The 55163-nt window shown below is 70.2% G+C and carries 52 protein-coding genes (2 of these 52 running past the window's edge); 29 read left to right on the top strand and 23 right to left on the bottom strand.

Going from position 1 to position 55163, the window contains the following annotated elements:
* The 6 genes from BM144_RS18850 to BM144_RS18875 all read left to right on the top strand — a co-directional run.
* Nucleotides 1-75: the end of a hypothetical protein gene (locus BM144_RS18850; RefSeq protein WP_092955943.1), read on the top strand. Its footprint begins 351 nt before the window's first position; only the last 75 of its 426 coding nucleotides appear in the window; its start codon lies beyond the left edge, outside the window; the stop codon is at nucleotides 73-75.
* Nucleotides 76-85: 10 nt separating this feature from the next.
* Nucleotides 86-292 (top strand): helix-turn-helix transcriptional regulator, encoded by a 207-nt coding sequence (locus BM144_RS18855; RefSeq protein ID WP_092955946.1) that lies wholly within the window; start codon nucleotides 86-88, stop codon nucleotides 290-292.
* Between the two features lie 151 nt (nucleotides 293-443).
* Nucleotides 444-1694, top strand: coding sequence for a hypothetical protein (locus BM144_RS18860; protein WP_175526074.1), 1251 nt, complete (start codon nucleotides 444-446; stop codon nucleotides 1692-1694).
* A 76-nt stretch (nucleotides 1695-1770) separates the two neighbouring features.
* Complete coding sequence (locus tag BM144_RS18865; protein WP_217644357.1) at nucleotides 1771-2019, top strand: nuclear transport factor 2 family protein; 249 nt, start codon at nucleotides 1771-1773, stop codon at nucleotides 2017-2019.
* A gap of 79 nt (nucleotides 2020-2098) precedes the next feature.
* A complete protein-coding gene (locus BM144_RS18870) occupies nucleotides 2099-2335 on the top strand; it encodes a hypothetical protein (protein WP_092955952.1) in 237 nt (78 codons plus the stop codon).
* A gap of 79 nt (nucleotides 2336-2414) precedes the next feature.
* Complete coding sequence (locus BM144_RS18875) at nucleotides 2415-3458, top strand: DUF2806 domain-containing protein (RefSeq protein ID WP_092955956.1); 1044 nt, start codon at nucleotides 2415-2417, stop codon at nucleotides 3456-3458.
* Nucleotides 3459-3606: 148 nt separating this feature from the next.
* On the opposite strand, the gene BM144_RS18880 is transcribed toward BM144_RS18875, so the two are convergent.
* The 5 genes from BM144_RS18880 to BM144_RS18900 form a co-directional block, all read right to left on the bottom strand.
* Nucleotides 3607-3795: a hypothetical protein gene (locus BM144_RS18880; protein ID WP_092955959.1), complete on the bottom strand. Its 189-nt coding sequence runs from the start codon at nucleotides 3793-3795 to the stop codon at nucleotides 3607-3609.
* A gap of 609 nt (nucleotides 3796-4404) precedes the next feature.
* The gene (locus BM144_RS18885; protein ID WP_092955962.1) at nucleotides 4405-5217 is read right to left on the bottom strand and encodes an ABC transporter ATP-binding protein; all 813 of its coding nucleotides are present in this window, start codon (nucleotides 5215-5217) and stop codon (nucleotides 4405-4407) included.
* 80 nt (nucleotides 5218-5297) lie between these two features.
* The gene (ntrB, locus tag BM144_RS18890; RefSeq protein WP_092955965.1) at nucleotides 5298-6290 is read right to left on the bottom strand and encodes a nitrate ABC transporter permease; all 993 of its coding nucleotides are present in this window, start codon (nucleotides 6288-6290) and stop codon (nucleotides 5298-5300) included.
* 82 nt (nucleotides 6291-6372) lie between these two features.
* Nucleotides 6373-7617 carry a CmpA/NrtA family ABC transporter substrate-binding protein gene (locus BM144_RS18895; RefSeq protein ID WP_092955968.1) on the bottom strand — a complete coding sequence of 415 codons (1245 nt, stop codon included), beginning with the start codon at nucleotides 7615-7617 and terminating at the stop codon, nucleotides 6373-6375.
* A 459-nt stretch (nucleotides 7618-8076) separates the two neighbouring features.
* Nucleotides 8077-8703, bottom strand: a complete 627-nt coding sequence (locus BM144_RS18900; RefSeq protein WP_092955970.1) for an ANTAR domain-containing response regulator — start codon at nucleotides 8701-8703, stop codon at nucleotides 8077-8079.
* Between the two features lie 202 nt (nucleotides 8704-8905).
* On the opposite strand from BM144_RS18900, the gene BM144_RS18905 reads away from it, so the two are divergent.
* Nucleotides 8906-10081: a branched-chain amino acid ABC transporter substrate-binding protein gene (locus BM144_RS18905; protein ID WP_175526075.1), complete on the top strand. Its 1176-nt coding sequence runs from the start codon at nucleotides 8906-8908 to the stop codon at nucleotides 10079-10081.
* Between the two features lie 61 nt (nucleotides 10082-10142).
* Nucleotides 10143-11186 (top strand): tRNA (adenosine(37)-N6)-threonylcarbamoyltransferase complex transferase subunit TsaD, encoded by a 1044-nt coding sequence (gene tsaD / locus BM144_RS18910; RefSeq protein ID WP_092955976.1) that lies wholly within the window; start codon nucleotides 10143-10145, stop codon nucleotides 11184-11186.
* 153 nt (nucleotides 11187-11339) lie between these two features.
* Here tsaD and BM144_RS18915 read toward each other — a convergent pair whose 3' ends face one another.
* Nucleotides 11340-11714: an Hsp20/alpha crystallin family protein gene (locus BM144_RS18915; RefSeq protein ID WP_092955979.1), complete on the bottom strand. Its 375-nt coding sequence runs from the start codon at nucleotides 11712-11714 to the stop codon at nucleotides 11340-11342.
* A gap of 300 nt (nucleotides 11715-12014) precedes the next feature.
* On the opposite strand from BM144_RS18915, the gene BM144_RS18920 reads away from it, so the two are divergent.
* The 3 genes from BM144_RS18920 (at nucleotide 12015) to BM144_RS18930 (ending at nucleotide 16617) form a co-directional block, all read left to right on the top strand.
* Nucleotides 12015-12893, top strand: coding sequence for a DUF2242 domain-containing protein (locus BM144_RS18920; protein ID WP_092955982.1), 879 nt, complete (start codon nucleotides 12015-12017; stop codon nucleotides 12891-12893).
* Between the two features lie 193 nt (nucleotides 12894-13086).
* Complete coding sequence (locus BM144_RS18925) at nucleotides 13087-14478, top strand: branched-chain amino acid ABC transporter substrate-binding protein (protein WP_245783730.1); 1392 nt, start codon at nucleotides 13087-13089, stop codon at nucleotides 14476-14478.
* A gap of 504 nt (nucleotides 14479-14982) precedes the next feature.
* Complete coding sequence (locus tag BM144_RS18930) at nucleotides 14983-16617, top strand: surface layer protein NpdA (protein ID WP_092955985.1); 1635 nt, start codon at nucleotides 14983-14985, stop codon at nucleotides 16615-16617.
* Here the strand turns inward: BM144_RS18930 and BM144_RS23740 are convergent.
* A complete protein-coding gene (locus BM144_RS23740; protein WP_353615082.1) occupies nucleotides 16517-16942 on the bottom strand; it encodes an NnrS family protein in 426 nt (141 codons plus the stop codon). The two genes, BM144_RS18930 and BM144_RS23740, sit on opposite strands and share 101 nt — an antisense overlap.
* 257 nt (nucleotides 16943-17199) lie before the next feature.
* Here BM144_RS23740 and BM144_RS18940 point away from each other — a divergent pair, with 257 nt between their 5' ends.
* On the top strand, nucleotides 17200-18039 hold the full coding sequence (locus BM144_RS18940; protein ID WP_092955988.1) for an AvrPphF family type III effector: 840 nt from the start codon (nucleotides 17200-17202) through the stop codon (nucleotides 18037-18039).
* A 36-nt stretch (nucleotides 18040-18075) separates the two neighbouring features.
* Here the strand turns inward: BM144_RS18940 and mltB are convergent, their stop codons facing one another.
* The 4 genes from mltB to BM144_RS18960 form a co-directional block, all read right to left on the bottom strand.
* A complete protein-coding gene (gene mltB / locus BM144_RS18945; RefSeq protein WP_245783731.1) occupies nucleotides 18076-19101 on the bottom strand; it encodes a lytic murein transglycosylase B in 1026 nt (341 codons plus the stop codon).
* Nucleotides 19102-19240: 139 nt separating this feature from the next.
* Nucleotides 19241-21310, bottom strand: a complete 2070-nt coding sequence (locus BM144_RS18950; RefSeq protein WP_092955995.1) for a transglutaminase TgpA family protein — start codon at nucleotides 21308-21310, stop codon at nucleotides 19241-19243.
* Between the two features lie 169 nt (nucleotides 21311-21479).
* Nucleotides 21480-22514, bottom strand: a complete 1035-nt coding sequence (locus BM144_RS18955; protein WP_092955998.1) for a DUF58 domain-containing protein — start codon at nucleotides 22512-22514, stop codon at nucleotides 21480-21482.
* A 192-nt stretch (nucleotides 22515-22706) separates the two neighbouring features.
* On the bottom strand, nucleotides 22707-23627 hold the full coding sequence (locus BM144_RS18960) for an AAA family ATPase (protein WP_092956001.1): 921 nt from the start codon (nucleotides 23625-23627) through the stop codon (nucleotides 22707-22709).
* Nucleotides 23628-23669: 42 nt separating this feature from the next.
* Here BM144_RS18960 and BM144_RS18965 point away from each other — a divergent pair, with 42 nt between their 5' ends.
* The 8 genes from BM144_RS18965 (at nucleotide 23670) to BM144_RS19000 (ending at nucleotide 33454) form a co-directional block, all read left to right on the top strand.
* Entirely contained in the window at nucleotides 23670-24626 is a 957-nt protein-coding gene (locus tag BM144_RS18965) for a histone deacetylase family protein (protein WP_092956005.1), read from the top strand.
* Between the two features lie 37 nt (nucleotides 24627-24663).
* Nucleotides 24664-25470: an enoyl-CoA hydratase gene (locus BM144_RS18970; protein ID WP_092956008.1), complete on the top strand. Its 807-nt coding sequence runs from the start codon at nucleotides 24664-24666 to the stop codon at nucleotides 25468-25470.
* A 112-nt stretch (nucleotides 25471-25582) separates the two neighbouring features.
* Nucleotides 25583-26881: a mechanosensitive ion channel family protein gene (locus BM144_RS18975; protein WP_092956011.1), complete on the top strand. Its 1299-nt coding sequence runs from the start codon at nucleotides 25583-25585 to the stop codon at nucleotides 26879-26881.
* A gap of 154 nt (nucleotides 26882-27035) precedes the next feature.
* A complete protein-coding gene (locus tag BM144_RS18980) occupies nucleotides 27036-27785 on the top strand; it encodes an electron transfer flavoprotein subunit beta/FixA family protein (RefSeq protein WP_092956014.1) in 750 nt (249 codons plus the stop codon).
* Between the two features lie 122 nt (nucleotides 27786-27907).
* A complete protein-coding gene (locus tag BM144_RS18985; protein WP_092956017.1) occupies nucleotides 27908-28840 on the top strand; it encodes an electron transfer flavoprotein subunit alpha/FixB family protein in 933 nt (310 codons plus the stop codon).
* A gap of 267 nt (nucleotides 28841-29107) precedes the next feature.
* Entirely contained in the window at nucleotides 29108-30910 is a 1803-nt protein-coding gene (locus tag BM144_RS18990) for an acyl-CoA dehydrogenase (protein WP_092956020.1), read from the top strand.
* Between the two features lie 119 nt (nucleotides 30911-31029).
* A complete protein-coding gene (locus BM144_RS18995; RefSeq protein ID WP_092956122.1) occupies nucleotides 31030-31986 on the top strand; it encodes an NAD(P)H-dependent flavin oxidoreductase in 957 nt (318 codons plus the stop codon).
* 274 nt (nucleotides 31987-32260) lie between these two features.
* A complete protein-coding gene (locus tag BM144_RS19000; RefSeq protein ID WP_092956023.1) occupies nucleotides 32261-33454 on the top strand; it encodes an acyltransferase family protein in 1194 nt (397 codons plus the stop codon).
* 23 nt (nucleotides 33455-33477) lie between these two features.
* Here the strand turns inward: BM144_RS19000 and BM144_RS19005 are convergent, their stop codons facing one another.
* Nucleotides 33478-34260: an IclR family transcriptional regulator gene (locus tag BM144_RS19005; protein ID WP_092956026.1), complete on the bottom strand. Its 783-nt coding sequence runs from the start codon at nucleotides 34258-34260 to the stop codon at nucleotides 33478-33480.
* Nucleotides 34261-34435: 175 nt separating this feature from the next.
* Between BM144_RS19005 and BM144_RS19010 the strand changes: the two genes are divergently transcribed.
* From BM144_RS19010 to BM144_RS19030, 5 genes are read left to right on the top strand one after another with little or no spacing between them, the layout of a single operon-like run.
* The gene (locus BM144_RS19010) at nucleotides 34436-35512 is read left to right on the top strand and encodes an amidohydrolase family protein (protein ID WP_245783734.1); all 1077 of its coding nucleotides are present in this window, start codon (nucleotides 34436-34438) and stop codon (nucleotides 35510-35512) included.
* Nucleotides 35513-35540: 28 nt separating this feature from the next.
* Nucleotides 35541-36515 carry a Bug family tripartite tricarboxylate transporter substrate binding protein gene (locus BM144_RS19015; protein ID WP_092956032.1) on the top strand — a complete coding sequence of 325 codons (975 nt, stop codon included), beginning with the start codon at nucleotides 35541-35543 and terminating at the stop codon, nucleotides 36513-36515.
* A gap of 48 nt (nucleotides 36516-36563) precedes the next feature.
* On the top strand, nucleotides 36564-37529 hold the full coding sequence (locus BM144_RS19020) for a tripartite tricarboxylate transporter substrate binding protein (RefSeq protein ID WP_092956035.1): 966 nt from the start codon (nucleotides 36564-36566) through the stop codon (nucleotides 37527-37529).
* A 16-nt stretch (nucleotides 37530-37545) separates the two neighbouring features.
* Nucleotides 37546-38748 carry a CaiB/BaiF CoA transferase family protein gene (locus BM144_RS19025; RefSeq protein WP_092956038.1) on the top strand — a complete coding sequence of 401 codons (1203 nt, stop codon included), beginning with the start codon at nucleotides 37546-37548 and terminating at the stop codon, nucleotides 38746-38748.
* A complete protein-coding gene (locus BM144_RS19030; RefSeq protein ID WP_092956041.1) occupies nucleotides 38745-39593 on the top strand; it encodes a citryl-CoA lyase in 849 nt (282 codons plus the stop codon). The genes BM144_RS19025 and BM144_RS19030 overlap by 4 nt, the downstream gene beginning before the upstream one ends.
* Before the next feature lie 83 nt (nucleotides 39594-39676).
* Here the strand turns inward: BM144_RS19030 and BM144_RS19035 are convergent, their stop codons facing one another.
* A complete protein-coding gene (locus BM144_RS19035; RefSeq protein ID WP_245783732.1) occupies nucleotides 39677-40234 on the bottom strand; it encodes a hypothetical protein in 558 nt (185 codons plus the stop codon).
* 152 nt (nucleotides 40235-40386) lie between these two features.
* On the opposite strand from BM144_RS19035, the gene BM144_RS19040 reads away from it, so the two are divergent.
* Nucleotides 40387-41502: a PA0069 family radical SAM protein gene (locus BM144_RS19040; protein ID WP_092956044.1), complete on the top strand. Its 1116-nt coding sequence runs from the start codon at nucleotides 40387-40389 to the stop codon at nucleotides 41500-41502.
* A gap of 112 nt (nucleotides 41503-41614) precedes the next feature.
* Here the strand turns inward: BM144_RS19040 and BM144_RS19045 are convergent, their stop codons facing one another.
* Nucleotides 41615-42658 (bottom strand): hypothetical protein, encoded by a 1044-nt coding sequence (locus tag BM144_RS19045; RefSeq protein WP_139225778.1) that lies wholly within the window; start codon nucleotides 42656-42658, stop codon nucleotides 41615-41617.
* A gap of 159 nt (nucleotides 42659-42817) precedes the next feature.
* On the bottom strand, nucleotides 42818-43753 hold the full coding sequence (locus tag BM144_RS19055; protein WP_092956054.1) for a hypothetical protein: 936 nt from the start codon (nucleotides 43751-43753) through the stop codon (nucleotides 42818-42820).
* 337 nt (nucleotides 43754-44090) lie between these two features.
* Here BM144_RS19055 and BM144_RS19060 point away from each other — a divergent pair, with 337 nt between their 5' ends.
* A complete protein-coding gene (locus tag BM144_RS19060) occupies nucleotides 44091-44789 on the top strand; it encodes an HAD-IA family hydrolase (RefSeq protein WP_092956057.1) in 699 nt (232 codons plus the stop codon).
* Nucleotides 44790-44791: 2 nt separating this feature from the next.
* Nucleotides 44792-45982, top strand: a complete 1191-nt coding sequence (locus BM144_RS19065; protein WP_092956128.1) for an amidohydrolase — start codon at nucleotides 44792-44794, stop codon at nucleotides 45980-45982.
* A 99-nt stretch (nucleotides 45983-46081) separates the two neighbouring features.
* Here BM144_RS19065 and BM144_RS19070 read toward each other — a convergent pair whose 3' ends face one another.
* From BM144_RS19070 to BM144_RS19080, 3 genes are all read right to left on the bottom strand, one after another.
* Nucleotides 46082-47521, bottom strand: a complete 1440-nt coding sequence (locus BM144_RS19070) for a sensor histidine kinase (RefSeq protein WP_092956060.1) — start codon at nucleotides 47519-47521, stop codon at nucleotides 46082-46084.
* Nucleotides 47518-48186 carry a response regulator gene (locus BM144_RS19075; protein ID WP_092956063.1) on the bottom strand — a complete coding sequence of 223 codons (669 nt, stop codon included), beginning with the start codon at nucleotides 48184-48186 and terminating at the stop codon, nucleotides 47518-47520. Before BM144_RS19075 ends, BM144_RS19070 begins: the two co-directional genes overlap by 4 nt.
* Nucleotides 48187-48305: 119 nt before the next feature.
* Nucleotides 48306-49286, bottom strand: a complete 981-nt coding sequence (locus BM144_RS19080; protein WP_092956131.1) for a Bug family tripartite tricarboxylate transporter substrate binding protein — start codon at nucleotides 49284-49286, stop codon at nucleotides 48306-48308.
* Nucleotides 49287-49470: 184 nt separating this feature from the next.
* Between BM144_RS19080 and BM144_RS19085 the strand changes: the two genes are divergently transcribed.
* The gene (locus BM144_RS19085; protein ID WP_092956134.1) at nucleotides 49471-50463 is read left to right on the top strand and encodes a Bug family tripartite tricarboxylate transporter substrate binding protein; all 993 of its coding nucleotides are present in this window, start codon (nucleotides 49471-49473) and stop codon (nucleotides 50461-50463) included.
* Nucleotides 50464-50548: 85 nt separating this feature from the next.
* On the opposite strand, the gene BM144_RS19090 is transcribed toward BM144_RS19085, so the two are convergent.
* The 5 genes from BM144_RS19090 to BM144_RS19110 form a co-directional block, all read right to left on the bottom strand.
* Entirely contained in the window at nucleotides 50549-51715 is a 1167-nt protein-coding gene (locus tag BM144_RS19090; RefSeq protein ID WP_092956066.1) for an NAD(P)/FAD-dependent oxidoreductase, read from the bottom strand.
* Nucleotides 51712-53109: an FAD/NAD(P)-dependent oxidoreductase gene (locus tag BM144_RS19095; RefSeq protein ID WP_092956069.1), complete on the bottom strand. Its 1398-nt coding sequence runs from the start codon at nucleotides 53107-53109 to the stop codon at nucleotides 51712-51714. Before BM144_RS19095 ends, BM144_RS19090 begins: the two co-directional genes overlap by 4 nt.
* Nucleotides 53106-53483 carry a (2Fe-2S)-binding protein gene (locus tag BM144_RS19100; RefSeq protein WP_092956073.1) on the bottom strand — a complete coding sequence of 126 codons (378 nt, stop codon included), beginning with the start codon at nucleotides 53481-53483 and terminating at the stop codon, nucleotides 53106-53108. Before BM144_RS19100 ends, BM144_RS19095 begins: the two co-directional genes overlap by 4 nt.
* 30 nt (nucleotides 53484-53513) lie before the next feature.
* Nucleotides 53514-54008, bottom strand: coding sequence for an Lrp/AsnC family transcriptional regulator (locus BM144_RS19105; protein WP_092956075.1), 495 nt, complete (start codon nucleotides 54006-54008; stop codon nucleotides 53514-53516).
* A 72-nt stretch (nucleotides 54009-54080) separates the two neighbouring features.
* Nucleotides 54081-55163, bottom strand: the 3' portion of a protein-coding gene (locus BM144_RS19110; protein WP_092956078.1) for an aspartate aminotransferase family protein. It continues 321 nt past the right edge of the window; the window shows 1083 of its 1404 coding nt (coding positions 322-1404); the start codon falls outside the window, past its right edge — the gene reads right to left on this strand; the stop codon is at nucleotides 54081-54083.

Genomic DNA, 55163 nt, shown 5'->3' on the forward strand with positions numbered 1-55163 from the left:
AAGGCGTGGCTGGTCTTCCCGCTCTTCTGGGCCGTCTCCGCCGTGGTGTGGCCCTTCGTGCGTTCCAGCCGCTGAGCCCGTCGCGATGAAGAACCAACTGCGCGCATTGCGCACCGAGGCCGGCTGGACCCAGGCCCAGCTCGCCGAGCACCTGGGGGTCTCGCGCCAGGCCGTAAACGCGCTGGAAGTGGAAAAGCACGACCCGTCGCTGGATCTGGCCTACCGCATCAGCGTGGTGTTCGGGCGGCCGGTGGAGGCGATTTTCGAGAACCCGTACCGGCGGGAGGCATAGGGGCCAACGCGGCGGCCTGGGACCGTGAAAAGGGAGGAGGGGGCCAGGCCGCACGAGGCCTCGGGGTTTACGCGATGTGCTCCGCAATCTGCTTGTCAAAGCTCGACCGTACGGATACCGTGGCGGCCATAAAAGCAGAGGGGGAGTCGGCATGAAATGTTGGAAAACAGTGGGCGTATTGAGTTGCCCGGCGGAGTTGCACAGCCCAGCGTCTTTGACGGTCAAAGAGGTTGCTCAGAAACTGAGCAGAGCGTTCCGCTTGCTCAGCGGCGTCTCATCACAGAAATCGCTGCAGCAATTTTGCAAATGGACAGTGGTTTCCGGATTGCTCGGAGGGAGCGCATTCACGGCGCAGGCTTTCGACCTTTCTCCCAAGGGAACCCGCTTCGACCGGGACGCGGTCAAGGCGTGGGCACCGTCCCGGCTCGATGGGATTCTGTCTTCGTTGGCCGAAAGGGGCCTCCCGAAGTTCAAGCAATCCGTCCATGAGGAAATCACGCACCGCGCCCACGATTGCAATTACGAAGGCATCGGGATTTGCAGCAATCCGGACGCCGAGTACGCAACGCCGTATGTCATTGCCGGAGTCCGCTGGAACGATGATCCGCCGTTCCAGATGAAGTCTCAGCAGGTGCAAGGTACCTCGTGCAAAACCACTTACCCTGACGGGCGTCCAGTGACCATCAGGTTCATTACCCAGCCACGGTGCTGGGGAGAACTGTTTCTTGCCGCAGAAAAGCAGATCAAGGCAAGTCCTGAGAAAACATTCGACGCGGCCAGCCAAGCCGCGCTTCCTCTGCGCTCCCATTTTGGGGATCTGCAGTTCATTCATTCGATGGCGTCTGCCAATGACGAGGATCCGATCGAAACCCGCCGGAAAATTCTGGGTTGGGCGGAGTTCACCTGGGGCGTCGCGATGGGGGACTACGAACTGGGTACTTGGCTCAAGGACGTCAAACTGCCGGTGATCGAGCAGTTCTTCGGAACGAGCGGTTGGCGCGTGCAGGATCTGTTCGCCCTGGGCGATCCCAGCCTGAGAAGCCACCTCGACGATGTCGCGTTTGGAAGCCTGCTGCACATGGTCGAAGACAGCTTTGCGGCGGGCCACGTGGATCGGATGGAGCCCGCTGCCGGAAAAAAATGCGCGGGGAGCCTGCATCGTGCTCCAGGCCCGATCCAGGAGTTTCACTCCTACACCCACCAGGATTCCTCCCGGCATGCCGAAGCAGACAGCCGTACAGCGTTTGTGAACAACCGCCTGGTGCCCGATGTCGTGGACGTGGGTCGGGCCCTGGTGGCGTTGCGCCAAGCTAAGGCAGGTTGGCCGGAGGTATCTGCCTATCTCGAATGCGTTTATGACTTGACGCCAGCGGTGCGCAAAGCTACGGCAGGGAACTTCTAGCAGCCGGTGCGGCAACTACCTCCCTCATGCGCGATAAGCCCAGAGAAAGAACTTCCTGCGCTGCCGCCCGTTTTCCATGTCCATGACCTCCAACGCCTCCCTGTTGTCATTGCTGCAAGCCTTCGAAACCGAACTGCATCGTCCCGCAGTGCGCGGCGATGCCGCGCGGCTCGACGCGCTCCTGCACGAGGACTTCCGGGAGTTCGGCCGTTCCGGCAGCATTTACACCAAGGCCCATGTGTTGGCGCAATTGCCAATGGAGGTACCGCATGCACTCACCGTTGCGGATCGCTTCGATTGGATGGATTTTGAGAAATTCCCTTAGACCGCACGCGCTAGGTATAACCTGCGGCTTAGTGCGGTTTACATTGCGTTAGAAATCGATTAACCCATAAGGAGGAGAAATGGCGCTTTACAAATACAGTCAGCGTTTGACGCAATCGAGCGACGCAGCGTTTGACTCAACTCACACGCCCGGCACGGCGGCTCCGCACCCCGGAATCTATCGTTGCACTTCCTGCGGCGACGAGATTGCCATTGCAGGTGGACACACTCTGCCGCCTCAAAATCATCGTCAGCACAACCCAGCCAGCGGTCAAATTAAGTGGCAGTTGCTGGTTTATCCGGTCCAGCAAAAATAAGAATTTTTTCTGACCCGACGCTCAAGCCGATCCGCTTGCAGCGTCGGCTTAGATGCTTTGTTAAACCTCAAGAGACGACATGGACTTCCCTGGTGAAAAGCTAGTGATCAAACTCTGGGAAACACTGACCGAGAAGGGAATCGGGGCATTGCTTTCGCCGTGGCAAGCTACCCGAGAAGGCCGGGCAAGAAACGAGGTCCGCCGACATGAGATCCTCATCTTGGCGCAGGCAGAAACGGACGCTGTTGATATCCGATCAGGCAAGAAGCAACTTCGTCCAGATGGCACTTTACTGCTCACAGGCGCAGCGGGTATTCCGCCTGCCGCTGAAGAGCGCATTGAACCAACGCTAGCGTACTCAACCATGGTTGAGTACGGCAGCAGGGCCGCCGCGGCGGCAGTGGCTCGTTCAGAAATTAACGCAACGAAGGCTATCCTATTTGCGGAAGAGCAACTTGCAAACGACGCGCAGATTCCATCCGATCAGAATGTGGACGAAGACTGGCTATTCGTGTGGCGTGAGCACGCTGGCAAGGTGTCTACTGAGGATCTACAAAGGTTGTGGGGCAGTGTTTTGGCAGGTGAGGTGAAGACGCCTGGTAAGTATTCGATTCGGACGCTGGATTTTCTGAAGGCGCTTTCTAAGGTGGAAGCCGAAATGATTGGCAAGTTAGCGAGCTATGTCATAAACGGGTGCATCGCTAGCGGCCAAATGGAATACCTAATATCCAAAGGCCTGTCATTATCGACGCTGCTACAAATGCAAGAGATAGGGGTTGTCTCTGGCGTCGAGTCTCTAGGGCTTACTAGGACCTACAAGTCAGTCGTGGAAGGCAAATTCATCCGGGCACTCGTGTCGCACAGCAAGGCACTAGTCGTGGAGCACGAAGACGCCTCGAAAACGCTTGATTTCGACATTTATACGCTCACGGCCGTCGGTAGGCAGGTACTCGAACTAGGCTCATTCGAGCCTGACATAGAGTACTTGCGCTTAGTCGGGAAGGAGTTCGCTAAAAATGGTTTCTCAGTCAAACTTGCCGACTGGCAGAACTTATCAGAAACCCAGGGAAATTACTTCAATGGAATAGAAATCCCAGGTGATGATCCTCCCTCCGAGGCTTAACCGGCCACTCAACTCGGACCTTTCGCGGTAGGTCGCGAGAGGTCGGTTAGTTTTACGTTGAATGCTTTCTTGATCCCACCAGCGGCGGCTCATAGCCGATTGCTGCCTTACGATTCAATCAGCTTTCAGCCAATCATGGCCGACTACCTCACCGCTGAGCGTCCTCCCAGCACATTCCTACGCCAAGGCCAAGCAACACCAGCATGATGCCGTACCACCCAGTAAACCAACTGAGCGCCGCCGCCAAAAATACTGCAATGACCAGCGATATGAGGGTGAGAAGCCCCACGCGCCAATGAATTGCCAATATCGCAATCAATTCAACCAGCGCATCCATAGGATCGGTCTCAGGTTCTGAATATAGGTTTGCGGCCGATGGTAGTCGCTGCTCCGGCTTGTGGCCCATGGAGCGTGCTGACTTTGTTGACGCTTCGGTGGCGGAAATGTCTCTCGCGCTGGTGAGCGTCTTACTCGGAAAAGACGAGCACGCTTCCGGCAAGTATGGCCGCCACACCATCTTCGCGGCGCGAAGCGCTCGCGCAGCCAGGGCCGAGCGAAGCGATGGCCCGTGTGCTCCCCACCCCCTTCTGGATGCGCCTGGGGCGCGCAGGGCGCGGGGTGGCGGGTGTGCCGCAGGACACACCCGCTTCGTGATCTGGCTCGCCGTGGTTGCCCGCGCGAAGCGCGCAGCGCGCAGCGAGTTCCACGGCGCACCCCGCGACCGAGCACCCCAGGTTGCTCCGCAGCGCAGCGAAGGGGTCGCAGACAGCAGGGTCGCCCTTTCTTTGGTTACTTTCTTTCGGCGAAGCGAAAGAAAGTGACTCGCCCGCCGGGGCGAGACCCGGCCCCGGAACTCAACCCAGCACCAACTGCAAAAACAATAGCAAACTATCCAATGAATCCGGCGGCATGGAGCCCAAAACACCCCAAACCAGCCCCCACCTCCTCAGGCCGCCTTCTCCACATGCCCCTGCCGCGTGTACAGAAAATCGATCACCGCCTTCCTGCACTGCAAATACACCGCGTCCTCCGCCAACTGCACCCGGCTCCGCGGCCGCGGGATCTCCACCGCCAGCACCTCGCCGATGGTCGCCGCCGGTCCGTTGGTCAGCATCACGATCTTGTCGGAGAGCAGCACGGCCTCGTCCACGTCGTGGGTGACCATCACCACGGTGCTGTGGGTGCGCGCCACGATGTCCAGGAGTTCGTCCTGCAGCTTGGCGCGCGTGAGGGCGTCGAGGGCGCCGAAGGGTTCGTCCATGAGCAGCACCTGCGGCTCCATCGACAGCGCCCGGGCGATGCCCACGCGCTGCTTCATGCCGCCGGAGATCTCGCCGGGGCGCTTGTGCGTGGCGTGGGTGAGGCCCACCAGGGCCAGGGCGGCGGCGGTGCGTTCCTTGAGGCGCGCTTTCGATTCGGTGGCGCCGAAGACGCGCTCCACGGCCAGGTGGACGTTGCCCTCGCAGGTGAGCCAGGGCAGCAGCGAGTGGTTCTGGAAGACGACGGCGCGGTCCGGGCCGGGGCCCTTGATTTCCTTGTTGGCGCAGATCAGCGTGCCGGCGGTGGGCGTGGTCAGGCCCGCGATGAGGTTCAGCAGCGTGGATTTGCCGCAGCCCGAGTGGCCGATGAGCGAGACGAATTCGCCTTTGGCGATCGTGAGGTCGATGCCGCGCAGCGCGGGGAAGTTGCCCTTGGCGGTGCGGAAGGTCTGCTCCACGCCCTGGATCTCGATGAACTTGGTGTTGAACGGTGGTTGCATGAGGAGGGACTCCTGGATGTTTCGGAGGGGAGGGGGGGAGCGGTGCCTGACCGGGGTGGCGCGGCGCAGGCAGGCGTGGATCAGGCCTTCACTTCTTCGAACGAGAAGGCCGTGGCCAGCTTGACGAGCGCGTATTCGAGCAGCAGCCCGACGATGCCGATCACGAAGATGGCGATGAGGATGTTCTTGACGTTCAGGTTGTTCCACTCGTCCCACACCCAGAAGCCGATGCCCACGCCGCCGGTCAGCATTTCTGCCGCGACGATCACGAGCCAGGCGGTGCCCACGGCCAGGCGCACGCCGGTGAGCATGTAGGGCAGCACCGAGGGGAAGAGGATGGTGGTGGCGATCTTCCATTCGGAGAGGTTCAGCACGCGGGCCACGTTCATGTAGTCCTGCGGCACGCGCTGCACGCCCACGGCGGTGTTGATGACCATGGGCCAGATGGAGCAGATGAAGATGGTCCAGATGGCGGCCGGGTTGGCGCCCTTGAAGACCAGCAGGCCGATGGGCAGCCACGCGAGCGGCGAGACCGGGCGCAGCAGGCTGATGAGCGGGTTGAACATGCGCGAGAGGAAGGTGAAGCGCCCAATCACGAAGCCCGCCGGGATGCCCACCACGGCCGCGAGGCCGAAGCCCACGGCCACGCGCTCCAGCGAGGCCAGCACGTTCCAGCCCACGCCCTGGTCGTTGGGGCCGTTGCGGTAGAAGGGGTGGCTGAACAGCTCCACGGCCTGCTTCCAGGTGTCGGCCGGGTTGGGGATGCTGCCGCCCGTGGTGCTCGAGACGACGGCCCACACCACCAGCAGCAGGCCGATGCCGCAGGCCGGCGGCAGCACCGCGAGCCAGAAGCGCCGCAGCGCGGCCGAGGGTTCGCGCGGCGGCCGGGTCGTGGGGGCGGCGGCGGCAGCGGCAGAAGCCGCGGAGGCCGCGGTGGGCGAGGGGGTCTTGGCAAGGGGTGGCGGCATGGTGGTGGCGGCAGCCCCGTGGGGCTGGGATGGGGCGGCGGATGCGGATGCGGATGCGGATGCGGATGAAGGCTCCGCGGGGGCGTGGAAGACGGCGCTGACCATGGGGGCTCCTTCGCTGCGATGCGGTTAGTGGGGCGGGACGGGTCGTGCGGGGCGGGGTCGTGCGGGCGTGCCGTGCGGAGGATCAGGCCCGGACCTTGAATCCGTCCGCGTATTTGGCGGGGTCCTTGCCGTCCCAGACGACGCCGTCCACCAGCTTGCTCGTGCGCATTTCGCTCTTCGGGAGCGGTGCCTTGGCGGCGGTGGCGGCCTGCTTGTAGAGGTCGATGCGGTTGATGGATTTCGCCACGCCCAGGTAGTCGGGGTGGTCCTTCAGCAGGCCCCAGCGCTTGTGCTGCGTGAGGAACCACATGCCGTCCGACAGGTAGGGGAAGTTCACCGCGCCGTCGTTGTAGAACTTCATGTAGTCGGGGTCGTCCCAGGTCTTGCCCAGGCCGTCCTGGTAGCGGCCCAGGATGCGCTGGTTGATGGCGTCCACGCCGGTGTTCACGTAGGCCTTGCCGGCGATGGTCTCGGCCATCTTGTTCTTGTTGGCCAGGCTCTCGTCGATCCAGCGGCTGGCCTCCAGGATGGCGGCGGTCACGGCGCGCGCGGTGTTGGGGTATTTCTGCACGAACTCCGAGGTCGTGCCCAGCACCTTCTCGGGGTGGTCCTTCCAGATCGCCTGGGTGGTGGTGGCCGTGATGCCGATGCCGTCCATGATGGCGCGGTGGTTCCAGGGCTCGCCCACGCAGAAGCCGTCCATGTTGCCCACGCGCATGTTGGCCACCATCTGCGGTGGCGGCACGGTGATGACCTTGGCGCCCTTGAGCGGGTCGATGCCGTTGGCGGCCAGCCAGTAGTAGAGCCACATGGCGTGCGTGCCCGTGGGGAAGGTCTGCGCGAAGGTGTAGTCGCGTTTTTCGGTGGCCATGAGCTTGGCGAGCGATGCGCCGTTCACGGCGCCCTTGTCGGCGAGCTTCTTGCTGAGCGTGATGGCCTGGCCGTTGTTGTTCAGGGTCATGAGCACGGCCATGTCCTTCTTGGGGCCGCCCAGGCCCAGGTGCACGCCGTACACCAGCCCGTAGAGCACGTGCGCGAAGTCCAGCTCGCCGTTCACGAGCTTGTCGCGCACGCCGGCCCAGCTCGCTTCCTTGCTGGGGATGATCTTCACGCCGTATTTCTCGTCGATGCCCAGCACCGAGGCCATCACCACGCTGGCGCAGTCGGTGAGGGGAATGAAGCCGATCTTCACTTCCTTCTTCTCGGGGGCATCGGAGCCGGCGGCATGCACGAGCGCGCGCAGCGCCGGGCTCACGCCGACGGCGCCCACCGCGGCGGCCTGCAGGACGGTACGGCGGTGGAGGCTGGTTTTCGAGAGGTCGGTCATGAAGGCTTTCCTTGGAAACGGTGCGGGCCGCGTGCGGCCCGGCGACAAACAAAAAAAGGCGTCCTCACGCCGCGGTGTGCGGGCCCTGGCGATCCCTCGGGGAGGGGGATCGGCTGCCGGGGCCGCGCGCTGCGCGGGTGGGGACGCCTTTGTCCGGTGCTGCCGCGTCCCGCCCGCCGTTGGGAGGTCCGCAGCCTGGACCGCCATCGGTCCGCCGGTGTCATTGCAAGCGCTGTGCCAGCGCTGGGTGGAGGTCGATTTGCTATCGTTTGGATAGCAAACTATTCAATGGATCCGGCGGCATGGAGCCGTTCTGGTCCACGGGCAGGGACTGCGGGGGGCGCGGTGCGTCTTGGTGCGCGCCGCACTGCCGTTGTGCGGATCGGCGCGGAGGTTGTGCGCATGCGTTGCCGAAAAGCCCTGTGGACCCACCGAGCGGCGCAGCCGCCCGGGAGCATGTCACCCCAGCAAATCCGCCACGTCCAGCATGCGCTGGGCCACGTCCACCAGCCGCATGCCCTTGTCCATGGCGGTCTTGCGCAGCTTGTCGTAGGCGACCTGTTCGGTCAGGCCCTGGCGCTGCATGAGCAGGCCCTTGGCGCGGTCGATGGTCTTGCGGTCCTGCAGCGCGCCGCGCGCGTCGGCGAGTTCGGCCTTCAGCGCCTGCTCGTGCTGGAAGCGCGCCATCGCCACGTCCAGGATCGGGCGGATGCGCTGGGGCGCGAGGCCCGCCACGATGTAGGCGGTGACGCCCGCGGCCACGGCGTCCTTCACGTGGGAGGTGTCCTCGTCGTTGGTGAACAGCACGATGGGGCGGGGCGCCTCGCGCGTGGCCATCACCACGTGCTCCAGCGCGTCGCGGGCGGCGCTCTCGGCGTCCACGATCACCATGTCCGGCTGCAACTGCGCGATGCGCTCGCCCAGGAACACGTCGGCCGGCAGCGTGGCGACGAGGTTGAAGCCGTTCTCCAGCAGCCCGATGCGCAGCGCGCGCGAGCGCTCGGCCTGCACGCGGGCGTGCTCGTCGTCCTCTTCGGCCACCTCCAGGTCGGGGGCCACCACCACGATGCGCAGCGACTCGTTCATATGCCCCAGCTTAAAGCAAGAACCACGCCAAATTGGTGCACTGCAGCAGTGCGGCCGCGGCGCACGCGGGCGGCGTCACCCCGGCGCGCTCCAGGATTGGAACTTGCTATTAAGCCGGGCTAACCCGATAGCGTGCGGGGCCAGGGTCTTATATACCTCCGGTCCCATGGATCAACCGAATTCAATGGATGGAGCGTGCGATATGGCGATGACAAGGCAGGGAATGGCGCGGGGACCGCGCCGGGCGGCGTTGGCGGGGCTGGCGGGCGCCTGCGCCGTGGCCCTTGGGCTGGCGGGCTGCAGCCGGGTGCCCGACACCCTGAAGATCGGCGTGGCGCAGCCGCTCTCCGGCCCGCTCTCGGCCCTGGGGCAGGACATGCTCAACGGCGTGCGCCTGGCGGTGGACGAGCTGAACCAGTCCGGCTTCACCGTGGACGGCAAGCGCGTGACGCTGGAGGTGGTGGCGCAGGACGACCGGGCCGATGCCGCCACGGGCAAGACCGTCGCGCAGCAGCTGGTGGATGCCGGCGTGGTCGCGGTGGTCGGCCACCTCAACTCCGGAGTGAGCATCGACGCGGCGCCGATCTACGGCACCAAGGGCATCCCGCAGCTGGCGATCTCCACCAACCCGCGCTTCACCGAACTGGGCCTGCCGGGCACCTTCCGGCTGGTGGCCAACGACACGCTGCAGGCGCGCGCCATGGGGTCCTTCGCGGCCACGCAGCTCTCGGCCACCCACTATGCGGTGCTCGACGACGGCACGCCCTACGGCAAGGGCCTGGCCGACGGCGCCGCCAAGCAGATCGCCGCCGAGAAGCGCACCGTGGCCGTGCGCGAATCCTTCGACGACAAGACCACCGATTTCAAGGCGCTGGCGGCGAAGCTGCGCGACGCGCGCGTGGAGGTGATCGTCACCACGCTCAACGACTTCCAGGTGGTGGCGCTCATCGACGCGCTGGTGCAGGTGGACTACCGGCGGGTGAACATCCTGGGCGGCGACACCATCAAGACCACCGACATGCTCAAGGCCGACAAGAAGGTGGACGGCATCTATGCCACCTCGCCCGTGCTGGAGGCGCGCGAGTTCGTCACCGGGCGGCAGTTCCTCGACCGCTACAACACCGCCTACAAGAAGGCGCCGGCCTATGGCGGGCACTACAGCTACGACGCCACGTACGTGCTCTCGGCCGCGATCCAGCAGGCCAAGTCGGGCGAGCCGAAGGAGATCACCAAGGCCCTGCACACCATCAACGGCTATGCGCCCGTCACCGGCACCATGAAGTGGGACGACAAGGGCGAGCAGCGCTACGGCGCCGTGGGCGTGTACGGCATGCGCGGCGGCAACTGGGAGCTGCGCATGCGCTCCGACCGCTGGTAAGCAGGCCCGGCGGCGGGCCCGCCCGGCCGGGGTGGGGCAGGGCGCCTACACTTGCGCGCCTATGAACAGTCAGTTGATCCTCGGCATCGAATCCTCCTGCGACGAAACCGGCGTGGCCCTGGTGCGCGCCCCCCAGGGCGGCGGCGTGCCCACGCTGGTCGCCCACGCGCTGCACAGCCAGATCGACATGCACCAGGCCTACGGCGGCGTGGTGCCCGAGCTGGCGAGCCGCGACCACATCCGGCGCGTGCTGCCGCTCACCGAAGCCGTGCTGGCCGAGGCCGGCTGCGCGCTCGCCGAGGTGGACGTGGTGGCCTACACGCGCGGCCCGGGCCTGGCCGGCGCGCTGCTGGTGGGCGCGGGCGTGGCCTGCGCCCTGGGCGCGGCGCTCGGGCGGCCCGTGCTGGGCGTGCACCACCTCGAAGGGCATTTGCTGTCGCCCTTCATGAGCGCCGACCCGCCGGAGTTCCCGTTCATCGCGCTGCTGGTCTCGGGCGGCCACACCCAGCTCATGCGCGTGGACGGCGTGGGCCGCTACGAGCTGCTGGGCGAGACCATCGACGATGCGGCCGGCGAGGCCTTCGACAAATCCGCCAAGCTCATGGGCCTGGGCTATCCCGGCGGGCCGGCGCTGTCGCGGCTGGCCGAGCAGGGCGACCCCGCCGCCTTCAAGCTGCCGCGGCCGCTGCTGCACAGCGGCAACCTCGATTTCTCGTTCGCGGGCCTCAAGACCGCCGTTCTCACGCAGGCGAAGAAGCTCGGGCCCGACCTGGAGGCGCGCAAGGCCGACCTGGCCGCCAGCACACAGGCCGCCATCGTCGATGTGCTCGTGAAGAAGACCCTGGCGGCCCTGGACGGCACGGGGCTGGCGCGCATCGTCGTGGCCGGCGGCGTGGGCGCCAACCGGCTGCTGCGCGCGCAACTGAACGCGGCCTGCGAGCGCCGCGGCGTGCGCGTGCACTACCCCGAGCTGCACCTGTGCACCGACAACGGCGCCATGATCGCCATGGCCGCCGCCATGCGCCTGCAGGCCGGCCGCGAGGCGCCCAACCGCGATTACGCCTTCGACGTGAAGCCGCGCTGGCCGCTCGACCTGCTCGCCTGACGCCCCCGCCCGCGCCCCGGGGTGCCCACAAAAAAGCGCCCGGCCTGTGGGGCGCGGGCGCAAGGGCGATAACCGTGGCAGGCGGGGTGCAGGGCACGCGGCAGAGGGCTGCCGCCGCGCCTGCCCGCCCCAAGAGCGCTTGGACCGGGCGGATCAGCCGATCGAGAGCTGCGTGGCGCGGCTTTGCGGCACCACCTTGGCCAGCACCAGCGTAAGCACGCCGTTCTCGAGCTTGGCCGAGCTGCCGGCCACGTCGATCTCGTCGGCGAGTTCCCAGGCGCGGTTCACCTGGCGGGGCGCGCCTTCGACGCTGGACAGGCGCACCTGCTGGCCTTCGATGGTGATGTTGAGCTGCTCGCGGGCCAGGCCCGGAACATCGATCTGCAGGGTCACCGTTTTCTCGTCCTGGGCGACCGCGGTGCCCTGGCTGGCGAGGGTGCTTTGCAGGAAGCGCTGCAGCGCGAAATCCGCGGGAGCGGCGGGACGGGTGGCGTAGGCGGTGCGGCGGATGACGGGTGCGAAAAACATGGCAGGAACTCCTGGTGAAAAAGGGGCGCCCAAAGCGCCTGGAACAGGGGTGGAGGCGGCGCCCGGGTTCGCCGCTTGGATCACAAATGCGTATGCCGCAGCGCATTTCAAGGGCCTTTTCGGCGTTGCCGTTGCGGGGCCCGCATCGCGCGCCGCGCCGGGCTCGAAGGCCTCGCCGCCCCTGCGGAACCCGGCCCCTGCGGCGTTGTCCCACAGGGTTTCGTTGCCACGGGTTACAACCCCCTCGCCAGTGCGCCAAAGTGCAGCAAGCACAATGCTCGGTCTCAGGAATCCGCCGCCATGCCCATGTCTTTCCGCCTCTCCGCCCCATCGCGTCCCCGAGCCTGCGCCCGCCGTGCGCTGGCCGCCACCTGCGCGGCGCTGGCCGCCCTGGGGATCGCCGGCTGCACGGGCGTGCCCACCTCCATGCCCGGCATGAACGCGCCGCGCTTCGACCCCGACGACTTCAACACCAACGCCAGCATCTACACGCGCCACATCGATGCGCCCCCGGCCCGCGTCTGCGAGGGCGCGCGCCGCTCGCTGCTGAGCCAGGGCTACCTCGTGGGCACGGCCAGCGCGGAGGTGGTCGCGGGCCGCAAGTATTTCCAGCCCTCCAACGACATCCACTACCAGGTCGAGATGCGCGTGGTCTGCGCCTCCGAGGGCCCCGACAAGCAGCGCACCGCCGTCTTCGCCAGCGCGCTGCAGGACCGCTACGTCATCAAGAAGATCAACAACTCCGCCTCGCTCGGCGTGGGCGCGCTGGGCTCGGTGTCGCTGCCCGTGTCCGCCAGCGACGACACCCTCGTCAAGGTGGGCAGCGAGACGGTGACCGACGCGCGCTTCTACGACCGCTTCTTCCAGGTCTTCGACCGCTTCATCCCGCCGCGCGAGGCGCCGCAGGAAGTGGGGCAGGCCTCGCCCAAGGTGCCGCTCACGCCCGACACCGCCAACATGGTGCGCGAAGCCCGCGAATCGGGCGAGGTGAAGGACCCCGCGGCCGGCGCCGCCACGGCCACCCCCGTGGCTCCGTACCGTGCCCCGGCCACCTCCGCGCTGCCGGCGCAGTCGCCCGCCGCGGCGGCCAGCGATCCGCTGCCGCAGGTGCTGCCCTATCCGCCGCCATTCCCGGCCACGCCCGCCTCCGCGGCGGTGGCGCCCGCATCGGCGCCCTGAGGCGGCGGAGCGATCGGGCGATCCGGGGAGGGCGGTTGGGGGAGCCCTTGCCCCTTCGGCGCGCAGGCCCTCGGCGGGCCGCTGCCGGTTGCGCCGTCCGATACACTGCCGCGCCTTTCCCCCGCCCTGGAGCGGCGGCGCGCCGTGTCCGCGGCCGCCCGCGCCGCGTGCGGTGTTTCCTTCCTCCGTCCGTATGACCGCCTTCCTGACCTCGTTCCGCTCCCCCCGGGCCGGCGCCACCGCGCCGGCCTCCGCACCCGCAGGCGCTACCCGCCGGGGCGCCCTGGCCGCCTGGCTGGCGGCCGCCTTCCTGGGCGTTGCGCCGGGCGCCATCGCGGCGTCCCCCGCACCGGATGCCGCGCCTTCCACCACCCGCGGCGCCGTGGCCGCGGCGCCCGTGAAGGTGGCGCTGGTCGAAAGCCTCTCGGGCCCCTTCGCCAACACGGGCGAGGCCGTGTTCCGCAACGTGCTCTGGGCCGTGGAGCGCGTCAACGCGCGCGGCGGCGTGCGCCTGCCGGCGTCGGCGGGTGGCGCGCGGCCCCTGGTGCTGGAGCGCTACGACAGCAAGGGGCAGAACGAGGAAGCGCTCTCGGCGCTGCGCGCCGCCATCGACGCGGGGGTGCGCGTGGTGCTGCAGGGCAATTCGTCGGCCACGGCCGCCGTGCTCATCGAGGCCATCAACAAGCACAACGAGCGCGACCCCGCGCGGCGCGTGCTGTTCCTCAACTACTCCGCCGTCGATCCGATCCTCACCAACGAGAAGTGCAGCTTCTGGCACTTCCGCTTCGACGCCCATGCCGACATGCGCATGGCGGCGCTCATGCAGGTGATCCGCGAGGACAAGGGCCTGCAGGGCGTCTACCTCATCGGCCAGGACTACAGCTTCGGCCAGGCCGTGCTGCGCGAGGCGAAACGCCAGCTGGCCGCCCAGCGGCCCGACGTGAAGGTGGTGGGCGAAGAACTCCACCCCGTGGGCCGCGTGAAGGATTTCGCGCCCTATGCCGTCAAGATCCAGGCGAGCGGCGCGCAGGCCGTCGTCACGGGCAACTGGGGCAACGACCTCACCCTGCTCGTGAAGGCCGCGCGCGAGGTGGGCTACGCCGGCACCTTCTACACCTTCTACGGCAACGCGCTCGGCGCCCCCGCCGCCCTGGGCGACGCGGGCGTGGGCAAGGTCGTGGCCGTGGCCGACTGGCTGCCCAACGTGCCCACGAAGGAGAGCGAGGCCTTCTACCGCGCCTTCCGCCAGCGCTTCCCGAACCCCGCCGACGACTACGTGCACATGCGCATGCAGCTCATGGTCGAATCGCTCGCCGAATCGATGGAGCGCGCCGGCACCACCGACACCACCGCCGTCGCGCGCGCCATGGAGACGTCGCGCGTGCAGCTCGCCGGCCAGGGCGGCGCCATGCGCGCGGCCGACCACCAGTTCCAGCAGCCGCTGGCTGTGGGCGTGATGGAGCGCGCGGGCACGCCGGGCGTGCCGTTCGACGTGGAAGGCTCGGGCTACGGCTTCCGCGTGGTGCGCCGGATCGCGGCGGACCAGGCGGAGATGCCGCAGCGCTGCGAGATGCGCCGGCCTTGAGCGTCGTCGCCCGTTCCCCTCGTTTTTTCCAACGCAGGCCCGGCCTGCCGCCGTGCAAGGCATTTTCCTGTCGGAGATCCGGATGCAAAGAGTGATGACCCTTCTGGCCGTGGTCGGCGTGCTCGCGGCGCTGTTTGTCGCCTACCGGTACGGCGTGTTCTGAGGCCCGTGCGCGGTTGCGGCGCGCAGGGCCGTACGGTGACCGGGACACCGACGGTTACATCCGCCCTGCCCGAGAGGGGGTGACGCCGCCCGCCACATGGATAAGATCCGGGGCGCGCAGAAGCGGCGGCGTCTTTGCTGCCGCGACGACCCGGAACCCGGACACACCGGTCCATCCCCCGCCCCAGCCTCTCCGGCCCCGCTGCGGGGATCCGCGGCCGTTCCGCTGCCCTCCAGCCGCGCGCGCCATCCAGCCGCCTCCCGCAGTGCCCACGCCCTCTCGGCCCCGGCGCATGGGCGGCCTGGAACTTCTTTTTCCCGCCATCCCGAACAGGAGAAACCGTGAAACTCAAGACCATTTCCAGGGCAGCCGCCGCGCTGCTCGGCACGCTGGCCGTTGCCGGCACCGCGCATGCGGGCGTGATCGCCGGCACCGGCGCCACGCCCACCGGTGTGCAACTGGGTGCGGCCGATGCCGTCAACGTCCGGGTGGTCGAAGGGCAGACGGGCCATGCGCTGATGGTCCCCTACTTCACGGCGCAGAACGGCCAGATGTCCGTGCTGCACCTGGTGAACACCGACTTCGAGAACGGCAAGGCCGTGAAGGTGCGCTTTCGCGGCGCCAACAACGGCGACAGCCTGCTGAGCGTGCACGTGCTGCTGTCGCCCGGCGACGTGTGGACCGGCGCCGTCACGGCCGGCCCCGGCGGCATCGCGCAGCTGACCACGAGCGACAACACCTGCACGCTGCCGCAACTGGCGCACGGCGTTCCGCAACCGTTCTCCACCGACCGGCTGGACCCCGCATGGACCTCCGAGGTCACCGCAGCCAACACGCGCGAGGGCTCCATCGAGGCCATCGTGATGGCCGACGTGCCCTCGGCCGCGGTCTACGGCACCGACGGCGCGAGCCGTTCGTCGCTGTTCACTTCCATCCAGCAGGTGAAGGGGGTCGCGCCCTGCTCGTCGTCTCCCGCCGCCCTCAATGCGGCGCTGCTGGAAGACACCAGCACCGAATTGATCGCCGCACGCCAGGGCTTCGCAACGCCGACGGGGCAGGTGGCCGCCACGTGGTACGTCATCGACGTGCCGGGCTCCACCACGTTCTCCGGCACGGCCACGGCGATCCAGGCCATCAACAGCGCGGGCCTGCCGGCGCGCGGCAACTTCATGGTGTTCCCGCCCACGGACGCGGACGTGCCGCAGCCCGAGCGCTTCACCTCCGATCCGCTGCTGGTGTCCGGCGGCCTCGCGGCTCGCAACAAGGACATCCTGGGCAACACCTCCATGCCCACGACGGCCGCCGTGATCAAGGCCCGTTTCAACGACCTGCCCGACCTCTCCACCCCCATCTACCTGCCGGGCACCGCCGCCAGCGCGCGGGTGGCGGCCGGCGATCTGTCGCGGCTGCTGTCGGTGCGGGAATTCAAGAACCAGTACGTGCTGGACAGCTCCATCTCGGCCCGCACCGACTGGGTGGTGGCCACCCCCACCAAGCGGTACAGCGTGGCGCGCGACTACCGCCAGACCGACCGCTCCAACCAGGGGGTCTACTCCGTCGTGCCGCCGGTGGGCGGCGGCGAGCAGTATTTCCACTCGGGCAACACCGAAACCGGCCAGAGCGTGTGCAGCACCTCCGGCACCTGGACGCTGCGCATCGCCGACCGCGACGCCGCCGTCGTCAGCAGCCAGACTCCGCTCGACCCTTCCGCCAAGCATGAAAGCTGCGGCGCGGTGTCCGTGCTGTCCTTCGGGGGCGCGGGCGCCGACGTGCCCTCGGCGCTGTCGTCGTCCGTGAACCGGCGGGCGCTGTACCTGGGCGCGTTCCCGAACGGCTGGGCCAACCTGCAGGTGCCGGACGGCCGGGGCGTGCCGCTCATCGGCGCCGCGTTCGTGAAGCTGAGCAATCCCGGCGCGACGCCCGGCGTGGCCGCCAACTACGGGCTGACCTTCCCGCACATCGTCCGCGTGCCTTGACGCAGCCGCACGGAGCGACCCGCACCGCTGCGGAGCGCTCCGCTAGGCGGGGCGAGCGGCGGGCGGTGGCGGGCCGTGTTTCCCGCGGCGTGCCCTGCCGGGCACGCGCTCGCCCCGGCCGGCCGTCCAGTCGCGGCCGCGAGAGCACGGGCCAGTAACGCAGCGCATACAGGCCGAATCCCATCGACCACAGCGTGGCCGACACCAGCACCGCATGCACGGTGTGCGCGGGCAGGGCCAGCGGCCAGGCATAGCCCGCGTGCAGCACCCAGACCAGCGGCACGCGGCCTGTTTTCCAGGGCTGCCAGAGCCCAGCGCCAGGCATGCAGCGCGCCAGCGGCGCCCGCCACGATGAGCGCGAGCGCGGCGCCCAGCGCGGCTTGCTCCAGGCACTCGCGGCGCCGGGGCAGGGTGCCGCGGGCACTGGGGAGCGATGCGGCAGTGCTTCAATCGGCGGCGGGCTGTCACTCTTGTCCGCAGCCTTTGATGTTGGCCAGACGATAGCGCTCGCGGATGAAAACCCTGCGGGTGGTTCAGGGAGTGCGGGTGTCCTGGCAGTCTGGCTGCAGAAAAATTCGGTGAATGGGCAGAGTCGTGGATCTGTGGCTGGAACACAACCGAAGTTCGCGTCCGGCGGCACTTGTTCGCAGCGATGCGAAGCCGTTCAAGCGTGGCGGAAACAATCCTGACAACGGCCACGTCGGCCATGAAAGTGACAGGAAGGTTGATTTCATGGGCTGCTTCAGTTCCAAGAGTTCAGTGTCCGGTGCGAGTAATCCCAGGCCATCGTCGGCCATGCGCGCACCTCCCGGTTCCAGCGCTTCACCCGCCCACTTCGCGAGCCGAACCTTGGATCGAGGAGGGCTGGACGGGCTGGCCAGGGAACAGGCGTCCAGTTCCAGTGGCAGTTCCCACCGGGCATCGCTGCCGAAGACGGTGACTTTGGGGGGGCAGAAGTACCTGTCAGTGGACTCGATTCCCGAACAGACCCGCAATGCGTTGAAAGCCGTGTCCGATCCTGTGCAGGCGCTGCAGCTCGATGACAACTCTGTTTTCTATCGCGTCACCGACAGGAAATGGTTGAAAAACGGGCAACTTGCCGGCAATCCTGAATCCTTGGCAAGGATCGAGAACCACCAGGTCGTCAGGCAGGACGCTCCCCATCGTGCTGCCAGCATGCAAGCCAAGCACCTGAAAGACCCCACGTTGAACGTGATGCATGGCAGCGGAGCAAGGGATGCGGCCCTGGCCTATATGGAGGAGGGGCGCCAGTTGGTGAGCTTCACTCTGGGCGATGTTCGCAAGCTCGGTGGAGGCGAGGTTTATTTCGACACCACATCGCTCTACGACGACGGCGACGGCAATGCCTCGCTCATCGTCACCGTTCCCAGGCACAAAAAGCTGGCCGTCACTGTGGAATAGTGAATCGTCCTTGCGGCGTGCGCGACAGGCAGTGCCCTACCGCGCGGCGGCCACTTCCCGGCCCAGGTCGATCACCGCCATGGCGTAGTAGCTCGACCAGTTGTAGCGCGTGACCACGTAGAAGTTCTGCGTGCCGGCCACGTGGCTGGCGGGTGCGCCGCCGTTCTGCAGCTCGATCAGCGCGAGCGGGCCCGCCGCGGCCGCGGCGCCGTCCGGCGCGAGCAGGCGCACGCCGCGCGCGGCCATCTCGTCCGCCGTGAAACTGGGCAGGATGTCCGGCGCGAGCAGCTCGGGCAGGCGCAGCAGCGATTCGTCGAAGGCCACGGGATAGTGCGTGGGCAGGCCCGTCACCCAGCCGTGGGCCTTGAAGTAGTTGGCGACCGAGCCGATCGCGTCGGCGGGGCTCTTGAAGAGGTCGATGCGGCCGTCGCCGTCGAAGTCCACCGCCCAGCGCGACCAGCTGGTGGGCATGAACTGGCCCAGTCCCATGGCGCCGGCATAGCTGCCGCGCGGCACGAACGGGTCGATGCCCGTGCGGTCGGCCAGGCTCAGGAACTGCTCCAGCTCGCCCTGGAAGTAGGCCTGCCGCTCGCGCGCGCGCGGGTGGGCGGCGGGGAAGTCGAAGGCCAGCGTGGCGAGCGCGTCCATCACGCGGAAGTTGCCCATCTGCTGGCCGTAGATGGTCTCCACGCCGAGGATGCCGACGATCATCTCGGCGGGCACGCCGTACTCGCGCTCCGCGCGGGCCAGCGTGTCGGCGTTGTCGTTCCAGAAGCGCACGCCCGCGCGGATGCGCACGGGCTCGACGAAGCGCGAGCGGTAGGCCGCCCAGTTCTTGGCGGTGCCGCGCGGGGCCGGCAGCATGAGGCGCGGCACCTGCGGCAGGAAGCGCGCCTGCCCGATGGCCTGGCGCACCCATTCGCGGTCCAGGCCGCGGCGCTCGGCGAGGTCGTCGGCAAAGCGCAGGGCCTCCGGGCGCTGCGCGTAGAGCACCTCGGGCGCCGGCGCGGACGCAGCGGCCTGCTTCTTCGAGGGTTTTTGCGCCCATGCCGCCGTATTCATTGAAAAGATTGCTATTAAAAATATAGCGATTCGGGTGGCTGGAGGCATGCGGACGGCAACGGTGCGGCGGGGAAAGTGGGAGAGGGGCAGGGCAGGCAAGGCGGTGCGCGGTTCATTCAGGGTGGGTGGGTCCGGCCGGTCACGCGTCGGCGGGCCGGGCGGCGGCCGGCGCCGCCGGCACGGGCCAGCGCAGGCCGCGCAGCTCGCGCTGCAGTTCGGCCAGCGCCACGGCGGGGCGGGGGGCGTAGCGGGCCTGCTCCAGGCGCAGCAGCCAGGCGGCCACGGGCGCGGCGGCGGGCTCGCCGAAGTGGTCGCGCACCCGCTGCGCCATGGCGCGCGGCGGCAGGTGCTCGGGCAAGGACAGGCCGGCGCGCGCGAGCCGGCGCCGCGCGCGGTCCAGCAGGCGCAGCCAGGGGTCGTGCCGGCGGCGCTCCCAGAGGCTCCAGGCCACGCCGCCCAGCGCGGCGGCCGCGGCGAGCCCGCCCAGTCCGCGCGCCAGGTCCTGCCAGCTCGGCGACTCGATGCCCAGCGACTTGAGCAGGTCGAGCTGCTGGCTCTGCGTGTAGTTCAGCACCCACTGGTTCCAGCGGTTGTTCACGGCTTCCCACACGGCGCGGGCCCGCTCGATGAAGCCGCGGCCGATGACGGTGTCCACGGCGTTGCCGAACACGCCGCGCGGCACCTGCAGCCGCTGCAGGGCGCCGATGCGCGCGGGCGCCACGGCGCCGGTCGGGTCCACGCGCACCCAGCCACGGCCCTCCAGCCAGACCTCGGTCCAGGCGTGGGCATCGGCCTGCCGCAGGGTCCAGTAGCCGTCGATGCCGTTCATCTCGCCGCCCTGGTAGCCCGTGACGATGCGCACCGGAATGCCGGCCGCGCGCAGCAGCACCGCGAAGGCCGAGGCGATGTGCTCGCAGAAGCCGGCCTTCTGCTCGAACCAGAAGGCGTCGGCCGTGTGCTGGCCGTACACGCCCGGCTCCAGCGTGTAGGCGTAGCCGCCCGTGCGCAGGCGCTGCAGCGCGGCCTGCACGAAGGCGGGAGCGCCGCCCGCGGCCACGGCCGGGTCGGCCTGCAGTTGGCGCGCCAGCTCGCGCGTGCGCGGATCGAACCCCTCGGGCAGCTCCAGGTAGGGGCGCAGCCGCGGGGTGTCCTGCTGCGGCCCGTGCGTGAAGTCGGGGTAGCTCACGGCGCGGTAGCGCAGCACCTCGTTGATCGGGCGGCTGGCGATCCAGGAGAGTTCGGGCGCCATGCCCGCGCGCAGTCCGGGCGGCAGCTCGGGCGATTCGGGCGCGGCGTCGAGCGTGAGCAGCCAGGGCAGGCGCAGCGCCTCCAGCGTGACCTCGTAGCGCAGCGGCTCGCCGCGCACTTCCAGCGCCGGCGCCGTGGGCGGCCGCCAGGCCGTGGCCGGCGCGCCGGGCTGGCCGAAGGCGAACCACTCGCGCCCGTCGAAGGCCGAGAGCACCGGCCCGCGGAAATACAGCGCGCTCTGCGGCGGCGGCGCGCCGCTCGGCGTGTCGAAGCGCACGCGCAGCGCGATGCCGTCGTCCAGCGCCAGCGAGGCCACGTTGCCCACGACCATCTTGCCGGACAGCCCGCTGCGCCCCGAGGGGTTGTCGTTGGGCATGCCCCACAGCGGCGCCATGCGCGGGAACAGCACGAACAGCGCCAGCATCACCGGCGCGCCCAGCAGTGCCATGCGGCCCGCGAGCCGCAGCGATTCGGAGAGCGGCGGCCGCCCCACCGGCATGTGCGCGTTGACCAGCGCCGCCAGCAGCCCCAGCAGCGCGACCAGCATCGCCGCCGCCGTGGCGAGCGACTGCGAGAAGAAGAAGTTGCTGAGCATCGTGAAGAAGCCCAGGAAGAAGATCACCATCGCGTCGCGCCGCGCGCGCAGCTCCAGCGTCTTGAGCGCCAGCAGCATCACGATGAGCGTCACGCCCGCATCGCGCCCGACGATGGTGCGGTGCGAGGCCAGCGTGAGCGCGACCGACAGCGCCAGCAGCAGGCCCAGCGTCCAGCGGCCGGGCAGCGGCTGCGCGCGCAGCGCCAGCGTGCCGCGCCAGGCCAGCAGCAGCGCGGCGAGCAGGCTGGTCCACACGGGGATGTGGGCGACCAGCGGCAGCACCACCCAGCCCACGGTGGCCAGGAGGAACAGCGTGTCGCGCGTTTCGCGCGGCAGGTTCGCGAGGGTGTGGCGCAGCGGGGTCATGGCAGGGAATGCGAAAGGAAGCCCGGCGGCGGCAGGGGCGCCGCGCCCGGGCGCAAGGGGCAGGGTGCCGATTTGCTATCAAAAATATAGCTAAAAAGGCAATGGATCCGGCGGCATGGGGCCTCCAGGGCCTCAAGGGCCTGAGCAGCGGCGTGGGGGAGGGGAGATGTCAGCACAGCGCCAGTGCCTCCAGGCAGCGCCGTTCGTGCGCGGGGCCGCTGCCCTGGCCGATCTCGCCCGAAGGCAGGCGCAGGCCGTAGTCCACGCCCAGCCGCTCGGCCTGGATCACCCACGACGTGAGGCGCGAGAGCCGGGCTTCCGGATCGGGCAGGCTGGCCAGGGCGGGGTCGAGCCACAGTTCCTGCCGCTGGGCCTGCTGGGCATCGCGGCTCACGAGGTCGTCGGTGCCGGTGGCGAGCGACTTGGCGGCCTTCTTCCAGACCACCAGCTTGAGCGGGTCGCCGCGCCGGTACGCGCGCACGCCGTCGAATTCGCCGATGCCCTGGGCCGGCGCGCTGCCGGCGCCGCCGCCGCGCGGCTCGCCCGCGGGCAGCGGCGGCGGCGGCACCTCGGGGCGCGGAAACACCAGCACCTGCGCGGCCGGGCGCCAGATCGTCCACACGCGGAAGGTGCCCAGCGGAAAGCGCGTCTCGGCCGTGAGCAGCGGCACCTCGTGCAGGCCGCGCCGCTCGGGCTGGAACGCCACCTGCACCGTGGCCGATCCCTGCGCGGGCACGTCGGTCCACGCCCAGTGCGTGGTGCCGGCGCCATCGCCACCGCCGCCGTGCACCGCCAGCGCGATGCCGTGGCGCGCGGAGGCGCGTTCGCTGGTCAGCTGGATGTCGAACACCACGCTCTGCCCCAGGAAGCGCGGCTCCGGCGGCAGCAGGTGCAGGGTCAGCCCGCGCAGCGTGGCATGGCACACGTGCATGCCCACCACCGCGCTGCCGGCCAGCAGGAAGGTGAGCAGGTAGCCCAGGTTGAGCTGGAAATTGATCGACGCCACCAGCAGCACCAGCAGCGTGAGCGCCAGCATCCAGCCCGCGCCCGTGGGCAGGATGTAGACGTTGCGCTGCGTGAGCACCGTGGTGTCGGTGCGCGGCAGGCGCGCCTGCCACCAGCGCTGGAAGCGCCGGCGGACGAAGGCCAGCGGGTTCGATGCGGCAGCCGCGCGACGGGGCGGAAGGTTGGTGGTAGATACCATGTCAGGATCTCGCTGCAAGGGGCGTTGCCTGTACCGCATGCTGTGGGCGCGATGCCGGCGTCCCGGGCGGGCCCGCCCATCGAACGGCCGCGGAGCAGGCCACACCAGCGGGCGCCGCAGAACCGGCTTCGCCGGGCTGCAGGCGCCGTCCCCCCCGGGGGGAAGGCGCCGAAGGCGACTCAGGGGGGAGCATCACTTCAGCGGGACGGCGTCCACCATGGCCAGCACCTGCTCGACGGCGCCGCGGCCCGCGTCGCCCACGGGCACGAGGCGGTGCGCGATGGTCTGCGGCAGCACGGCCTGCACGTCGTCGGGCGCCACATAGTCGCGGCCGGCGATCAGCGCCTGCGCCTTGGCCGCGCGGATGAGCGCGATGGCCGCGCGCGGCGACAGGCCCTGCAGGAACCAGCGGCCCGAGCGCGTGGCGGCGACGAGGTCCTGCACGTAGTCGAGCAGCGGCTCGGCCGTGTGCACCGCCAGCACCTGCTGCTGCAGGGATTCGAGTTCGCCCGCGGAGAGCAGCGGCGGCAGGCCGTCCACCATGTCGCGGCGGTCGCTGCCGGCCAGCAGCAGGCGCTCGGCCGCGCGGTCGGGGTAGCCGATCGAGATGCGCATGAGGAAGCGGTCGAGCTGGCTCTCGGGCAGCGCGAAGGTGCCGAGCTGGTCGTGCGGGTTCTGGGTGGCGATCACGAAGAAGGGGTGGGGCAGCTCGCGCGTTTCGCCTTCGACCGAGACCTGCTTTTCCTCCATCGCTTCGAGCAGCGCGCTCTGGGTCTTGGGGCTCGCGCGGTTGATCTCGTCGGCCAGCAGCACCTGGGCGAACACGGGGCCCGGGTGGAACACGAAGGACTCGCGGCCGCGCTCGTAGACCGACACGCCCGTGAGGTCGCTGGGCATCAGGTCGGCCGTGAACTGGACACGCGAGAACTGCAGCCCGAAGGTGCGCGACAGCGCATGCGCGAGCGTGGTCTTGCCCACGCCCGGAACGTCCTCGATCAGCAGGTGGCCACCGGCCAGCAGGCAGGCCACGCAGTCCTGGACCTGGGCCTTTTTGCCCACGATCACCGTGTTAAGCTGGTCCAGAAGCGACTGGATCTTGTGCTGTGTGTTCATGGCATGCGACGTTATCCGAAAAAACCGAGAGACAAGGGATTCATGGTGGGCGCCACAGGCTATTTCACGCACCGCGATTGCTGGAAGCACGAGATGGGGCCGGGCCACCCGGAGTGCCCCGGGCGGCTGGATGCGATCGAAGACCGCCTGCTGGCCACGGGCGTGGCCGATGCGCTCGAACGCTTCGAGGCGCCCGAGGCCTCGCTCGCCGACATCGAGCTGGCCCACGACCGGCTGCACGTGGCCGCGCTGCGGGGCCTTTCCGACCGGCTCGCCGAGGAGATCCTGGCCGGCGGCCCGCTGCACGCGCAGGTCGATCCCGACACCTCCATCAACCCCCACACCTGGCCGGCCGCCCTGCGCGCGGCGGGTGCGGCGCTCGCCGCCACCGACGCGGTGATGGCCGGCGAACTGGAGAACGCCTTCTGCTGCGTGCGCCCGCCGGGCCACCACGCCACGCGCTCCAAGGCCATGGGCTTTTGCTTCTTCAACAACGTGGCGATCGCGGCCAAGTACGCGCTGCAGCGCTACAAGCTCCAGCGCGTGGCGGTGATCGACTTCGACGTGCACCACGGCAACGGCACCGAGGACATCCTCGCGAACGACCCGCGCGCGCTGATGGTGGGCATCTTCCAGCACCCGTTCTACCCGTTCAGCGGCGACCAGGACCCGGCGCCCAACATGCTCAACGTGCCCGTGGCCGCGTACACACGCGGCATGGATATCCGCGAACTCATCGAGATGCTCTGGATCCCGCGGCTGGAGGCCTTCAAGCCCGAGATGGTCTTCGTCTCGGCCGGCTTCGACGGCCACCGCGACGACGACATGGGCCAGCTCGGCCTGACCGAGCAGGACTACGCCTGGATCACGCAGCGCATCAAGGACATCGCGCGCCGCTACGCCAAGGGCCGCATCGTCTCGTGCCTCGAAGGCGGCTACGTGATGGACGCCCTCGCGCGCAGCGTGGAGGCCCACGTGCGCGTGCTGGCCGACCTCTGACCTTCCGCCCCCTTCTTTTTTGACCGCATCTCCGTCCATGACCGCTCCTCCTGCCTCCGGCCCCCTGCTCGACATCGCCCGCGACGGGCGCGGCGTGGTCTCCCTCACGCTGGCCGACCCCGCGCGGCTCAATGCGCTGGGCGACGGCATGCTGGCCGCGCTGCAGCAGGCGCTGGACGCGGTGGCGCAGGATGCGGGCGCCCGCGTGGTCGTGCTGGCCGCGCAAGGCAAGGCCTTCTGCGCGGGCCACGACCTGAAGGACATGGCCGCGCACCCCGACGGCGCCTGGTACCGCCGGCTCTTCGCGCAGTGCAGCCGCGTGATGCTGTCGATCCAGCGCCTGCCCGTGCCGGTGATCGCGCGCGTGCAGGGCATCGCCACCGCGGCGGGCTGCCAGCTCGTCGCGCAGTGCGACCTCGCCGTGGCGGCCGAAGGCGCGCGCTTCGCCACGAGCGGCATCCACTACGGCCTCTTCTGCGCCACGCCCAGCGTGCCACTGGTGCGCAACGTGCCGGCCAAGCAGGCCATGGAGATGCTGCTCACCGGCGACTTCATCGATGCGCGGACGGCACTGGCGCAGGGCCTCGTGAACCGCGTGGCGGCGCCCGAAGCGCTCGATGCCGAGGTCGAGTCGCTCGTGCGCTCCATCCTGGAGAAGCCCCGCGCCGCCGTCGCCATGGGCAAGGCGCTCTTCTACCAGCAGCGCGAACTCGGCGTGGAAGCGGCCTACCAGCTGGCGGGCCAGGCCATGGCCACGAACATGCTGGACGAGGCCGCGCAGGAGGGCGCCCGCGCCTTCGCCGAGAAACGCGTGCCGGCCTGGAAGCAGGGCAGCGCGCACTGACCGGCGCTCGCGCGCCAGCCAACGTGGCAGGCCGCACGGCACAGCGCCCGCGGCCTGCTTTCTTGTCCCATGCCAACCCCGATCGGGGTCCCGGTCCGACCCCTTGCCGACGATGGAATCCTTCGACACCCTGATCCGCGATTTCAGCCAGTCCAGCACCTGGCTGGAAGCCGCCGTGCTGGCCCTGTGCCTCGCGCTCGCCTACGGCGCGAGCCGCATCCTGGGTCGCCAGCAGCCGCCCGATTCGGTGTGGTTCGGCCGCCGCACGGTCGATGGGCTCATGTTCCCGCTGCTCGCGCTCGCGCTGGTCTATGCGGGGCGCGTGGCAGTGGAGCTGGTGCAGCCCGTGTTCCTGCTGCGCGTGGCCGTGCCGGTGCTCAGCTCGCTGGTGCTGATCCGGTTCTTCGCGCGCATCCTCGCCAACGCGTTCCCGAAATCGGCCGCCATGCGGCTCGTGGAGCGCATCGTCTCGTGGCTGGCCTGGGGCGTGGCGGTGCTCTGGATCGTGGGCCTGCTGCCGGCCGTGCGCGCGGAGCTGTCGGGCGTGGCCATCCACTTCGGCAAGTCGCAGGTCACCGCGCTCACGCTCATCGAGGGATCGCTGTCGGCCACCGTGGTGATGCTGCTCGCGCTGTGGATGTCGTCCACGGTCGAGCGCCGCCTGCTCGACCGCGCGTTCGTGGATCTTTCGATGCGCAAGGTGGCGGCCAACGCCACGCGCGCGGTGCTGCTGCTCATCGGCCTGCTGTTCGCGCTCTCGGCCGTGGGCGTGGACCTGACGGCGCTCTCGGTGCTGGGCGGCGCGGTGGGCGTGGGCCTGGGCTTCGGGCTGCAGAAGCTCGCCTCCAACTACGTGAGCGGCTTCGTGATCCTGCTGGAGCGCTCGCTGCGCATCGGCGACAACGTGCGCGTGGACGGCTTCGAGGGCCGCATCACCGACATCAAGACGCGCTACACGCTGATCCGCGCGGGCAACGGCCGCGAGTCCATCGTGCCCAACGAGACGCTCATCACGCAGCGCGTGGAGAACCTCTCGGACGCCGACCGCAAGTTCAACATCACCACCAACATCACCGTGGGCTACGACAGCGAGGTGGCGCGCGTGCAGGCCATCCTCTGCACCGCGGCGGCCGCGCAACTGCGCGTGCTGGCCGATCCCGCGCCCGTGGCCTACCTCGTCAACTTCGCGCCCGACGGGCTCGAGTTCAGCCTCAATTTCTGGGTGAGCGACCCTTCCGCCGGTACGGTCAACCTGCGCTCGGCGATCAACATCGCGATCCTCGATGGCCTGCGCGCCGAGGGCATCGACATCCCGTATCCGCAGCGCGTGGTGCGCCTGCAGGCCGATGCGCCGCCGCCCGCGGGCCCGATGCATGTCACGCACGCGTCGTCGCCGCCGCCCGTGGCGTGACCGGAAGTGGATATACTCCGCCAAAAAGCACGATCGTTCTTTTTTATGGATGGACGGCGTGGCCGCCGCTTCCGGGCAGGATCGCCCGGAGGCGGGGCATAGAATGGATCGGTTTACGTTACGTCAATCAATCAACCTTTTAGGAGCCGCAGCAATGAAGGTCTTGGTCCCCGTCAAGCGCGTGGTGGACTACAACGTGAAGGTCCGCGTGAAGTCGGACAACACGGGTGTGGACATCGCGAACGTCAAGATGAGCATGAACCCGTTTGACGAGATCGCCGTGGAGGAGGCCGTTCGGCTGAAGGAAAAGGGCGTGGTCACCGAGGTGATCGCCGTCTCCTGCGGCGTCGCGCAATGCCAGGAAACGCTGCGCACGGCCATGGCCATCGGCGCCGACCGCGCGATCCTCGTCGAAACCGCCGAGGAACTGCAGCCGCTGGCCGTGGCCAAGATCCTCAAGGCCCTGATCGACAAGGAGCAGCCCCAGCTCGTGATCCTCGGCAAGCAGGCCATCGACGACGACTCCAACCAGACCGGCCAGATGCTGGCCGCGCTGGCCGACCTGCCGCAGGCGACCTTCGCCTCCAAGGTCGAGGTGAGCGGCGATGCCGTGAACGTGACCCGCGAGGTCGATGGCGGCCTGGAAACGATCGCCCTCACGCTGCCCGCCGTGGTGACCACCGACTTGCGCCTGAACGAGCCGCGCTACGTCACGCTGCCCAACATCATGAAGGCGAAGAAGAAGCAGCTCGACACCGTCAAGCCCGAGGACCTGGGCGTGGATGTCAAGCCCCGCCTCAAGACCCTCAAGGTCACGGAGCCGCCCAAGCGCGGCGCCGGCGTGAAGGTGCCCGATGTCGCCGCGCTGGTCGACAAGCTCAAGAACGAAGCCAAGGTGATCTGAAGAACCTGGGCCCCCATGCTGGCAGCTGCACGTGCTTCGCGTGCTGTGCTGCCCGCCGGGGGGCCTTCGCGGCTTGGGGCGGCCCGGCGCCGCTCCAGCCTCTAGCTGAAAAAGGAATTGTTATGACATCTCTCGTCATTGCCGAACACGACAACGCTTCGATCAAGCCCGCCACGCTGAACGCCGTTACCGCCGCCAAGGCCTGCGGCGGCGACGTCCACGTGCTGGTGGCCGGCCAGAACGCGGCCGAGGCCGCCAAGGCCGCGGCGCAGATCGCCGGCGTCTCCAAGGTGCTGCACGCCGACGGCGCGAGCCTGGCCGACGGACTGGCCGAGAACGTGGCCGCACAGGTGCTGGCCGTGGCCGGCAACTACAGCCACATCCTCTTCCCCGCCACGGCCAGCGGCAAGAACGTCGCGCCGCGCGTGGCCGCCAAGCTCGACGTCGCGCAGATCAGCGACATCACCAAGGTGGACAGCCCCGACACCTTCGAGCGCCCGATCTACGCCGGCAACGCCATCGCCACCGTGCAGAGCGCCGACGCCACCAAGGTGATCACCGTACGCACGACCGGCTTCGACGCCGCGCCCGCCACGGGCGGCTCGGCCTCCGTGGACACGCTCGACGTGGCGGCCGACAGCGGCAAGAGCCGCTTCGTGGGCCGCGAGGTCACCAAGAGCGACCGGCCCGAACTCACGGCCGCCAAGATCATCGTCTCGGGCGGCCGCGCCCTGGGCAGCGCCGAGAAGTTCAACGAGGTCATGACCCCGCTGGCCGACAAGCTGGGCGCGGCCATCGGCGCCTCGCGCGCCGCGGTGGATGCGGGCTACGCGCCCAATGATCTGCAGGTCGGCCAGACCGGCAAGATCGTGGCGCCGCAGCTCTACGTCGCCGCGGGCATCTCCGGCGCCATCCAGCATCTGGCCGGCATGAAGGACTCCAAGGTCATCGTGGCGATCAACAAGGACGCCGAGGCGCCGATCTTCAGCGTGGCCGACTACGGCCTGGAGGCGGACCTGTTCACGGCCGTGCCCGAACTGGTCAAGGCGCTGTGAACAGGGCGACAGCCCCCTGAGGCGCTGCGCGCCTTCTCCCTTCTCTCGCTTCGCGGGAAGGGGGACGACGCCGGTGGCCGGGCGGAGCCCGCTCCACGGCGTCCGCTGGCGCGGCCTGCTCCGCGACCATCGGAAGGGTGGCGCAGCGCCGGTTTCGCGGACTGCATGCGACAGTCCGAGCCCCCAGGGCATCGCATGCGGTGCCCTTTTTTTGCGCCTGAAGCGTGCCCGCCGGGCGCATTCCGACACTTTCTGGAGGACTTTCCCATGAGCTACACCGCCCCCGTCAAGGACATGCTGTTCGCCATCGAGCACCTCGCGGGCCTCGCGCAGGTGGCCGCGCTGCCGGGCTTCGAGGACGCCGGCCTCGACACGGCGCAGGCGGTGCTGGAGGAATGCGCGCGCTTCAACGAGGGCGTGGTGGCGCCGCTGAACGTGGCGGGCGACCGCAACCCGTCGTCGTGGAAGGACGGGCAGGTCACGACCACCCCGGGCTTCAAGGAGGCCTTCCGCCAGTACGCCGAGGGCGGCTGGCAGGGCCTGCAGCACCCCGTGGATTTCGGTGGCCAGGGCCTGCCCAAGACCATCGGCGCGGCCTGCGCGGAGATGCTCAACAGCGCCAACATGAGCTTCGCGCTGTGCCCGCTGCTCACCGACGGCGCCATCGAGGCGCTGCTCACGGCCGGCAGCGATGCGCTCAAGGCCACCTATCTCGAGAAGCTCGTGTCCGGCCAGTGGACGGGCTCGATGAACCTGACCGAGCCGCAGGCCGGCTCGGACCTCGCCCTGGTGCGCACGCGCGCCGAACCGCAGGAGGGCGGCAGCTACAAGGTCTTCGGCACGAAGATCTTCATCACCTACGGCGAGCACGACATGGCGGAGAACATCGTGCACCTGGTGCTGGCCCGCGTGGCCGGCGCGCCCGAGGGCGTGAAGGGCATCAGCCTGTTCGTGGTGCCGAAGTTCCTGGTGAACGCTGGCGGCTCGCTGGGCGCGCGCAACGACGTGCAGTGCGTTTCCATCGAGCACAAGCTCGGCATCAAGGCTTCTCCGACGGCAGTGCTGCAGTTCGGTGATGCGGGCGGCGCGGTGGGCTACCTCGTGGGCGAGGAGAACCGCGGCCTGGAATACATGTTCATCATGATGAACGCCGCGCGCTATGCCGTGGGCCTGCAGGGCATCGCGGTGGCCGAGCGTGCCTACCAGCAGGCCGTGCAGTACGCGCGCGACCGCGTGCAGAGCCGCCCCGTGGACGGCAGCCTGCCGGGCAGCGCGCCGATCATCCACCACCCCGACGTGCGCCGCATGCTCATGACCATGCGCGCGCTCACCGAGGGCTGCCGCGCCATGGCGACCGTGGCCGCCGCGGCGTACGACGCCGCGCACCACCACACCGATGCCGCGGTGCGCAAGGAGAATCAGGCGTTCTACGAATTCATGGTGCCGCTCGTGAAGGGCTACAGCACCGAGATGAGCCTGGAGGTGACCAGCCTGGGCGTGCAGGTGCACGGCGGCATGGGCTTCATCGAGGAAACCGGCGCCGCGCAGCACTACCGCGACGCGCGCATCCTGCCCATCTACGAAGGCACGACGGCGATCCAGGCCAACGACCTCGTGGGCCGCAAGACGGTGCGCGACGGAGCGGCCACGGCGCTCGCCATCTCAGCACAGGCGCGCGGGACGGCGGACGCGCTGCGCGCGTCCGGCACGCCGGATGCCGTGGCCGTCGCCCGGCGCCTGGCCGAGGCCTGCGACGCCTTCGACGACGCGGCGCGCTTCATCGCGGGCAGCGCCAAGTCCGATCCCAACGCCGCCTTCGCGGGCAGCGTGCCCTACCTCATGCTGGCCGGCAACCTCGTCGCGGGCTGGCAGATGGGCCGGGCCCTGCTCAAGGCGCAGGAGCTGCTGGCCGGGCAGGGCGCGGCCGGCGGGGACGCCGCCTTCCTGCAGGCCAAGGTGGCCACGGCGCGGTTCTACGCGGAGCACATCCTCGTGCGCACGCAGGCCCAGCGCGACGCCATCGTGGACGGCGCGGCCAGCGTGACCGCGCTGGCGCTGGAGTCCTTCTGACCGCCAGTGACTCCATTTACTATTAAAAAGATAGCAAACTATTCAATGAATACGGCGGCATGAGGCTATTCCGGCTTGCAGGCCGGGGCGCTGCCGCCGCCCACCAGGAGACCTCCGCCATGCGCACCTTGCCCCCCGTGTTCCAGAAACTGTCGCTGCCGGTCATCGGCTCGCCGCTTTTCATCATCAGCAACCCCAAGCTGGTGATCGCGCAGTGCCAGGCCGGCATCGTGGGCTCCATGCCCGCGCTCAATGCCCGCCCCGCCGAGCTGCTGGCGGACTGGCTCGCCGAGATCACCGAGACGCTGGCGGCCTGGGACCGCGCGCACCCCGAATCGCCCTCGGCGCCGTTCGCGATCAACCAGATCGTGCACAAGAGCAACGACCGGCTGGAGCACGACATGGAGGTGTGCGCCCGGTTCAAGGTGCCGATCGTCATCACCAGCCTGGGCGCGCGCGAGGACGTCAACCAGGCCGTGCACGGCTGGGGCGGCGTGGTGCTGCACGACATCATCAACAACAAGTTCGCGCACAAGGCCATCGAGAAGGGCGCCGACGGCCTGATCGCCGTGGCGGCCGGCGCGGGCGGCCATGCGGGCATCAAGAGCCCGTTCGCGCTGATCCAGGAAATCCGGCAGTGGTTCGATGGCCCGCTGGCGCTGTCGGGCTCCATCGCCTCGGGCGGCGCCGTGCTGGCCGCGCAGGCCATGGGCGCCGACTTCGCCTACATCGGCTCGGCCTTCATCGCCACGCACGAGGCCCGCGCGCAGGAGGCCTACAAGGAGGCCATCGTGGCGGGCGATTCCGACGACATCGTCTACAGCAACCTCTTCACCGGCGTGCACGGCAACTACCTCGCGCCCTCGATCCGCGCGGCCGGCCTCGACCCCGACAACCTGCCCGTGTCCGACCCCAGCAAGATGAATTTCGGCGGCGACGCCAAGAAGGCCTGGAAGGACATCTGGGGCTGCGGCCAGGGCATCGGCGCGGTGACGGAGGTGACCGGCGCGGCCGAGATGGTGGAGCGGCTGCGCCGCGAATACCACGCGGCCCGCGAGCGCCTGGCGCTGGGCTGACGGGCCGCGGCGCCGCCGGGCCACCGGCCCGGCTTTGTGCGGGCATTCGTGCGCGGCCCCGCGCCCGGTGCGCCACTTTCCATCCCGGGCCTGCCCCGGATCGGGGCGCCTGGGGCACAATGCGGCCCCGCCGCGCCGTGCGTCGCCGCCGGGCCGGGCCGCGACAGGCCCCCGGCCCGCCGCAGCGCACAGGCCCTGCACCCCCACAACAACACCAAGAAAACGCTTTTCCCGCCTTCGGCCGCCATCTCCTGCGGCGGGCGGGCGCCGTCCCATGCCTTCCTCGCCATCCCGCAGCACGCTGATCGATTCGGTCAAGGGCATCGCCTGCGCCACCATCGTGGCGCACCATCTGGCCTTCTACGGGCCCATGTCGGACGTCGCCCAGCCCCTCATGCCGGGGCTCATCGCCTGGCTCTACGAATATGGGCGCATGGCCGTGCAGGTGTTCCTGGTGCTGGGCGGCTACCTGGCGGCGGCGCGGTTCTCGGCCGCCGGCGGTGCGCGCTGGAACGGCGCGGGCCCGGAGATCGGCCGGCGCTTCGTGCGGCTGGCCGTGCCCTATGCAGTGGCGCTGGTGCTGGCCGTGCTGGCCGCCGCCGCCGTGCGGCCCTGGCTGGACCACCCCTCGGTGCCCGGCGACCCCAGCCTGCCGCAGCTGGTGGCCAATGCGCTGATGCTGCAGGACATCGTGGGCGAGGACGCGCTCTCGGCCGGTGTCTGGTACGTGGCCATCGATTTCCAGTTGTTCGCGCTGTCGGCGCTGCTGCTCGCGGCCGCGCGGCTCGGTGCCCGGGCGTCCTTCCTGCCGGCCTGGGCCGGGGCGCAGACGCTCGCGCGCGCAGCCGTAGCCCTGGCTGCGGCGCTCTCGCTCTGGGAGCTGAACCGGCATCCGGGCCTGGACGCCTGGGCCTTCTACTTCTTCGGGGCCTACGGCCTGGGCATGATGGCCCGCTGGGCTGTGGGCGCGCCGCGCGGCAGCCCGGCGGCCGCCGGCTGGCTGGTGCTCATCGGCCTCTGGGGCGCGGTGGCGCTGGCGCTGGAATTCCGCACGCGCATCGCCGTGGCCTGGGGCACGGCGCTGTGGCTGGTGGTGGCGCTGCGCTGGCTGGCCGGCCGCGCCGTAACGGGCGAGGCCGCGGCCACGCCGGCACCCGCAACGGCACCGAGCCCGCTGGCCTGGCGCACCTGGCCTGCGCGGCTGGGGCGCATGTCGTACTCGGTGTTCCTGGTGCACTTCCCCGTGTGCCTGCTGGTCAATGCGGCCGTGAGCACCGCCTGGCCCGATTCACCGGGCATGAACGCGCTGGGCATGGCCGGCGCGATGGCGCTCTCGGTCATGGCCGGGAAACTGCTCTACGAACGCGTCGAGCGCCACGTGCCGTCGTGGACGCTCGCACTGCGCTGGCAGGCCGGCGTTGTGGGCGCAGGCGTGGTGGTGGTGCTCGCGGCCGGCCGGCTGGGGTAGCGCCTGGCGGCTTTCCGCTGCGTTCAGGGGGCGCCTTCGGCGAAGAGCCCCGGCGCGAGGGCCTCGATGCCTTCCTCATAGGGGGCCGCATCGCCGCCGAGGCTGCGGGTGGCCTCGGCCGCGGTCTTCAGGACGCTGCGGCATGCGGCCAGCATGGCATCGGGTGGCGCCAGCCGATGCCGGGGCCCCGACAGCGCGATGGCGCCCTGCAGCTCCCCGGTGACGGAGAACACGGGCGCCGCCACGGATGCCGTGTCCGGATCCCGCTCCCCATACGACACCGCCCAGAGCGGTGACAGGGCCTTCGCCCCCGATCCCGAAGCGTGGCCGAAGGCCCGCAGGACCTTGCCCGACGCGCCCTGGGCGATCGGGTATTCCTGGCCGACCGCCACGGAGGCGCGCACCGAGCGGGTCGGCTCGGTGCGGAACACGGCGATGCGCGCCTCGCCGTGCCGCACGTAGAACGACGCCGTCTCGCCTGTCGACTGGCTCAGGCCCTTGAGCAGCGGCTCGATCACATGGCCCACGTGGAAGGAGCGCTGGTAGATCGCCGCCAGGCGCAGCGGCTGCGGCCCCACGGCGTACTGGCCGTCCGCGAGCTTGCGGATGAAGCCGCCATGTTCGAGCGCGCCCAGCAGGCGCAGCACGGTGCTTTTGTACAGCCCGGTGCGGCGCGAGAGTTCGGTCAGGGTCAGCCGGTCATCGCCCGGGCCGAAGGCGGCGAGCAGCGCGAAGGCGCGGTCGAGGACGGCCACGCCGCTGGAGTCGGGCGCGGCCGGGGAAGAAGGGTCAACCGATTCAGTCATGCGTTCCAGGGATCGCGCGTCGGGCGTGGAGTTGCTGGGAAGAAGCCGCCGAGTGTGGCATGTGCCGGGCCTGGCGCGCGCCTGGGCGGCAGGCCGCGCGCTGCACGGGAAAACCCTGTGCAGACGTTGCGCTGTTGGATTTAAAGTTCTATTCAATGAATATTGGTTCTGTCAGATAGAACAAAAGCCGCCAACAACGCATTTCCCGACGAGTACGACCGTGAGCAACTACCTGCCTGTGAGAGACGACTGGCTGGCCCTGGCGCAGGAGCCCGTGCGGGAGCCCGCACTGCCCATCGTCGATGCGCACCACCACTTCTATGACCGGCCGGGCTGGACCTACCTGGCCGCGGATTACGCGGCCGACACCGGCTCCGGCCACGACGTGCGCGCCTCCGTCCACATGCAGGCGCTCACCCGCTACCTCACCGCAGGCCCCGAGGCCCTGAAACCGGTCGGAGAAACGGAGTTCGTGGTGGCGGCCACCGGACAGGGCCCCGCCGGCGGCACGCACGCCGCGCTCGGCATCGTGGGCTACGGCAACCTGCGCCTGGGCGATGCCGTCCGCCCCGTGCTGGAGGCGCACCTCGAAGCGGGCCGCGGCCGCTTCCGGGGCGTGCGCCACCTGACGACCTGGGACGCCGATCCCACGCTCACCAATCCGCTCTCGGCCGTGCCCCCGGGCCTGCTGGGGGATCGGGCCTACCGCGAGGGCGTCGCGCACGTGGCGGCTCTCGGGCTGTCGTTCGATGCCTGGCTGTTCTTCACGCAACTGCCGGAACTGCGGGACCTGGCGAAGGCCTTCCCCGCCATGCCCGTCATCGTCAACCACTGCGGCGGCGTGGTGCGCATCGGCGCCTACGCGGCGCACCGCGCGGAGGCTTTCGGAGCCTGGCGGCGGTCGATGCGGGAACTCGCCGAACTGCCCAATGTGTTCGTGAAGCTCGGCGGCCTCGGCATGCGCATCAACGGCTTCGGGTTCGAGCAGGGCGAGCGGCCGCCCTCGTCGGAGCACTTGGCCGAGACCTGGCGGCCGTGGATGGAGACCTGCATCGAGGCCTTCGGCGCCGACCGCTGCATGTTCGAGAGCAATTTCCCCGTGGACAAGGGTTCGTATTCCTACCGCACGCTCTGGAACGCATTCAAGGCGATGACGGCCTCCGCGGCACCCGGAGAACGCCGGGCCCTGTTCGAAGGCACGGCCACCCGCGTCTACCGGCTCGCGCGCGGCGCGGCCACCGATTCCCAATGACCGACCGATGGACCCAAGGAGACAGACAATGCAGATCCGCAAACTACTCGCCCGGAGCGCTTTCGCGCTCGCCTGCGCGGTGTCGGCGGGCGGGGCGCTTGCCCAGGCCGCCTACCCCGACCAGCCCGTGCGGCTCGTGGTGCCGTTCCCGCCGGCCGGGGGCACCGACGTGCTCTCGCGCCTCATCGCCAACGAAGTGGCGATGAAGGAAAAGATCACCTTCGTGGTGGAGAACAAGCCCGGGGCCGGCGGCAACATCGGCCTGGACGCCGTGGCCAAGGCCCGCAAGGACGGCTACACGCTGGGCACCGGGCAGACGGCGAACCTCGCCATCAACCCCACGCTCTACGCGAAGATGCCGTTCGATGCGGCCAGGGACTTCGCCCCCGTGATCCTGCTGGCCTCGCAGCCGGTGATCCTCGTGGTGCGCGCAGAGTCCCCGGTCAAGACCCTGGCCGACCTCAAGAACCAGTCCCAGGGACGGCAGCTCACGATGGCTTCCGCCGGAACGGGCACGGTCGGCCATATCAGCGGCGAGATGTTCTCCAAGCGCGCGGGCGTGCGGATGATGCACGTGCCCTACAAGGGCGCGGGCCCCGCGACCAGCGACCTCATGGGCGGCGTGACCGACTTCTATTTCGCGACGCCGCCCACCGTGCTGGGGCTGGTGAAGTCCGGCAAGCTGCGCGCCATCGCCGTCACGTCCCCGAAGCGGCTCGACCTCCTGCCCGACGTGCCCACCGTCGCCGAGTCCGGCTATCCCGGCTTCGTGGCGGAAGACTGGAAGGCCGTCGTGGCACCGGCCGGCACGCCCGCCGCGGCGATCGCCCGGATCAACCAGTCGATGAATGCCGCGCTGTCCCGCCCCGAGGTCGTCACGCGGCTGAAGGAAGAGGGCAGCGTGCCGCGCGGCGGCACGCCGGCCGAGCTGGGCCGGTTCATGCAGAGCGAGCAGGCCCGCTGGGGCGTGGCCGTGCGCGAATCCGGCGCCACGGTCGATTGACGCGGCGCCCGGCCCCTGACCGACCACAGACACGGAAGACACGACACCATGCCACTGCCGACCCTTCGACGCCGCAGCCTGCTGCTCGTCGGCACCGCCTGCCTGGCAGGCGCCGCCGCCTTCGCCCAGAAGCCCATCACCCTCATCGTGCCCTATGCGCCGGGCGGCAGCGCCGATCTGGCGACGCGGGTCATCGCGCAGTTCGCGGCGCCCGGCGTGGGGGCGCCCCTGGTCGTGGACAACCGCACGGGGGGCGGCGGTATCGTGGGCTGGAGCGCCGCCGCGCGCGCGGCCCCCGATGGCAGCACCCTGCTGACCCTGGAGCTGTCATACGCCATCGCGGCGGGGCTGCTGCCCAACCTGCCGTTCGATCCGAAGAAAGCCTTCACGCCGATCACGACGGCGGTCAAGGTGCCGCACGTGCTGGTGGTGAACCCGGCCGTTCCGGCCCGGACGGTGCAGGAATTCATCGCGCTCGCGAAGTCCCGGCCCGGCAAGCTCAACTACGGCTCGGGCGGCAATGGCACGAACACCCACCTCGCGGGAGAGCTGTTCAAGAGCACGACCGGCGTGGACCTCGTGCACGTGCCCTACAAGGGCGCGGGCGCGGTGCTCACCGACCTCATGGGCGACCAGGTCCAGGCCCTCATCACCTCGGTGCCCACGGCACTGCCGCACATCCGCAGCGGCAAGCTGAAGGCCCTCATGGTGACGGGCGCGGAGCGCAACGCCATGCTGCCCGACGTGCCCAGCGCGAAGGAGTCGGGCATCCCCGCGATGGACATCGACTACTGGATCGGCATCGCCGCGCCGGCCGGCACGCCGCCCGCCACGGTCGAGAAGCTGGGCCGGGACATCAACGCGGCGCTCGCGCTGCCCGAGGCGAAGAAGAAAATCGCCGACATGGGGCTGACGGTGGTCGCCAGCACGCCGGCGCAGGCGACGCAGTTCGTGCAGAACGAGATCCAGCGCTGGACCGCCGTCATCCGGCAGGCCGGCATCCGTCCGGAATGAGTGGGGAAACACACGAATGGCCAACCAACCCCTGAAGGGCGTGCGCGTCCTCGACCTCACCAACGTGCTCGCGGGCCCGTTCTGCTGCCACCAGCTGGCGCACATGGGCGCGGACGTGATCAAGGTCGAGGCCCGGCTGACCGGCGATCTCGCGCGGCAGCTCGGCGCCGACGTGGAGCTGAACCGCCGCAACATGGGCGTGTCGTTCCTGGCGCAGAACCCCGGCAAACGCTCCCTCACGCTGAACCTCAAGAACGCGCGCGCCAGGGAGGTGTTCCGCCGGCTGGTGCAGACGGCCGATGTGGTCGTCGAGAACTTCCGGCCCGGTGTGATGGACCGCCTGGGACTGGGCTACGCCGCGCTGCTGGAAGACCATCCGCGCCTCATCTACTGCGCCATCTCGGGGTTCGGCCAGTCGGGGCCGCTGCGCGATCTGCCCGCGTACGACCAGATCATCCAGGGCATGTCCGGGGTGATGGGCGTCACCGGCAACGCGGAATGCGCGCCCCTGCGCGTGGGCTATCCCGTGGCCGACACCATCGGCGGCATGACGGCCGCGTTCGCCGTCGCCGCGGCGTTGGCAGACACCCGGCGCACGGAGGGCGTCTTCATCGACGTCTCCATGCTGGAGGCCACCATGGCGACCATGGGCTGGGCCGTCTCCAACTACCTTGTCGCGGGCCGCGAGCCCGTGCCGATGGGCAACGACAACGTGACAGCCAGCCCGTCGGGCACCTTCCGCACCGGCGACGGCCTCATCAACATCGCCGCCAACAAGCAGGAGCAGTTCGAGGCGGTCTGCCAGGTGGTGGGCCATCCAGAATGGATGGCCGACGGCCGCTTCGCCGACCGGTTCGCGCGCCTCGCGCACCGGGCCGAACTCACGGCGCTGCTGGAGCAGGCCCTGCAGGCCCGCTCGACGCAGGAATGGTGGCAGGCGCTCAACGCGGCGGGCGTGCCGTCCGGGCCCGTGTACTCGGTCCCGCAGGCGCTGGAGATTCCGCAGATCGCGGAGCGCGGCATGGTCGCCACCTATCCGGACGTGCCCGGCGTGGGCCGCGATGTGCGCCTGGTGCGCACCGGCTTCAAGCTCAACGGCGAGGCGCCCTCGGTGGCCACGCCCCCGCCCGAACTCGGGCAACACACCGCAGCGATCCTGGCCGAGCTGGGTTTCAGCGCGCAGGACATCGAATCCCTCAGACAGGAGCAGGCCGTATGACGACGAAGACCGTGGAAGAAGTCCAGCAGGGCGTGCGCGACTGGTGGCGCACCTCCATCATCGACATGGCCCCCGGCGAGATCCGCTACCACGGCTACCCCATCGAGCAGCTCATCGGGCGCGTGGGCTTCGCACAGATGGTCTGGCTCATGACGCGCGGCGAACTGCCGGGCGAAGGCCAGGCGCGGCTGCTGGACGCGGCGCTCGTCTCCGCCGTGGACCACGGGCCCCAGGCGCCCAGCATCGGCATCGCCCGCATGGCGGCCACCTGCGGCGTCGGTCTCAACAATGCGATGGCCTCGGCGCTCAACGTGCTTGGCGATGTGCACGGCGGCGCGGGCGAGCAGGCCGTGGAGATGTACCTGGACATCGCCGCACGCATCGACGCGGGCGCAGGCGAGGCCGAGGCGGTGCGCGCCGGGCTCGATGCGGCCGTGGCGCGGCACGGCAAGTTCATATCGGGATTCGGGCACCGCTTCCATCCGCTCGACCCGCGCGCCCCGCGCCTGCTGGAACTGGTCGATGAGGCTGCCGCGCAGGGCCACGTGGGTGGCCGTTTCGCCCGCATCGCGCGGGCGGTGGAGGACGCGCTGGCCGCGGGCAAAGGTGGCCGGCGCATCCCCATGAACATCGATGGCGCCACGGCCGTCATCTACGCCGAGCTGGGCTTTCCGGCGCCGCTCGCGCGCGGGCTGTTCTGCCTGTCGCGCTCGGTTGGCATCCTGGCGCACGCCTGGGAGCAGACGCAGCAGGGCGGGCGCAACAAGGGGCCCATCCCGCGCGAGTACATCTGGCGTTACGACGGGCCGCCGCAACGCACCGTTCCCGAAGCCCCCGGGGCCTGACGCGCCGTCAGGACGCCGCTGCACCTGCCAGGGGTGCCACCTGGCGCAAGCGCGATTCGACCGCGCCGCCGCATTCGCGGGCGTCAGTGCAGCGGGGTGCCCACGGGCCGGTCGGCAGGCTCCGCGGGGGAGACGAGCGGGGCAGCAACCGGGGGCACCGCACCCTGCAACGGCATCACCGCGATGGTGGCCTGCTCGCGCGCGGTGCGGCGGCGGTCGATGAACCAGGCCATGAAAGGCAGCAGCAGCATCGATCCGGGCACGGCCCAGACCAGGAGATAGGGGCTGACCGACGAGGCCGACCGCATCACCCCGCGCAGGCGCTCGCGCTCGTCGGCGCTCCAGTGGCCCTGGCGCCGCTGGCGCAGCAGCCACACCACCGAGCCGCGCATGGTGGCCAGTTCCTTGCGGAAGCGGCTCTGCTCGCGCTGGTTGCCCGCAAGGAAGGCGCAGAACCATTCCGGGGTCCAGTCGCCCCGGCCCCAGCGGCGCGTGGTGGCGCACCAGCCCGAGACTGCCGGTTCGGCAGCGTCTTGCGCGCGCGCGGCGCCGTCCTGCAGGAAGGTGGCAGGCGCTGCGGCAGCGTCCGCCAGGGGGGCGGGCGGCAGCGAATCGGCGGTGGGGCTGGAGGGCGAGGTCATGGGCGGCGGGGGAGGCGGTTCGTCACGGAAGGCGAGGCGCTGGCGGCAGGCGCCCGGGCCACGTTGCACTGTGCCACGGAGCGAAATCTTCGTGCCACGCGCAGTGTATCCGATGGCTGTATATTCATACAGTTTTGTTGCGAAGGCACGCCATGACCGAAGTCCATGTCCCGCTCCAGGCCATCAAGGGCCGCGGCACCGCGGCGCGTACGCCGCACCGGTTCATGCGCGACGAGCGCGGCGCATTCGACGACGGCTGGGGCGGCCTGGACGCCGTGGACGCGGACGGCGCGCCCGCGCCCCCGGCCACGCAGGTCATCCACGAGACCGCGCGCAGCGCGATCTGCGCCAATGACTCGCCCGACATCTTCTTCGACCACTCGGTCAACCCCTACCGCGGCTGCGAGCACGGCTGCGTCTACTGCTACGCCCGGCCCACCCACAGCTACCTCAACCTCTCGCCGGGGCTGGATTTCGAGACGCGCATCATCGCCAAGCACAACATCGCGGATGTGCTGCGGGATGAACTCGCGCGCCCGGGCCATGTGCCGCACCTGCTCAACGTCGGCTCGGCCACCGACTGCTACCAGCCCGTCGAACGCGAGTTGCGGCTCACGCGCGCGGTGATCGAGGTGCTGCGCGACGTGCGGCACCCGTTCTCGCTTATCACCAAGTCGAGCGGCGTGGAGCGCGATATCGACCTGCTCGCGCCGCTCGCGCACGGCCGCCTCGCGGCAGTCTACGTCACAGTCACCACGCTCGATCCGGCGCTCGCCCGCTGCCTGGAGCCGCGCGCCGCCGCGCCGCACCGCCGCCTGCGCACCATCCGCACGCTGGTGGAGGCCGGCATCCCCGTGGGCGTGAGCGTGGCGCCGCAGATCCCGTTCATCACCGAAGACATGGAGCAGGTGCTGGAGGCCGCGCGCGACGCGGGCGCCACCTCGGCGTTCTACACGGCCATCCGCCTGCCCTGGGAACTGGACGGCCTGATGCGCGAATGGCTGCAGTTGCACTACCCGCAGCGCGCCGAGCGCGTGATGGCGCGCATCCAGGACCTGCACGGCCTCAGCGCCGAGGCGCGCGCGGCCGGGCGCAGCTACGCCAGCGACTTCAGCACGCGCATGAAGGGCTCGGGCCTGTGGGCCGACCTGCTGCGCCAGCGGTTCATGGCGGCCTGCCGGCGCCTGGGGCTGAACCGCCAGCGCATCGAGCTGGACATGGAGCAGTACCGGCCGGGGCTGGCGCGGGGGCAGGCGAGTTTGTTCTGACCTGCGCCGCGGGACTCCGCAAGGCATGGGCGCCCACGGCTGCGGCCAGCGGAGGGCCGGCGCTCCGCTGGCGGGTGCCGGCCGTGTGGGCGGCATCGCGGGCTGCCCGGGCCTACTCCGGAATCGAAGGCAACTTCTTCGGCGGTGATTCCCGGTGCGGCGGAAGGGCGCTGCGGTGGTACTCGGCAATCGAGGCGCTGCGCTCGGAGGAGATGTCGTGTGCCGGTTCCGATTGCGATGGCCCAGCCGCTCCGGCGGCTTGCTGCTTCTCTGCGGTGCTTTTCGTGAGCTTCTTGATGGTGTCCCTTTCCGCGTTGGACAACCGGTCCGCGTGGGGGGCATATTCGAAAGACGAACTTCCTGCCGATGCCTTGCCGGAACTACCGGAACTGCCGGAATCCGAGCGGCGGTACGAAAAGGTGTCGCTGCGCCGGCTGCTGATGGCGGCATCGGTCTCTTCGCTCGGGGTCGATGCGGCGGTGCCTTCGGGGCGCAGCGATGCGATGAGGGCCTCGATCTCGTCATCGTCGAGGGATTCGTTGTCGAAATCGGGCACGCGGTCCTCCGGGTCCGTCGGGCGGCGCGTGCCCGCCGTGTCGGACGAGCGGTTTGCGAAAGGGTGGGCGTCGAAAGACGATGTGCCCGCCGATGCTTCGTCGGCCCCCCCGCTGGCCGGGTTGCGGAAGGAAAAGCTGTCGCTGCGCTGGCTGCCGGCTGCGGCGTCTGCGGCGTCCTGCTGGCGGAAGGCATCCTGAAGCGTGGTGCGCTGGCGAGGCTTCGGGGCGCCGCCCTGCATGTGCTCGATCGCGCTCTGGATGTCGGCCTGCCGGTGGGCCTGCTCGCTGCGGCTGGGCGTGGCCGGCGTTGGCGACGAGGGGTTGCCGCCGTTCATGTGCGCGATGGCTGCCAGGATGTCGCCGTCCCGGTGGGCCCGCACGCTGCTCGGCGACGCCTGCCGGGGCGATGCCGCGCCCGCGCTGGCGGCATTGGAATGGCGGGCCCGCAGGGCGGACGACGGCCCGGAGCCATCGCTGGACGTCGAGCGGGAGGTCCTGCCGCCGGACGAAGAGCCTGCTCCCGCTGCGGACGCTGTGGTCTGTGCCGCGGAAGTGCCGGGGCGGTGGAGGTGAAAGATTCGGCTGAGGGTGCTCTTCATGGGCGGGCTCTGGGTTGGGGCGGGAGGGGGCTTGCACATCCTCGCTCGTGCGGCATGGGGCGGCGAAGGCTGTGCGAAGCGGTGTGCGGTGCGGCGAAGCGGCCGTGCGGGGTGGAAGGAGCGGGGCGGGCCTGGCAGCGCCGCTGGCACTGCGTGCGTTCAGTCCCCGCGGTGCCGCGGGGTGTCCGCGGGCGTGTCCGCCGGGGCGGGGCTGGACGGCCCGGAGCCGTCGCTGCCGCCGCGGGGCAGGGCGGGTGGCTGGATTTTTCCGGACATCACCTGGTCCATGTAGCTGGGCCCCCGGTGGCCGGCGGTGCCTTTTTTGTATTCCTGGAAGTCGGCCTCGAAGGACGCGAGCGATGCCGGGGTCGGCTCGGGTGGGCGGTTTTCGGCGGCCCGGGCGTGGTGGTGCGGCTTCGGGGGGAACCGGAAGGGCTTTGTGGCGTACTGCTTCAGGAGCAGATGGTCCTCCAGCGCGATCTGGGCCGTGGCGTTGCCGTCCCGGGAGGCCGTCCACAGTTCCATACCTTTCGCATCGTTCTGCTGCAGGAAGGCCACGCGCATGTCCCAGCGCTGCCGCTGGCTGATCTGCTGCCAGGTCAGCGACGCCAGGTTCGCATCGGGCGCCCAGCGGATGGAGCCGTTGTCCGCCCCGGCCGGCGCCTTGCCGGCGGGCCGTGGCGCTTCCTTCAGGAAGTCTTCGCGCGCGAGGGCCGGGCCGGTATCCGCGTTGGGAATCGAATGCTTTTGCAGGACACCGTCATCCCGCAGGCCCTCGAGCAGTTGCTCGATGCTCGCATCGTCCTGGCCATACAGGGGGCTGTCGCCGAAGGCCGGCGAGGTGCGCGCGGAGGTGGCGTTCTCCAGCCCGCGCTGCTGCTGTTGCTGCTGCGTGCCCCCCGCATCCTTCAGGGATTTCCGTGCGGATGCGGGCCGGGCGCCGCCGCTGGCCTGGCGCGGGGAGATCGGTCCGGAAAAGGATGTGCTGGCGCTGTGCCGCGGAGTGGACGCGGGGGCGTTTTTTCCTTTGGCATCGGCGGCTGGATGGGGGCGGGCGGCAGCGGACGATGGTGCGGTGCGGAGGGGGGAGACCATGGCGTGGTATGAAATGGAGGGATCGGTCCAGAGAGGACGGGAGCCCGGATGCTGCGGCTGGCGGCATGGAACCGGCGGCGTTCCGCGAAGTGCCGCGCCTTCGTGCGAAGCAGGGGCGCACGGGCCGTGGCGTTGCCCACAAGAACAATCTGCGGCGCCCGCCGCCAAAACGCAATCTGCTGCGGTTGCGCCGCGCGTTTCGGCCGCGCAGCGGGGCCGGAAATTCCTAAGCTCGAAGCCTGGGCGTGCAAATGCGCCGCCCCGCGGTCCGCGCGCCGCGCATCCGCTTTCTGCTGTCGCTTTCGCACCTGTCCCTGCTTCAAGGAGTCTCGATCCCATGGCCCTGCGTGATTTCAAAGTGCTCACCTTCGACGTCGTCGGCACCCTCATCGATTTCGAGGGCGGCATGCTGGCCTACCTGCGCCAAGCCGTGCCCGGCACGCCCGTGACCGACGAAGCCTTCCTGGCGGCCTACCGCGCGGCCCGCAAGAGCGGCGACACCGATGCGTATCCCGACGACCTCGTGCGCTGCTGGCACGCCATCGCGCCGCAGCTCGGCCTGCCGGACAGCGACGCGCTGGCGGAGGGGTTCCGCGATTCGGTGCCGCAGTGGCCCGCGTTCCCGGATGCGCCCGAGGCATTGCAGCGGCTGCGCCGGCATTTCAAGCTGGTGACCATGACCAACGCGCAGGCCTGGGCGCTCGCGCATTTCGACCGCACGCTGGGCTCGCCGTTCGACCTGCTGCTCTCCGCCGACGATGCGCTGTGCGAGAAGCCCGATGCGCGCTACTTCGCCTATGCGCGCGGCCGCTTCGAGGCGGCCTGGGGTTTCCGGCAGTCGGACAACCTGCACGTGGCGCAGAGCCAGTACCACGACATCGGCATCGCGCGGCGGCTCGGCATCGCGAGCTGCTGGATCGAGCGGCGCCATGGCATGAAGGATTCGGGCGGCACCATCGAATCCGAGCACACGGTGCCCGATTACCACTTCCACACGCTGGCCCAACTCGCCGACGCGGTGGAGGCCGGGCAGTGAGCCTGCAGGCCGCCGGCGAACTGGAGGCCATCGCCCGGCCCGTGGCCGACCTGCTGCCCGATCTGGTCGCGTTGCGGCGCGATCTGCATGTCCACCCCGAGCTGGCCTACCAGGAGCGGCGCACCGCCGGCATCGTGGCGCAGTCGTTGCGCCTGCTCGGGCTGGAGGTGCATGAGGGCATCGGCGGCACCGGCGTGGTGGGCACGCTGCGGCGGGGACCGGGCACGGGCAGCGTGGGCCTGCGCGCCGACATGGACGCGCTGCCCATGGTGGAGCTGGGCCGCGCGGCGCATGCGAGCCGCCATGCCGGCGCGCACCACGGCTGCGGCCACGACGGGCACACCAGCATGCTGGTCGGCGCGGCCCGCCAGCTCGTGCGTGCGGGCGGGATCGACGGCACGGTGCACTTCATCTTCCAGCCCGCCGAGGAAGGGCAGGGCGGCGCGCGCCGCATGATCGAGGACGGCCTGTTCGAGCGCTTCCCGTGCGACAGCGTCTACGCGCTGCACAACTGGCCCGATTTGCCGCTGGGCACGGCCCGCACGCGGCCCGGCCCGATCATGGCCGCGGCCGACCGCTTCGACCTCACGGTGCGCGGGCGCGGCGGCCATGCCGCGCAGCCGCACCACACGCCCGACGCGATCCTGGCCGCGAGCCAGCTCGTCGCGCAGCTCAACACCATCGTGTCGCGCCGCATCGACCCCGGCGAATCGGCCGTGCTCTCGGTCACGCGCATCGAGGGCGGGCAAAGCCACAACGTGCTGCCGGCCGAGGTGCGCATCACCGGCACGGTGCGCAGCTTCGACGCCGAGGCGCAGGACCGCATCGAGGCCGCGCTGCGCGCCGCGTGCGCGGGCGTGGCGATCGCGAGCGGCACGGCGGTGGAGGTGAACTACGTGCGCTACTACCCGGCCACGGTCAACACCCCGGCGCAGGCCGCCCTGGCGCTGGAGGCCGCCGCCGCCATCGGGCTGCGCGCCGAGGCGGCGCCGCGCGCGGCGTTCACGTCGGAGGACTTCGCGTTCATGCTGCGCGAGAAACCCGGCGCCTACCTCTGGCTGGGCCAGGGCCGTGCCGACCCCGGGCCCGACGGCGAGCGGCCGCTGCACCACCCGTGCTACGACTTCAACGACGATGCGCTGCCGCTGGGCGTGCGCTGGTTCTGCGAGGTGGCGCGGCGCGCGCTGGGCTGACCCACCGGGAGCGGGTGCACGCCGAGGTCGGGCCCGCGGGCACCCGCCGGCACTGCGAATGTTTTGTGCTCCATGCCGCCGTATCCATTGAATAGTTTGCTATTTATTTGGTAGCAAATCTGCGGCATCCCCGCCAGGCACCGGCGGGGGCAGCGGCAGCGCCAGCGTGGCCAGCAGGCCGCTTCCGCCGGGGCCGCGCTGCAGCTCGAAGCTGCCGTGGTGGCGCCTGGCGATCGACTGCACGATCGCCAGGCCCAGCCCCGAGCCGGTGCCCCGGGAGTTGCTGGCCCGGAAGAAGCGCTCGGTGGCCAGCGGCAGTTCGTCCGCCGGGATGCCGGGCCCGTTGTCGCTCACCGACAGGGTGGCGGCGCCCTGGCGTTGCCCGACGGCCACCGTCACGCGGCCGCCGTCCGGCGCGTGGCGCAGGGCGTTGTCGATCAGGTTGGAGAGCGCCTCTTCCAGCAGTCCCGGGTGGGCGTGCACGGCCGGCGGGGCGGCCGGCATCTCGAAGCCCAGGTCGATGCCGCGGCTGCGGGCCGGAGCCCACCAGCGCTTGGCCACGTCCTGCGCCAGCGCGGCCAGGTCGGTGGGCTGCAGCGGCACGTCCAGTGTGTCGGCGCGCGCGAGCGCGAGCATCTGGTTGGTCTGCCGCACGGTGTGGCGCAACTGCTCGCGCAGCGCGGCCAGGCCCTGCTGCATGCCGTCCATGTCGGGCGCGCGCTGGGCGAAGGCCACCTGCGTGAGCAGCGTGCTGAGCGGCGTGCGCAGCTGGTGCGATGCGTCGTCCACGAAGCGGCGCTGCGCCTGCAGCAGATCGCGGTAGCGCAGGATGTGCGCGTTCATCGCCTCGACCAGCGGCAGCACGTCCCGCGGCACGCGGCGCGTGTCGATGGGCGAGAGGTCTTCCGGCGCGCGCGACTGCACCTCCTGGCGCAGTTGCCGCAGCGGCCGCAGCGACCAGGCCACCGCCGCGGCGGTCATGCCCGCCGCCAGGGCGGCCAGCAGCGCGTCGCGCACCACGGCGCCCACGATGAACTGCCGGCTGAACTGGTCGCGCGACGCGAAGGGCTCGGCCACCTGGATGACCAGCCGGCGGTCGCTGCTGCCGCCTACGGGGTGGTCGAGCGGGCGCACGTAGGTGCCGATGCGCACGCTGGAGCCCGCGTACTCCACCGTGTCGAAGTGCGGCTGGCGGTCGCGCAGCGGCTGCGGCGGCAGCGGCAGGTCGGGGCTGCCGATCTCCACCAGCCCGTCCTGCGTGGCGACGCGGTAGTACACCTGCCCGCTGGCGGCCAGCTCGAAGAATTCGAACAGCACGTAGGGCAGCTCCACCGCCAGGCCGCCGCTTTCGGTGGAGACGTTGGCGTCGATGGCCTTGATGGCGCCGAACAGCGAGCGGTCGAACGCCGCGTTCACGGCCGCTCGCGCCGTGTGCCAGGTGAGCCCCACCTGCAGCAGGCTGCCGGCCAGCACCCCCGCCAGCAGCACCGCGATCAGCATCCGGCGCAGGCTGACGCGGTGCAGCGCGTCCAGGTTCACTCGGCCGCCTCCAGCAGGTAGCCCAGGCCGCGCAGCGTGGAGATCTGCGCGCCGGTGCCGGCCAGGCGCTTGCGCAGGCGGTGGACCAGCACCTCGATCGCCTCCGGGTGGACGTCGCTGTCCCCGGCGAAGACGCGCTCGGCCAGGTCCCGCTTGCCCAGTGGCTCGCCGCCGCTCTGCACCAGCGCGCTGAGCACGGCATGTTCGCGCGCCGTGAGGGCGAGCGGCTCGCGGTCCACGTCGAACCGCCGCGTGCCGGCATCGAAGGCCAGCCGGCCGCAGGTCCACCGCGCGGGCCCGCGGCCCCGCGCACGGCGCACCAGGGCCAGCAGGCGGGCCTCCAGCTCTTCCACCTCGAAGGGCTTGGCCAGGAAGTCGTCGGCACCGGCGCGCAGCGTGGACACTTTCTGCGCCAGCGTGTCGCGGGCGGTCAGGATCAGGATGGGGACGGGGTCGTCGTCTTCGCGCAGGCCCTGCAGCACCGCCTCGCCCGAGAGGCCCGGCAGGCCCAGGTCCAGGATCAGCGCGTCGTAGCGCTGCGCGCGCAGGGCGCGCCGCACCAGCCGCCCGTCCGCCACCCAATCGACCTGGTTGCCGCCCTGCGCCAGCGCCTTCACCAGCCAGCCGGCAAGGTCGGATTCGTCTTCGGCAAGCAGCAGTCGCATTCGGTGTTCCAGGGGGAGGGGCAGGGCTCCGGCGATCGCGATTGTCCCGGACGGCCGGCCTGCCCTCCCGCCCGGAGAAAACCCGCGCGGCCCGGGGTGCCCGTCCGCCCGGCCGCCGCTCAATCGGGCTTGATCTGCGCGCGGGCGATGACCTTCTTCCACCGCTCCTGCTCGACGGCGATGAACTGGCCGAACTGCTCGGGCGTGCCGCCGATGGCCTCGGCGGCGTCGCCGGTGAGCCTGCGCAGCGACTCGGGGGCCTTGACGGCCTTCATGGTCTCGGCGGCCAGCTTGTCGATGTGGGCCTGGGGCAGGCTGGCCGGCGCCAGCATGCCGTACCACTGCGTCATCTCGAAGCCGGGAAAGCCCTGCTCGGCCACCGTGGGCACGTCGGGCAGCTGCGGCAGCCGCTGGGAAGAGCCGGTGGCGATGCAGCGCACCTTGCCGGACTTGATGAACGGGATGATGGCCGCCGCACCGATCGCCGAGGCATCGACGCGGCCGGAGATCAGGTCGGTGAGCATGGGCCCGGTGCCCTTGTAGGGCACGTGCAGCATGAAGACGTCCGCGGCCATCTTGAGGTACTCGAAGGCCAGGTGCCCGGCGCTGCCGTTGCCGGCCGAGCCGTAGCTCAGCTTGCCCGGGTTGCGCTTGGCGTGCGCGATGAATTCGCGCAGGTTCCTGGCGGGCACGTCGGGGTGGACCACGTAGAGGCTGGGCACCTTCGCCAGCAGGCTCACGGGCTTGAAGTCCTTGGGGCTCCAGGGCAGCTTGTCGAAGATGTAGGGGTTGACCGCCAGCGTGCCGATGTGCCCCAGGATGAGGGTGTGCTGGTCGTCCGCGCGGGCGACCTCGGACATGGCGATGTTGCCGGCCGCGCCCGGCTTGTTGTCCACGTAGACGTTCTGCCCCAGGGTCTTGGACAGCTCGACCGCCGTGCTGCGCGCGACGATCTCGGAGCTGCCGCCCGGCGCGAAGGGCACGACGAAGCGCACCGATTTCGAGGGCCATGCGGCCTGCGCGCTCGCCCGGCCCGGCAGCAGGCCCGCCGCGCCGGCCGCGCCTGCGCCCGCGGCCAGCAGCCACTGGCGCCGCTGCATCGCGAAATGGCGCTCCTGCGCCGTGATGGAAGATGAGGGCACGCGCGTCTCCACTGGGTTGTTCTGGGAGGCATGATCATCCGCTGGCGGGCCTTTCAAACGGCTTTCAGCGCGGCCCCTGTTTACCCTAGGTGGGCGGCCGCCGGCCGGGCGCCGCGCTTTTCCCCCGATGGCAGGAGACACCATGAAGACAGGCCTTTTCCTCGCGCTGCTCGGCGGTTTCGCCCTGGGCCCGATGGCCGCATCCGCCGCATCCGCGGGCCCGCTGGACCGCACGGAATGCATCGCGCCCGCCAAGCCCGGCGGCGGGTTCGACCTGACCTGCCAGCTCGCGCAGGCCGCGCTGCAGGAGGGCCGCTACCTCGCGGAGCCGATGCGCGTGGGCTACCTGCCCGGCGGCATCGGGGCCGTGGCGTACAACACCGTCATCGCCCAGCGCCCCGGCCAGGGCAGCACGCTGGTCGCCTTCTCCGGCGGGTCGCTGCTCAATCTGGCGCAGGGCAAGTTCGGCCGCTATACCGGGAACGAGGTGCGCTGGCTGGCCGCGGTGGGCACCGACTACGGCGCGGTGGTGGTCTCCGAGCACTCGCCCTACCGCACGCTGGCCGACGTCATGCAGGCGCTGCGGGCCGACCCGTCCCGCGTGGTGCTGGGCGCGGGCGGCACCATCGGCAGCCAGGACTGGATGAAGGCGGCGCTGCTGGCACGCGCGGCCGGCGTCCACCCGCGGCGCATGCGCTTCGTCGCCTTCGAGGGCGGCGGCGAGGCGATGCGCGCACTGCAGGGCGGCCACATCCACGTCTTCATGGGCGATGTGGCCGAGACCCGGCAGCAGCAAAAGGCCGGCGCGGCGGTGCGCGTGCTGGCCGTGATGGCGGGCCAACGGCTGCCCGGCGACCTGGCCCAGGTGCCCACAGCGAAGGAGGCTGGCGCCGATATCGAATGGCCCATCGTGCGCGGCTTCTACCTGGGGCCGAAGGTCTCCGACGCCGATTACGCGGCCTGGAGCAGGACCTTCGCCGCGATGATGGCCACGCCGGCCTACGACCGGCTGCGCACCGAGCGCGGCCTGTTCCCGCTGGCCCTGGTGGGCCCGGAGCTGGACGCCTACGTGCAGCAGCAGATCGCCCGCTACCGCGCGCTGGCGCAGGAGTTCGGCCTGAACGCCGCGCGGTAGGCCGGCCCCTCCGTGCAAACCGGTTTGCTATTGAATTTGTAGCAAACTATTCAATGGAATCGGCGGCATGGAGCATCAAACACCCTCAGGCGGCCTGGGCGGACGGCTGCGCGGCCTGCCCGGCGAAGCGCGCCACCGCGTAGGGCTCCAGCGGGATCGACGTGGTGCCGGTGGCCAGTAGCTCCGCCATCGTCTCCCCGACGCCGGGGCTGATCGCGAAGCCCTCGCCGTTGAAGCCGAACGCATAGTGCAGCCCCGGCACCCGGGCGCTCGGCCCCATCACGGGCTGCCAGTCCGGCGTATAGCCTTCGATCCCGCTCCACACGCGGATCAACTGCACGTTGCCGAATGCCGGCACGAAGCGGCGCAGCTCGCGCATCTGCCGCAGGATGTTGTCGGGCTTGACGTAGGCGCGGATGTGCTGCGCGTCGGCGGGGCCCTTGAGGCCGCCGCCGAAGACGATGTTGCCGCGTGCGATCTGGCGGAAGTACAGGCCCTCGTGCTCGATGGGCGACGAGAGCCCGATGGACGGGCCGATGGCGTAGGGCAGGGGCTCGGTCACGCCCATCTGCGGGCCGCGCGCCTCCACCGGCACGGGCTCGCCGAACTGCGCGGCCATGCGGTTGGACCATGCGCCGCACGCCACCAGCATCTGCGGCGCCCGGAAGCTGCGGCCGTCGGCCGTGTGGGCGGTGAAGCCCTCGCCGCCGTGCTCCACGCGCAGCACTTCGGCATGCTCGACGATGCGGGCACCCGCGCGGCGCGCGGCGCGCGCGAAGGCCGGGCCGGCCAGCCGCGGGTTGGCATGGCCGTCATCGGGCGAGAGCGAGCCCGCGACGATGCCGGGCGCAAAGATGCCCCAGCGCGCGCGCAACTGGGCGGCGGTAAGGATCTCCAGGTCCAGCCCCAGGGGCCTCACGTCGCGCGCGTGCTGCGCGATCGCGGCGGCCTGGGCGTCGGTGTAGCAGACGCGCAGGTGGCCGTGGGGCACGAACTCCAGGTCTTCGCCGAGCAGAGCGCCCACGCGGCCCCAGACGGCGCGGGCGCGGTTGGCCAGCAGCATCTGGTGCAGCGCGCGGCCCTGGCGGCGCACGTTGCCGAAGTTGGTGCCGCTGGCTTGCCGGCCCACCAATTCGCGCTCCAGCAGGGTCACGGAGAGGCCGTGCCGGCGCAGGAAGAAGGCGGTGGTGGTGCCCATCAGGCCGCCTCCGAGCACGAGCACGTCGCTGTGGTTCGCGGCGGGGCCGGTCATGGTGCGACCTCGCCCGTGCCCATCGCCAGGGGCTTGACGGGCGCCTGCGAGCGCAGCCGCCCCACCGCTTCGACGGGGATGTGGCAGGCGTGCGCGACGATCTCGGCGGCGGCATGGCCGCAGAAGCGCCCCTGGCAGCGGCCCATGCCCACGCGGCTGAAGGCCTTGGCGCGGTTCACCTCGCGGCTGTCCTTCTCGGCCACGCAGCGGCGCAGCTCGCCGGCGGTGACGGCCTCGCAGCGGCAGACGACGGCCTCGTCGGGCAGGCGGGCGGCCTGCCGGTGCGGCCACGGGAAGGCGCGCGCCAGCCCTTCGCGGAAGCGGTCCATGGTGCGCAGCGTGCGGCGCAGCGAGGGCGCCTCGGCCGCATGGCGGTCGCGGCCGGCATCGTGGGAGAGGTCGGCCAGCGCGGCCAGCGCCGCCAGCCGGCCCGCGGCTTCGGCCCCGTCGGCGCCCAGGATGCGCGCGCCGTCGCCGGCCAGGTACACGCCCGGCGTGCTGGCGCGGCCGTCCGCGTCGATGCGCGGCAGCCACTGGCGGCTCACGGGCTCGAAGGCGAACTCGCAGCGCGCGAGGTCGGCCAGTTGCGTTTCGGCGCGCAGGTGCCAGCCCAGGCCCACGGCATCGCAGTCGAAAAAGTGTTCGCGTCCGCGCGTGTCGCGCACGGTGACGCGCTGCACGCCGAGCGCGTCGTCGCCTTCGATGGCGACCGGCTCCACGCCCTGCAGCAGCGGCACGCCCGCGCGCCGCAATTGCCCCATCAGGGCCATGCCTCGCAGCGCGAGGCCCGGCCGCGCGAGCAGCCCGCCCAGGGCGTTCCACGCGCGGGAGGCGGGCGACGTGTCCAGCACCGCGGCCACGCGCGCGCCGGCCTGCTGGTACTGCGAGGCCACGAGGTACAGCAGCGGCCCGCTGCCGAGGAAGACGACCTGCGAGCCGATCGCGCAGGCCTGGGATTTGAGGGCGATCTGCGCGGCGCCCAGGCTGTAGCAGCCGGCGCGGTGCCAGCCCGGTACGGGCATGAGCCGGTCGGTGGCGCCCGCGCAGACGATGAGCGCATCGAAGGGCAGGGTGCGCGGCGTGGCGCCGTGGGCCACGTGCAGCTCGCCCGCGGTCACGTTCCAGGCGAGCGTCTCGGGCAGGTAGTCCACCTGCGCGCGCAGCGCGTCGAAATCGCGGTGCAGCGCCTCGGCCTTGGCGGCTTCGGTGCCGTACAGCCTGGCGTAGGAGCGCCTGAAGCCTTCGGGCTGGCGGCGGTAGATCTGCCCGCCGTCGCGGCGGCCCTCGTCCACCACGGTGGGGCGGATGCCGGCCTGCACCACGGCCTGGGCCGCGCGCACGCCGGCCGGGCCGGTGCCCACGATGACGATGCGGGGGGAGGCGCCGCCGCTCATGCCGCGCCCCTGGCCTTGTCGGCCCGCGCGAGCGTGGCCTGCAGGTCCGGTGTCATGGGCCAGTGGCTGGCGGGCGGGCGCGTGAGCACTTCCATGCCGTTCCCGGCGGGCGTGGTGCAGGCGCGCACGCGGCCGCCCTCCGGCGTCCAGACCCAGCAGTCCTGGCAGGCCCCCATCAGGCAGAAGCCCGCGCGCGGGCCGTCGCCGAACTCGCTGTCGCGCACGCGGCGGCCGTGCTGCAGCAGCGCCACGAGCAGCGTGTCGCCCGCGAGCGCGGCGGCGGGCTCGCCGTCGATGGAGAGCGCGATCGGCGGCCGGTCGGTTTCGGCCAGGCGCACGAAGCGTGCCGGCGGGCGGTGGGGAATGTCGGCCATGGCGGGCAGAAGGGAGAAGGGGCGCGGGCGTCAGCGCTGGTGGGGGAACAGCCGCTCGATGGGGCAGTGCGTCTTGATGAACGGCGACTTGATGACGATGTAGCTGAAGTACTTGGCGATGCCGATGTTGCGCTCCAGCAGGTCCTCGATCACTTCCTGGTAGTGGTTCACGCCGCGCGTGATGAAGCGCAGCAGGTAGTCGTAGCCGCCGCTCACGAGGTGGCATTCGAGCACCTCGTCCACCTCGCGCAGCGCCGCCTCGAAGCGCGCGAAATCCTCGCGGCGGTGGTCCGAGAGCGTGACCTCGGTGAACACGGTGAGCGTGTCGCCGAGCTTTTCCAGGCGCAGGTGCGCGCCGTAGCCGGCGATGTAGCCGGCCTGCTCCAGGCGCTTCACGCGGATCAGGCACGGGCTGGGCGAGAGCCCCACCGCGTCGGCCAGGTCCACGTTGGTCATGCGCCCGTTCTTCTGCAGTTGCGCGAGGATGCGCAGGTCCAGTCGGTCGATCTTGAAGGCTTCGTTCATGGCGGCGGCAGTGCAATCAGGAAGGAGGCTTGGAGTGTGCGCGCGGCGGCGGGTTCGCGCCGCCGCGCGGCATCAGTCCGTCAGGGCTTTCCGCACGTCGGGCATCGCCAGCACCTCGTCGAGCGTCTTGCGCAGGCGCTCGAAGAGCAGCGCGTACTCGGACTCGGTGAAGACCAGCGCCGGCGCGAAGCCCAGGATCTGGTCGCCGAACGAGCGGAACACCAGGCCGTGGCGGTAGCCCGCCGCGAAGATGCGGTCGGCCAGCCCCAGCGCGGGATCGAAGCCGCGCCTGGAGGCCTTGCTGCTCACCAGCTCCAGCGCGCCCAGCAGGCCGCGGTGGCGCGCATCGCCCACCAGCGGGTGGCCGCGCAGCGCGTCCAGCCCGGCCGAGAAATGCGCCGCGCCGCGCTGCCCCTGCGCGAGGATGCCGCCTTCTTCGTAGAGACGCAGCACTTCGAGGGCCACCGCCGCGCTCACGGGGTGGGCCGAATAGGTGGCACCGTGGCCGATGGGCGCGCCCTTGGGCGCGGCATCGGCGATGCCGGCATAGACCCGGTCGCTCACCAGCGTGGCGCCCATCGGCGCGTAGCCGGCGGTGAGGCCCTTGGCCACGGTCATCAGGTCGGGCTCCACGCCCTCGGCATCGCAGGCGAACATCGGGCCGGTGCGGCCGAAGCCGGTGATGACTTCGTCCACCACGAAGAGGATGTCCAGCGCGTGGGCCGCTTCCTGCATGGCCTTGAGCCAGCCCTTGGGCGGGACGATCACCCCGCCCGAGCCCTGGATGGGCTCGCAGAAGAAGGCGGCCACGTTCTCGGCGCCCAGTTCGGCCACCTTGGCGCGCAGGTCCGCCACCGAGGCGGCGATCAACGCCTCGGGGTCGGCGCCCGCGGGGTGCCGGTACGGGTTGGGCGAGGGAATGTAGTGCTGCGTGGCGAGCGGCAGATCGAAGCCGCGGTGGAACACCGGCAGCGCCGTGAGGCCCGCGCCCGTGGACGACGAGCCGTGGTAGCCGCGCTCCAGCGCGATGCAGTGCTTCTTGGACGGCCGGCCCGTGCCGTTGTAGTACTGCACGATGAAGCGCACGGCGGCGTCCACCGAATCGGAGCCGCCCAGCGTGAAATACACGTGGTTGAGCGAGCGCGGCGCGATCTG

The sequence above is a fragment of the Paracidovorax konjaci genome, from assembly GCF_900112675.1.
Classification (GTDB): Bacteria; Pseudomonadota; Gammaproteobacteria; order Burkholderiales; family Burkholderiaceae_C; genus Paracidovorax; species Paracidovorax konjaci.

What these genes read in the sequence shown, in the direction of transcription:
- BM144_RS19100 (WP_092956073.1), bottom strand. Translation starts at nt 53,483, where the DNA reads ATGGCCGACATTCCCCACCGCCCGCCGGCACGCTTCGTGCGCCTGGCC.
- BM144_RS18925 (WP_245783730.1), top strand. Translation starts at nt 13,087, where the DNA reads ATGACCGCCTTCCTGACCTCGTTCCGCTCCCCCCGGGCCGGCGCCACC.
- BM144_RS18975 (WP_092956011.1), top strand. Translation starts at nt 25,583, where the DNA reads ATGGAATCCTTCGACACCCTGATCCGCGATTTCAGCCAGTCCAGCACC.
- tsaD (WP_092955976.1), top strand. Translation starts at nt 10,143, where the DNA reads ATGAACAGTCAGTTGATCCTCGGCATCGAATCCTCCTGCGACGAAACC.
- BM144_RS18885 (WP_092955962.1), bottom strand. Translation starts at nt 5,217, where the DNA reads ATGCAACCACCGTTCAACACCAAGTTCATCGAGATCCAGGGCGTGGAG.
- BM144_RS18940 (WP_092955988.1), top strand. Translation starts at nt 17,200, where the DNA reads ATGGGCAGAGTCGTGGATCTGTGGCTGGAACACAACCGAAGTTCGCGT.
- BM144_RS18895 (WP_092955968.1), bottom strand. Translation starts at nt 7,617, where the DNA reads ATGACCGACCTCTCGAAAACCAGCCTCCACCGCCGTACCGTCCTGCAG.
- mltB (WP_245783731.1), bottom strand. Translation starts at nt 19,101, where the DNA reads ATGAATACGGCGGCATGGGCGCAAAAACCCTCGAAGAAGCAGGCCGCT.
- BM144_RS18965 (WP_092956005.1), top strand. Translation starts at nt 23,670, where the DNA reads ATGGTGGGCGCCACAGGCTATTTCACGCACCGCGATTGCTGGAAGCAC.
- BM144_RS18880 (WP_092955959.1), bottom strand. Translation starts at nt 3,795, where the DNA reads ATGGATGCGCTGGTTGAATTGATTGCGATATTGGCAATTCATTGGCGC.
- BM144_RS18960 (WP_092956001.1), bottom strand. Translation starts at nt 23,627, where the DNA reads ATGAACACACAGCACAAGATCCAGTCGCTTCTGGACCAGCTTAACACG.
- BM144_RS18920 (WP_092955982.1), top strand. Translation starts at nt 12,015, where the DNA reads ATGCCCATGTCTTTCCGCCTCTCCGCCCCATCGCGTCCCCGAGCCTGC.
- BM144_RS23740 (WP_353615082.1), bottom strand. Translation starts at nt 16,942, where the DNA reads ATGCCTGGCGCTGGGCTCTGGCAGCCCTGGAAAACAGGCCGCGTGCCG.
- BM144_RS19090 (WP_092956066.1), bottom strand. Translation starts at nt 51,715, where the DNA reads ATGACCGGCCCCGCCGCGAACCACAGCGACGTGCTCGTGCTCGGAGGC.
- BM144_RS19005 (WP_092956026.1), bottom strand. Translation starts at nt 34,260, where the DNA reads ATGACTGAATCGGTTGACCCTTCTTCCCCGGCCGCGCCCGACTCCAGC.
- BM144_RS18905 (WP_175526075.1), top strand. Translation starts at nt 8,906, where the DNA reads ATGGCGATGACAAGGCAGGGAATGGCGCGGGGACCGCGCCGGGCGGCG.
- ntrB (WP_092955965.1), bottom strand. Translation starts at nt 6,290, where the DNA reads ATGGTCAGCGCCGTCTTCCACGCCCCCGCGGAGCCTTCATCCGCATCC.
- BM144_RS18875 (WP_092955956.1), top strand. Translation starts at nt 2,415, where the DNA reads ATGGACTTCCCTGGTGAAAAGCTAGTGATCAAACTCTGGGAAACACTG.
- BM144_RS19060 (WP_092956057.1), top strand. Translation starts at nt 44,091, where the DNA reads ATGGCCCTGCGTGATTTCAAAGTGCTCACCTTCGACGTCGTCGGCACC.
- BM144_RS18955 (WP_092955998.1), bottom strand. Translation starts at nt 22,514, where the DNA reads ATGGTATCTACCACCAACCTTCCGCCCCGTCGCGCGGCTGCCGCATCG.
- BM144_RS19035 (WP_245783732.1), bottom strand. Translation starts at nt 40,234, where the DNA reads ATGACCTCGCCCTCCAGCCCCACCGCCGATTCGCTGCCGCCCGCCCCC.
- BM144_RS19045 (WP_139225778.1), bottom strand. Translation starts at nt 42,658, where the DNA reads ATGAAGAGCACCCTCAGCCGAATCTTTCACCTCCACCGCCCCGGCACT.
- BM144_RS19025 (WP_092956038.1), top strand. Translation starts at nt 37,546, where the DNA reads ATGGCCAACCAACCCCTGAAGGGCGTGCGCGTCCTCGACCTCACCAAC.
- BM144_RS18865 (WP_217644357.1), top strand. Translation starts at nt 1,771, where the DNA reads ATGTCCATGACCTCCAACGCCTCCCTGTTGTCATTGCTGCAAGCCTTC.
- BM144_RS19020 (WP_092956035.1), top strand. Translation starts at nt 36,564, where the DNA reads ATGCCACTGCCGACCCTTCGACGCCGCAGCCTGCTGCTCGTCGGCACC.
- BM144_RS19040 (WP_092956044.1), top strand. Translation starts at nt 40,387, where the DNA reads ATGACCGAAGTCCATGTCCCGCTCCAGGCCATCAAGGGCCGCGGCACC.
- BM144_RS19105 (WP_092956075.1), bottom strand. Translation starts at nt 54,008, where the DNA reads ATGAACGAAGCCTTCAAGATCGACCGACTGGACCTGCGCATCCTCGCG.
- BM144_RS18985 (WP_092956017.1), top strand. Translation starts at nt 27,908, where the DNA reads ATGACATCTCTCGTCATTGCCGAACACGACAACGCTTCGATCAAGCCC.
- BM144_RS19000 (WP_092956023.1), top strand. Translation starts at nt 32,261, where the DNA reads ATGCCTTCCTCGCCATCCCGCAGCACGCTGATCGATTCGGTCAAGGGC.
- BM144_RS18970 (WP_092956008.1), top strand. Translation starts at nt 24,664, where the DNA reads ATGACCGCTCCTCCTGCCTCCGGCCCCCTGCTCGACATCGCCCGCGAC.
- BM144_RS18855 (WP_092955946.1), top strand. Translation starts at nt 86, where the DNA reads ATGAAGAACCAACTGCGCGCATTGCGCACCGAGGCCGGCTGGACCCAG.
- BM144_RS19085 (WP_092956134.1), top strand. Translation starts at nt 49,471, where the DNA reads ATGAAGACAGGCCTTTTCCTCGCGCTGCTCGGCGGTTTCGCCCTGGGC.
- BM144_RS18900 (WP_092955970.1), bottom strand. Translation starts at nt 8,703, where the DNA reads ATGAACGAGTCGCTGCGCATCGTGGTGGTGGCCCCCGACCTGGAGGTG.
- BM144_RS18995 (WP_092956122.1), top strand. Translation starts at nt 31,030, where the DNA reads ATGCGCACCTTGCCCCCCGTGTTCCAGAAACTGTCGCTGCCGGTCATC.
- BM144_RS19030 (WP_092956041.1), top strand. Translation starts at nt 38,745, where the DNA reads ATGACGACGAAGACCGTGGAAGAAGTCCAGCAGGGCGTGCGCGACTGG.
- BM144_RS18915 (WP_092955979.1), bottom strand. Translation starts at nt 11,714, where the DNA reads ATGTTTTTCGCACCCGTCATCCGCCGCACCGCCTACGCCACCCGTCCC.
- BM144_RS19095 (WP_092956069.1), bottom strand. Translation starts at nt 53,109, where the DNA reads ATGAGCGGCGGCGCCTCCCCCCGCATCGTCATCGTGGGCACCGGCCCG.
- BM144_RS18990 (WP_092956020.1), top strand. Translation starts at nt 29,108, where the DNA reads ATGAGCTACACCGCCCCCGTCAAGGACATGCTGTTCGCCATCGAGCAC.
- BM144_RS18980 (WP_092956014.1), top strand. Translation starts at nt 27,036, where the DNA reads ATGAAGGTCTTGGTCCCCGTCAAGCGCGTGGTGGACTACAACGTGAAG.
- BM144_RS18950 (WP_092955995.1), bottom strand. Translation starts at nt 21,310, where the DNA reads ATGACCCCGCTGCGCCACACCCTCGCGAACCTGCCGCGCGAAACGCGC.
- BM144_RS18860 (WP_175526074.1), top strand. Translation starts at nt 444, where the DNA reads ATGAAATGTTGGAAAACAGTGGGCGTATTGAGTTGCCCGGCGGAGTTG.
- BM144_RS18870 (WP_092955952.1), top strand. Translation starts at nt 2,099, where the DNA reads ATGGCGCTTTACAAATACAGTCAGCGTTTGACGCAATCGAGCGACGCA.
- BM144_RS19015 (WP_092956032.1), top strand. Translation starts at nt 35,541, where the DNA reads ATGCAGATCCGCAAACTACTCGCCCGGAGCGCTTTCGCGCTCGCCTGC.
- BM144_RS19080 (WP_092956131.1), bottom strand. Translation starts at nt 49,286, where the DNA reads ATGCAGCGGCGCCAGTGGCTGCTGGCCGCGGGCGCAGGCGCGGCCGGC.
- BM144_RS19055 (WP_092956054.1), bottom strand. Translation starts at nt 43,753, where the DNA reads ATGGTCTCCCCCCTCCGCACCGCACCATCGTCCGCTGCCGCCCGCCCC.
- BM144_RS19075 (WP_092956063.1), bottom strand. Translation starts at nt 48,186, where the DNA reads ATGCGACTGCTGCTTGCCGAAGACGAATCCGACCTTGCCGGCTGGCTG.